This window comes from Vibrio penaeicida, assembly GCF_002933855.1.
GTDB lineage: Bacteria > Pseudomonadota > Gammaproteobacteria > Enterobacterales > Vibrionaceae > Vibrio > Vibrio penaeicida_A.
The window spans coordinates 80,930-138,600 of sequence record NZ_BFAQ01000027.1 but is presented as its reverse complement, the minus strand read 5'-3'; the positions used below and the strand labels follow the sequence as shown (position 1 = coordinate 138,600).

Sequence of the window (57,671 nt, the reverse complement as noted above, 5' to 3'; positions counted from 1 at the left end):
GAACACCACCAGATGGTAGATGTTTTCCGGTGTTTTTAATTGATAAACGACGTGACCAAAGCCCTGTGGACACAGCTCCCACTGGTGGTTTGTTACGCTCCATTTTTGATTGGCCATCTTTCGGATCAAGGTACGAACAAAACTGATCCGGGTTTGGTGCATAGCGCCTAAACGTTCAGGTGCCATGACGACATTGGCATTGCGATACTGGGCGTTAAAATGAGTTGAACGATGTGCATCCATTTTTGCTCACCACTATGTTGTTATAAGTCAAAATTTTTATAAGACAAATGGTTATAAGAAATAGGGAGGGCAAACGCCCACCCGATTATTGGACTAGGTCTACAGCCTCTAATTTAAGCCTTGTTCTTTAGCTAATTTCATCGCTATTTGCGGCGCATTCCATAGCGAAGGCAGCAAGATCAGCGAAACAGGCACCGCAGTAATCACGATGAACGATTGCAATGCGGATATCCCACCCGAACCAAGAGAGATAAGAATTAGCGCTGTAACTCCCATCATTACGCCCCAGAAAGTACGGATAATGGCATTGGGTTCAGTTTCTCCGCTGATCACCACACTGATGGTGTAGGTCATGGAGTCACCTGTCGTTACGATGAAAATAGTCGTAAGAATCAAAAACAGGATAGAGACAAGCATCGGCAACGGTAGCTGTTGAGTTACTGCCAGTAGTGCTCCAGGAAGGTTAAATCCTTCAAAAGCTTTACTGACGGTACCAGGTTCCGCAATTTCAAATGCCAGACCAGAGCCGCCGACAATCGTGAACCAAAAGAACGTCACCAAAGGGGCAATGATGCTGATAGTCGAAATGATTTGACGAATGCTTCGACCACGAGAAATACGCGCGATAAAGATGGCCATCATTGGTCCATAGCCTAAGAACCAGCCCCAGAAGAACACAGTCCACCAGCTTAACCAGCCTTCGTCACCGCGGTATGTTGCCATTGGAATGAAGTTATCCAACATGGTTCCAACGCCTTGAATGTAGCCATTGAAAATAAAGTTAGTTGGGCCAAATAGCAGAATGTAGACCATCAATGCACAGGCAAGGATAACGTTGAATCGGCTTAGCATCTGCATACCTCTGTTCAAACCACTGATGGCAGAAAGGGTATAAAGAGCGATAGCGAACATCACAATGATCAGTTGAGTAGTAAAGCCGTCAGGGATATCAAACAGAGCATTAAGTGCATAGCTGACTTGTAGACCTAAGAAACCGATAGGACCAATGGTTCCAGCAGCAACAGCCACAATGCAGCAAGCATCAATGAGTGCCCCGGTTTGACCTTTCAGTGCGCGTTCACCTAAAACAGGGTAAAGCAAAATACGTGGTTTTAACGGCAGCCCTTTGTCGTAATGTAGGTGCATGACAACGATAGAAGTCAAACTGCCCACAATCGCCCAAGCAAGAAAGCCCCAGTGCATAAAAGATTGAGAAAGCGCGTTGATCGCCATTTGTTGGGTATTTTCTTGCGCGCCATACAGAGGAGGTGGGCTAACAAAGTGTGCAATTGGTTCTGCCGCTGCCCAGAAGACACCGCCACCGGCGAGCAAGGTACAGAAGATGATCGCCATCCAGCGAAAGCCATTCATTTCCGGTGCAGAGATATTGCCCAAAATGACTTTCCCTGTTCTGCCTGCGGCAAGACCGAGACCAATTAAAAAGGTTAACAGAAGCAGTAATTGCCAATACGGTCCAAATACTTTAACAGACCATGCAAACCCCGTATTCACGAGTGTGGAGAGTAGTTCTCCATCGAACAAAGCCAGTAGAACGAACAGGGCAATAAAGCCGCCGCTGTACCATAGTGCAGGGTTGGTCAGCCCTAACGCATCCGTTGCGCTTTGTGCTGATGTGGTGTTGTCCGATACTGAAGATGCAGGGTTAGTAGCTTCAGTATTTTTCATGCTATTGGTTAGATCAGACATGTGCTGACTCCAGAAGTTTTCTTTGCCGTTGCAAAGGTGTATTTAACACCAGCCCTTACTATTGTTTTTGTTAGGCAGGCTGTTCCTTGTTAGGTGATCTTCAGGCTCTATGCATTGCAGGCTCTACATATCACAAAGGCTTTATGCGATAGGCTCTAGCCCGCTTTTCAAAAAGTTGAACCAGTTATCACCGATAATTTGTCCTGCCTCGGGTTCATTGAACCCATGACGTAGTAATCCGTTATAAATGTTTTCCATTCCTTCGCTGCCAGCAAACCACGGCAGTGAGTCTGGCCAGCCCGAATTGCTCGCCGAGCCTTCTCCATAGTCCATGGCTTTTGACCAACGACCGTTACGCATCCATTCCAGCACAGACTGAGGTTGGTTTAGGCATAAGTCAGACCCGATAGCGAGATGCTCAACACCCACCATGTCGGCGGTTTTGGCGATCATTTGGCAGAAGTCTTCCAAGGTACAATCGCTGCCTTTTGGAAGGTGGAAAGGGTAAAGGCTAAATCCAAGTAGCCCGCCACGCTCAGTGAGCGACTTAATGACATGATCCGATTTATTGCGAAGGGCTTTGTGGGCAAAACTTGGGTTAGCGTGGCTAATGCAAATAGGACGAGAAGACATGTCGATGGCTTCCAGCGTTGAGCGTTCTGCGCTGTGAGACATATCGATGATCATGCCTACTCGGTTCATTTCCTGAATGGCTTGTTTACCAAATCGAGTAATGCCCATATCGTGCTGCTCGTAGCAGCCTGTCGCTAACAAACTTTGGTTGTTGTAGGTAAGCTGCATGATCAGCAAACCTTGGCGTTTCATTACTTCGATTAACCCAATCTCATCTTCTATTGGGGAGCAGTTTTGTGCCCCAAAGAAAATACCGACTCTACCCGTCGCTTTTGCTTCTTCCACATCTGCCATGGTGTGAATAGGCATAATGAGATCGGCATTTTGTTCGAATCTCAGGTTCCACTCCGCAAAACGCGTAAGCGTCTCGCGGGTGTTTTCGTGATACACCACAGTGGCGTGCACAGCGGTAATACCGCTGGCTTTTAGAGTTTGAAAATACTCGCGATTCCAGTTGCAGTACTGCAAGCCATCAATCACTATCCTTTGCTGATACATGCCTATTCCTTCCTAGTTGGTGTTCACGATATGATCAGTAAGGACGCTGGTAAGTCGTCTTCACTACGGTGTAAAACTCTTTGGCGTACTGACCCTGTTCACGTGGACCAAAGCTGGATTCTTTGCGCCCACCAAACGGCACGTGATAATCGGTACCAGCTGTCGGTAGGTTAACCATGACGCATCCCGTTTGCGCTTGCTGTTTGAAAATGGCACTGGTGCGCAGGCTTTGGGTGATAATGCCGCCAGTCAGACCAAAACGAGTGTCGTTGGTGACGGCAATGGCTTCTTCGAGGTTAGCAACACGAATGACGCTTGCCATTGGCGCAAACACTTCTTCTTGGTTCACTTCCCATTGATTCTGAGTATCCAAGAACAGAGTCGGTGACATGTAGTAACCGTCGTGAGTGAGGTTTAAACGTTCACCACCAAACGCCAATTCCGCACCACTTTCTCGGGCTTTATCGAGCCATGCGAAGTTGGCGTCCAGCTGATTACCATCGACAACCGGCCCCATAAATACGCCGTCTTCGAGTGCGTGACCGACTTTCAGCTCACTCATGCGTTTGATCAGTGCTTCCACGTATTGATCGTGAATACCATCCATGACGACAAGGCGAGAAGATGCGGTACATTTTTGACCAGCACCAGAGAAAGAACCGGCAATAGTGGCATCAACCGCAGTTTGAATATCGGCATCGTCAGCAACCACCAAGGCATTCTTACTGCCCATTTCCAATTGGCTGCGCACAAAGTTGGGTGCGGTTGCAGCAGCAACTTTACGACCGGTTTCAACAGAACCCGTAAAGCTGACCGCGTTAATCTCTTTAGAATGAATGAGGGTATTACCCACCTTAGAACCGCTACCTAGAACGAGGTTGAATGTGCCGGCTGGCAATCCTTGGCGGTGAATAATTTCAGTCAGTGCAACGGCACTGGCAGGAGTGAGGTTCGCGGGTTTCCAAATGACGCTGTTACCAAACGCCAGCGCCGGCGCGATTTTCCAAGCGGCGGTGGCGGTAGGGAAGTTCCATGGAGAAATGATGGCAACCACACCAATCGCTTCACGCGTAACTTCAACAGAGACACCAGGTCGAACAGAGTCGGCTGTGTCGCCCATTTGACGAAGAACTTCCGCCGCAAAGTACTGGAAGAACTGCCCAGCGCGGTAGATTTCTCCACGCCCTTCAGCAAAAGGTTTTCCTTCTTCACGAGAAAGCAGCGTACCCAATTCGTCACATCGCGCTATCAGCTCATCACCAATCGCTTGCAAGACGGCTTGCTTGCGCTCCATCGGGGCTTTTTCCCACTCTGGCTGTGCGTGTCTTGCTGCGCTGATAGCCTGTTGAGTTTGTTGTTCGCTTGCTTGTGCGAAGGAACCAATGGTATCGGAAATGTCTGATGGGTTGATGTTAGCAACAGTGCTTTCACCTGTATGCCATTCACCACCAATGTAGAGTGCGTTTTCGTAGGGCAATTGAGTCGTCATTGTTGTGTCCTTATCTGTTCTTTGGCTGCTCATCTCTTATTGTTATAGACGTTTTGCAGCGTGTTCGAATATATGTCGTGTTTATTGAGGCTTACGTTATTGGTTGCTGCCTAAAACAAGCTACTGAGCCTGCGTCGCAGAAGCGTACACCACGAACTCGACCAACATTTCCTCTCTAGCCAAGCCTGCTACAACCATGGCTGCACGGTTAGGGAAGGGGGCGTTAAAGTACTCGGCATAAACACGGTTAACTGTTTGAAGATATTCGCGGTCGGTCACGTAAATTAAAACTTGAAAGACTGAATCCATAGATTCGCCAGCGCACTCAAGGGTATGGCTTAAGTTTGCGAAAGTTTGTCGGGTTTGGGCTTCGATACCACCTTCAACAACCGCACCCGTTTCATCAATGGGAATTTGAGCAGTGTAAAGCGTGCCGTTTCCAACGACTGCCCATTCTAGTGGTGCTTTGGAAGCAAAAAGTTCAGTTTTGATCGGGTGTTTTTTAGGTTGTGTATTCACGTCTCAGTTCCAATATGTAACAAAATTGTTTCTTGATGGTTAAATATTGCCTTTTGACAGGTGATAAATCTAACGGTAAATTTTTTACATTTGATAAGTAAAATTTATCATCGTGTTTGGCATCAATCCCAAAAAGGGCTGAGAGAAAAGTTATGAATATAAAGCTACAACAACTGATGCATTTTTCTTTGGTCGTAGAAGAAGGGGGGTTTAGAGCGGCGTCGCATCGAGCGAATCGATCTCAGGCGGCGCTTTCCACTTCTATTAAGGAGTTAGAGCGCACATTAGGGCAACCACTGTTTGAAAGTGGCAATAAGTCTGCGTTGACGCCATTTGGTGAAATTTGTGTCCCTAAAATTTCCCAGTTTCTAAATGTGTACCATGCGCTGGATAACGATTTGCGTGCGGCAGCGGCTGGTCAGCAAGGTCGGGTACGTATCGCCAGCGTTCCTTCAGTCGCCGCCAAACTGATTCCAAGTGTGCTGGCAGCATTTTGTGAACAGTTCCCTAGTGTGGAAGTGAGCTTAGTCGACGACAATGCTGCCGGTGTAGAGTCTCGGTTGATGTCGGGAGAAGTCGATCTCGCTTTGGGTAACTGCTCACACTTGGAAGAAGAATCCATTGATTTTGTTTCGCTGATTTCAGACCCGATTGGTGTGGTGTGCTTGAAAGACAACCCAATCGCGAGCAAACAAGAAGGCATTGAATGGGAAACCCTCTTACAGCAGCCTTTTATCCGAAATGGCACATGTACATTGCTGGAATCGACTCCAGCCAGAGTGCTAAGTGAGCGAGCACTCTACTCTGTAGAAAACATTACTTCTTTGTTCTCTGTCCTTGAGTTAGGGATAGGTGTGACAACACTTCCAAAACTAGCGTTTCCTACCAATGAAACACGCCTGACTTGGATACCCCTAATCGATCCACCATTACAACGTGAGATAGGGATTTTTAGATTGTCTGATCGCACTATATCTCCGCAAGCGCAAGCCTTTCACGACCTGTGTATTGAGTATTTAAATTACGGTCAGGAAAGTACGCATGATCTCTAGGTCATAAATCGCACTGATACTGATCAAACTATCAAAAAGCAATTTCTATTTAGGAAAACTCGGTTTTATTCCACTGATATTCACTCTCCAACCTCAATGCATAAGAATGATTTTGCAAACACAAAGGAGATAATAATGGAAAGAAAACCTTTTGCTTTATGTACCTTAGCAGCAAGTATTGCACTTGTAATTGCGCCTTCCATCGCAGTGGCGAGTTCATCCCCAGACGGTGCTTCAGGCAGTGCAACCCCTACAGTAAATAATAGCCAGCTGCCAGCATTACCTAGCTACCCAAACAAAGCGTATGCCGATGGTGGAAATGTTGAAGCCCTACAATACAACGTATTTAACGATCCAGATTTCTATAAACCTCTGTCGTACCTTGGACATTATTTAGGCTTTGGTTGGGCTGGTGGTACTAAATCACGCTATATCGGTGAAGATATGGAAGTGAGGCGTATTGATGAAAAGACATACAGCATCAATGCGCGATACAACAGTAATGATCCGCATGCCGATGGCTATTGGGCACACAAGCGCTTAAAGATGAAAGTGAAAGACGTCAAATTGGTGACAAACCCAGCGACATTGGTGTTGGGTGAACCAGAAGTGTACGACCGTGAAGCTTTAGCAACTGTTGATGCAATGGTGTACAACTGCGGAACGACAGAAGACACAGCACCTGTCGATATTGGGTACAACGAAACGACAAGTTGGACAAAAACCGATAACTTCTCGTTTGGTCAATCGCTCAGCGTGACAAACAAATACGAAGTTGGTGTACCACTTATTGGTGGCGCTTCGTCTGAAATCAAAGCCGAATTCAATGCGAGCCAAGGTTGGAGTGAAACGGATGGCAAATCCACCTCGGTTGACCGAAAAGCACAGTACCGAGCGCAAGTTCCTGCCATGAATAAGCGCTATATAACGCTCACTTTGTTTAAGCAAAAGGCTGACATTCCCTACAATTCATTTGCTTATCTAAGCTACAACCTAGATTTCGAAGGGTTCCTGCGCTGGGGTGGGAATGCGCGATCTGATCATCCAACCAATCGACCTACCATGACGCAAACCTTTGGAAGCACCATTGGTCTTAATGGTCCTCAAAAAATTGCCGATGAATATAAATATTCTTATATTTCTGGGCGTAGCAACTGGGATTGGCACTGGATGAAGGATGAATTTGGTCAGTCTAACCTTAGCTGGGTGTTAGGTAATGTGGCCAAACGTAAATACGGTGCGGCGATGTCTGGTAAGTTCACGACTGTCGATGGCAGTCAATACAACATCACAGCAGGAGCAGCGATTCCATTAACGCAACAAGAGATTTCGACGCTAGCAAATTGTAGCCAACCATCTAATGGTCGCACAGCAAGATTGCTCTCAGCCGGCTCCAATATGGGCTTAGTTGTGGAATCCGTTGAAAGGCTATCAGATGACTATGCGGATGCTAACATCTCTGTTTCTCTAGCGAGCCCATTGACGCAATAGAGAATAAGCTCATCCGAGCCTTATTCACTAATAACTATTGTTGAGGTCATTTAATGATAGAAGGGTGGAGTTAGGGTGTTAGGAAAATTATCAATATGAAGTAGAGGGGAATTCCCCTCTATTTTTATATTATAAAATCCTAAATTAAAGTTCATTGCTTAATTCTGGCTTGATTATAGGGTTTTCAATAATACAAGATTGGCTTGGGATTATTTCGGCCAAATTTTTTTTGAGGAAATCAATTAAAGTTCGGGTAGGTGTTGTTAATAGTTGCCTGTTGGGAAATATTAAGCTGATATCTTGTGGTGGTAATGATTTTTCTTTTAACAATATAACCATATCACCATTTATAACGTTCTCTTTAATATTAAAGTACGGAAGTATAGAGATAGCATTTATTGACATTATGGCATTAATTGCACATCTATCGGAGTTTACTTTCATAATTACGTTATCTGTTGAAACGTAGTTAGATAAAAAATTCTTATACAATGAAAAGGTTGTCGCTACATTTAAAACGATAGGTAACTGGCTAATATAATGAATGTTATCCCTTTCTTGTTTAGGGACTAAGTTAGAAGGGGCAACAAGTACTCGAGGTATTTGCCCAAGCTTTACAGAGACGACATCTTGTTCGGTCACTTTCCCAATTCTTAAAACTAAGTCATACCCCATACGTGAAATAGACTCTCTTGTATCATTCATACAAATATCTAGATGGATGTCGGGGTATTGATTGATGAACTTTAATAAGATAGGAAAAACAACGTCTTCACCAAAACGTCGCGGCAGCCCAAGCCTAACAGTACCTTTCATCGTGCTTTCTATATTGGGCATCATTAGCTCATTATAGCCATGCAGTAAGTCTCGGGCCTTTTGATAGAAGTCGATTCCTTTATTGGTTAACGATATTTTATTTCCCTTTCGATTTAATAATTGATATCCCACTTCTTTCTCAAGATATTGTACACGTTTACTGACGGTTGATATGGAAACAGAAAGCTGCTCTGCGGCAAGAGAGAAGCTATTGGCATTTACTACAGTAACAAAAGCTTTTATTTTTAGAAATTTATCCATTTTACCAACTTAACGAATAGCATGGTTATTTATTGATGAGATGCTTTAAAACTAAATATAGGATTGGTTTTTGTAAGGGTATTAATAATGTTAAATTGCTCGATAAGATTTAATTATAACTTTATTATTTCAATGGAAATGTGATTCTAATTCTAAAATTGTTGTTAATTAGCTCAATTTTATCAATTAACCCATACTTATTTAGTTTTGTCTAAATAAGTATGGGTTAAATAATATATGCATTCATATTTAACGAAAAACCGAAGACCAGAAAACATTTAAAAATGTTCTCTAGTACGTCTATACAAAATCCATAGCTCTATATAGACATGTAAAAGCTCACCTTGTTTCGGGCAGCAATAGCCAGGTTGACGCAGTAAGTTGAAGATAAATTTAGAATGTGAAACAGGAGAAATGCAAGAATTCTCAAAAATTACACCTTGTCATACAGGGTTCAAACTAGTGAAACACAACTGTCACAAATCCCTCCTAAAGTTAGCAGCGTCAAGTGAAACACAACGGCGATGAATGCCACTAAAGGAAATTGTGATGAAAAAAACAGTAATCGGTGCATTGGCTCTACTAGGCACACTAACGGTAAACCCAGTTCTAGCTAAAGAAACTATCTCTGCTGTCGGTTCTAGCAGCGTTACGCCACTGATGGAAGTGTTCTCTGAGACTTACATGAAAGCGAACGGAAACGTCTTCATTGAAGTTCAAGGTCCTGGTTCTTCTGCTGGTGTGAAAGCAGCGAAAAACGGAAGTGCGGATCTAGGTATGTCATCTCGCAACCTAAAAAGTTCTGAAAAAGAGCCAGCGCTAAAAGAACTGGTTGTTGCTCGTGACGGTATCGCGGTTGTTGTTAACCCTAAGAATGGTCTAAAGGGGCTAACGGCTGAACAAGTTACTGCTATATACAAAGGTGAAGTGACTAACTGGAAACAAGTTGGCGGTGCAGACAAGCCTATCGTTGCTATTACTCGTGATACAGCATCAGGTACTCGTGGTGCATTTGAAGACATCATGAAGCTGAAAAAGAAAATCTCTGGTAAAAAAGTGTCGGCAATTTCTCAACGTGCGCAAGTTGCGAATGGTAATGGTGCACTTAAAACCATGGTAGCAAGCAACCCATTTGCTATTGGTTACATCTCTTTAGGTACGGTTGATTCATCGGTTCAAGCTCTTGAAATCGACGGTACACCAGCCACTGTAGATAACGTGAAAAACGGTTCATACAAAGTGGCTCGCCCATTCCTTGTATTATTCAAACAAGGCAAACCATCAGCAGAAACTCAGAAGTTCCTAGACTGGATGGTGGCTGCTGAAGCGCAATCTCTTGTAGCGAAAAAAGGCTACATCACAGTTAACTAAGCTCCTTTTTAAAATATTTGCTCAGTCCGCGAGGGCTGAGCGTTTTCCATTTCGAACCTTTCGATATGAGTATTTGTTATGACCATCGCGATCAATAGTGAAAAGTCTATGAGTGGCGAAAACGCAGAAAAAAACCGTCCACTGCGTGAGAAAAAGCGCGTAGATTGGAAAGAGCGTATTTTCCATTCTTTATTTCTGAGCAGTGCCGTTATCGGCATCGTTTCTTTGGCAACTATTGCCTATTTCATCGTTGCAGAAAGTATTCCAGCCTTCCAAGAAGCAGGTGCATCCGGCATCGTTTTTGGGCAGGACTGGTTGCCGCCAGCACTTTACGGTGTCGCAACCATGATTGTCGCGTCGGTAGTTTCTACCTTTGGCGCGGTTATTGTGGGCGTACCTATCGGTGTATTAACCGCTATCTTTATTGCTGAAATTGCGCCAAAGCGCCTTGCGGATATCATCCGTCCTGCGGTTGAACTGTTAGCGGGAATTCCTTCCGTGGTATACGGATTCTTCGGTTTGGTTATCATTGTTCCACTGATACAGCAGATCTTTAATGTTCCGGCAGGTAACACGATTTTAGCTGGGATTATCGTATTGGGTGTGATGATTCTACCCACGGTTATCACCGTATCCGAAACCTCTATTCGCGCCGTTCCGAGAACCTACAAAGAAGGCTCTTTGGCTCTGGGTGCATCAAAAATCTATACCATTTTTAAGCTGCTCGTTCCTGCTGCGCGTTCAGGCATCATGACTGGCGTGATTCTGGGTATTGCCCGAGCTCTGGGTGAAACCATGGCCATTATTATGGTTATGGGGAATGCCCCAGCGATGCCAGAAGGCATTTTGGATTCCGCACGTACCCTAACCGCGAACATTGCCATCGAAATGTCTTATGCAAGTGGCGTTCACGCTAGCGCACTCTACGCGACAGGCGTGGTATTGCTGGTATTCATCATGAGTTTGAATGCCGTTCTTCTGTACCTAAACCGTGAGAAGGCGAAGTAATCATGAGCAATAACACTCAAGTAAGTAAGCTGAAAAAAGCACGTAACTTTAAAGATGGCATGCTAAACGCGTTTGTTTGGATTTCCGCTGCGCTGACGGTTGGCTTTCTGTTTTGGATAATCTGGTACATCTTGTCCAACGGATTGAAACATGTCGACTGGGCATTCGTCACCGACGACTACACACGCACTGGAGATGAGCAAGGTATCTTCCCTATGATTGTGTCGACAATCTACATGGTAATCGCATCCATCGCGGTGGCGGCACCACTTGGCATCATGACAGCCATCTACCTGACGGAATATGCCAAAGTGGGTAGCAAGCTCGTGAAGATCATCCGTTTCTGTACTGAATCGCTGGCGGGGATACCTTCCATCATATTTGGTCTGTTTGGTATGACGTTCTTTGTTGCCATATTGGGTCTCGGGTTCTCGATTCTATCGGGTGCGTTAACACTGAGTATCCTCATTCTCCCTGTCATCATCCGTACAACAGAAGAAGCCCTAATGGCGGTTCCACAAACGTTCCGCGAAGGCTCCTATGGCCTTGGTGCTTCCAAAATCTACACTATCTGGCGCTTAATATTGCCAAGCGCAATGCCAGGTATTTTAACCTCGGTCATTCTTAGTATTGGTCGTGTCATTGGTGAATCCGCTCCTGTTTTCCTAACAGCGGGCATGGTTGCGCGCATTCCAGATTCTTTGTTGGATTCTGGTCGAACGCTAACCGTTCACCTTTATAAGCTGACAACCGAGCTGTTCACTGTTGAAGAGTGGAACCAAGCCTACGGTACAGCCACTGTTCTTATCGTCGTTGTCTTGTTGATCAACATGATCACCAAATTTATCGCAAGACGTTTCAATACCGCGACGTACTGATACCTCAACGTACTGGTACCGCGACGGAAAAGTACAGAACCTTTTGCTTAAGCAAAATGACACAGATTTAAAGAATTAAGAGAGTAAGCAATGAACAAGTTTGATATTGAAAATCTAGATCTTTTTTACGGCAGCAACCAAGCCCTTAAGAGCATCAATCTGCCTATTCCATCTCGTCAGGTGACGGCATTGATTGGTCCGTCGGGCTGTGGTAAATCCACACTTTTACGTTGTTTAAACCGCATGAACGATCTGATCGAAGGGGTGAAGATAACGGGTACACTAGATATGGATGGCGAGAACATCTATGGCAATATCGATGTGTCTGACTTGCGCATCAAAGTCGGCATGGTGTTCCAAAAACCGAACCCATTCCCAATGAGCATTTACGAAAACGTGGCTTACGGATTGCGAGCTCAAGGCGTGAAAGACAAAAAACACATCGACTCTGTCGTCGAGAAATCACTTCGCGGCGCGGCATTGTGGGATGAGGTGAAAGATCGTTTGAAATCTCATGCATTTGGTTTATCCGGTGGACAGCAGCAACGTTTATGCATTGCACGCACCATTGCGATGGAGCCGGATGTGATCTTAATGGACGAACCGACCTCCGCGCTCGACCCGATTGCTACGCACAAAATTGAAGAGTTGATGGAATCGCTAAAGAAAGATTACACCATCGTTATCGTCACGCACTCCATGCAGCAAGCTCGCCGCATTTCAGATCGAACTGCGTTCTTTTTGATGGGCGAATTGGTTGAACATGATGATACTCCAGTCATCTTCAGCCAGCCAAAAGATGACCGAACACAAGGCTACGTTAACGGCGACTTTGGTTAACAAACAGGTATATAAGAAACGCTTTTACTGGCATAGACTTATAACTATAAGCGATGGTACTTCTTGCCCCTCCACTGGAGGGGCTTTTTTTGCTAGAAAACCACCTGTTAAGCTGAAGCAGCAGAAGGAAATTTGAATTAGTGTTCTGGGTTGGTGCTGATTTCATCTATCAGATCTTGAAGCTGTGCGACGTATTCATGATGACCCGCTTCTTGAACCTCGAAATCAGTAAAGGCAATGCCCGCAGTCGCCCCTTCCATAGTGAAGGTTTTTGCAATGTTTATTACCGATTGGTTTTCATTTAAATGACACACGTACCCGCTGGATCGGATGTCTTGTATTTGCTGAATAATCTGATCTTTTTGGGCTTGTTCCCAATGCTCAATTCTTAATTCAATTTCTGAATCATCAAGATCTGCTAGCAGTACTTGCCCGATGGATGACTGAGAAACATGATAAATATGATATCCCCCTAACCCCTCTGCCGGGCTTTGGTTAGCCGTGGCGTGATACATATAAACCACCATGTCTTTCCAAAGAACACCTATGGCTAATGTGCGATCGGCGTAGTTGGTTTTGATGGCAATTCTAGTTGCCGCTTGAAACAGGGTTGAACTGTGAAAGCTCTGTGCCGCGAGTAAATGAACGGCTGGTCCCGGCATGTACTTCTTCTGTGAGTTTTGCTCTGCCATGCCAATGGATTTTAACGTTCTGAGCAAGCGATTTACTTTTACAACATTAATGTTTAAACGTTCAGCTAGCTCTTTGTTGCCTAAAGGCGCTTCGCTTGCAGTTAATTCTTGAAAGCAGCGAATGCCATCAATTAGGCTTTGATTGGGTTGTGATGACAAAGTAATTCTCCTCAAAATCAGGAGCGAGATTCATTGAATGAATATTGCTCGCTCCTCAGCCATTAATAATGCCATTCCTTTCACGTTTGGGGTAACCCCAATGGTGCCAATAAGTGACGTGGATGAGTGGTGTTTTATCCTCCGGTGACTAGCGCAGGTAAAAATAGCGTAATGGCTGGCACAAATGTAATGATCAAAAGCGTAATCAATATTGGAATATAGAACGGAATAATGGCACGTACCAACGCACCGTAACTGACTTTGGCTATGTCCATCATGATGAACAAAATGACACCAAATGGTGGCGTTATTGCCCCAATCAGCAAGTTAAAGATCATCATGACCCCAAATTGCGTCGGATCCATGCCAATCGCTTCAACTAAAGGCAGTAAGGTTGGAACCCCAATCAGCAGTATCGCTGTGGTCTCAAGCAGTAACCCCGCGACAAGTAACATTCCGTTGATCATCAAAAGCAGCACTATGGGGTTGTCTGATATGGTGAGTAACGCCTGTTGTAAGGTAGCAGGGACATTTAAAACCGAAATCAACCAAGATATAGGTGCAGCGCAAGCCAGAATAAACACCAAGGCACCAATCGTAAAAACCGTTGTTTTGAGTGCTTCTATAAAGTTATCGAAGGTGAGCTCTTTCGTCGATAAGCCAAGTACTACGGCATAGATGGTCACAATGGCACCAAGTTCAGTCGGTGTCGCGACACCTGTAAGTAGTCCGCCAATCAGAATGATAGGGGCAAGTAACCCTGGGAGTGCTCTCCACGCCGTATACAGCACGTGTTTTAGTGATGCTCTAGGCTGTACTGGCGAATAGACTCGACCTGTCGCGGCGAGAAAATAAATCAACAGCATGAGTATGCCGCCTAAAACAAGACCCGGAATAATGCCGGCCAAAAAGAGCTTTGCAATGGACTCCCCAGACAGCACCGCGTAAATCACCATGATGACACTGGGTGGAATAATAGGACCGATGATAGAAGACGTCGCCGTGACCGCTGCACTGAATGCTTTATCGTAGCCCGCTTTCTTCATAGCTTTGATCTCAATGGTGCCAAGACCTGCTGCGTCTGCGGTCGCCACGCCCGACATACCAGAAAACACAATGGAAGCGAGTATATTCACGTGTGCAAGACCGCCATGAATGTGTTCGACCAGTGCGCGGGCAAACGCAAAAATGCGGTCTGTGATGCCAGACACATTCAACAAATTGCCAGCCAATACAAATAAGGGTATTGCTAGCAACGGAAAACTTTCCAATGAGGGCGAAATACGTTGAGGAATTATCTTGATCCCTGCTACGGAAAATAACGGCATGCTTCCTGTCCATTTCTGAATCAGAATAAACGCAACAGCAGCGGTGAGCATTGCAAATGGTACGGGCATCCGTAGGAAAATGAGCCCAAACAATATAGCCAATAGTAGAAGTGCTTCCATATCTAAACTAACGCCTCCTGATCGGCTTTGCGTTCAAAAAGAACGTCGTAACTGATGGACATACAAATAGAGATAAAGCAGTAAATCAGCGGGATTGAATTGTAAAATGCGATGGGGAAATTGATCGGGAGTGAAATCGTACTTCTGCGTAGCTCTGTTTTTAATATTGGGCTGATGTGCACCAGCAATGTGACGAGTGTAACGACAGTAAGAATAGACATTACAATGCTCAGAATCCTTGCTACTTCGCCTTTAGGGAATAGGTCGACAATGATATGGCGCTTCTCTTTTGTAGCAACTGCTGCAGAAAGCAATGTGAGCAGAATGAACATAATGGTAACGGCTTCTTCCATCCATGCGATTGGGGCATTGAAAAAAAAACGTGCAATGATCTGGTAAGCGATCGTTATGACAATAGCAAGTGTCAGAAACATGCAGATGCCCATTTCAATTTTTCCCTGCCAAGAGATAAAAGACTTGAGTATTTTTTGCATTCGAACCTCTCAAAAATGCGCAGGCAATAGCGAAATGTAAAGAGCGCCGGGAAACCCGGCGTACTCGTGGTTTTATAGTTTTTGTACAGCTTCAAATAAGCCTTTTTTCCACAGACCTTGATCTTCTACTTTACCGACTGCTTTTAGCGCGGCTTCGCGAAGTGGAGTGGAGTCGTATTCATTTATTGTTGCGCCGGCAGCACGCATTTTAGAGAGCACTTCTTCCCTGCGGCTGGTGGCGTCGTCGTAAGCCCATTTCGCGGCATCTTTTGCTGCTTTAACCAGCAACTCTTGATGTTTTGGCGACATACTGTTGAATTTATCTTCATTAAAAACAATCGTTGATGTGGCCCAAACATGGTTGGTTAGATAGATATTTGGTGCCACTTCGTGGAATCGCTGGGCAACGGCAGCAGTTGGTGGACCTTCTGCGCCATCTACGATCCCTGTACTCATGGCTAAGTAAACTTCACCCCAAGCTACCTGAGTTGGCTGTGCGCCCAACGCTCCCCACAATTCTAGATAGGACTGAATCTGAGGGATGCGCATTTTTCTACCTTGGAATGCGCCGTCTTTTCCTAGCGGTTTCACTAAATAAGCAATCCTTGGTTCTGTTGGCCCTGCGGACAACACTCGGATACGATCTTGGGTTCGCATCTCTTCGGTTAATCCGTCGAACAACTTGCTATCGAAAAAGTCGAACATGTGTTGCCCATCTCTGAAGGTAAAGCCCCAAGTGAGAATTTGTGTATCGGGTGCGTAGGCTGACAACCAAGCAGCGGCAGTGCCTAATGCATCAATAGAGCCTGACGCAATTTGATCCATGACTTGAGGGGGAGTACCGAGCTGAGTACCCGTGATATAACTGACTTTAATGTTTCCATCTGAACGTGCTTCTACTAATTCAGCAAAGTGCTTGTTCATTTTATCCATGGGCGACCCGATCGAGTCGGCATTAACTAAAACGAAGGTTTCTGCCGCAGCGGTAAAAGTCGCTGATAAGGCTAAAACTCCGCTTAGCAGTGTGGCTTTCATATTCATAATCGTCCTTAATCGTTGTGAACACGATGTGTATTTTTACCTCTCCAGACTTGCATCTAGAAAAGCAATAGTTGAGGTCTAGAGACCTTAATTAGTGGAGTTGGTTTTCCATTTCGTATCGATTCTCCTTAGGTTTACTATCGGTCATATTTTGGTATTGCGTGCTTTTGCGACGCTAATTGGCTAACGTTTTTCTTTAGAAGCGCTTTCTTGGATCATGGCTCTAAAGTTGTACCTTGGCTGATAGCCCAACAATTGTTTGATCTTGGTATTACTGGTGGTATACCGAATGGCAGTACCCGGCATATAGATATTGGTGATAGGTAGCCCTAGCTTCTCGGCAATTTGAGGTACGTCTTTATCGAATTCAACGACATCATCAGGTTCTAAATTGAATGTTTGATTGGCGGCGTTGCTGTGGGTGGCTGCCAGCAGTACACCTGCAGCAGTATCTCGTACATCACTGATGTGCATCATGTAGGGCTTATTGTCTTCTTCGCCGTGCTGAATAATGACTTGCTCTCCTTGCTGTAAAAGAGGTTTCAACTTCTCAGCGATGTCTTGCTTACCAAAGTGCTCCAATTGCTTGATCTTCCCACTTAAGAAAAAGCGTGCACCCGAGAAAAAAGATTGAGGATCCAACAATTCATCTGCCGATTGGGTATGAGGGAATCGCAAAACACACGTTTCTAGCCCTTGTCGTTGATAAAACGCGACCAAATCTTCCCCTAGCTTTTTAGTGAGCCCGTAAAACGAAGTTGGGTCACGGGGGTGATCTTCTGTTATCGGAAGAAATTTTGCGTTGGTTTCTGGATAAACTTCTCCAGTACTGGCAAATACAAATCGCTCAATCGATCCATGTTGGCTTGCTGCCTCAAGCAGCATTTGAGTCGCCGTTACATTGGCTTGGTACATGGCATTGTTATCTTCTGCTCGCCAAGACATAAAAGCGCCAATGTGCAAAACAATATCAACGTTTAAGAGCGCAGTTCTCAGTACGTTAATGTCGCTAAAGTCGGTTTTAATATGTGTGTAATGTGTATTTTTTAATTCATTGTTTTTTAAATCTAGCCCAATCACACGATGACCTGATTCTAATAATTGGTGTGTGAGTACTGTCCCTACACGACCAGAAGCGCCAGTAACAAGATAGGTTTTCATAACGTTTTTTACCTTAAATTCTTTCCAATATGTTGATTAACCATGGACCCGAATGCCGAAAACCGACACAGGAGCACCTTGAGAATTTCTAATTGATAGACTGAGTTTTTCGATAGGCATGTCGCTATCAAGCTCAATTCGAACGACACCCATTCGGTTATCGCTAATTTGTTGGTAAAACTGACCATTTACAAAGCACCGAATCTGATGCGCTAGGTGCGGCATCACTCTATCGTGGTGTCGGTATTGAACACTCTCTAATGGGTGGTCGTAGTCGCAGTCCAGATAGAGACACAACGATTTTGCCCTTATGGGTTGTTGCCATTCGAGGGAAATGTTTGGGTTTGGATCATTAGGTTTTGCCATCCAAGCGTTAGGTAAAGACGTCGGGCGCAATGGACCGTAAATCAATGCTTTCTTATCGAAGGTATGCAAGGGAAAAGGCGATTTGAAAGCGATATTCTGACCTTTAGGTCTCCTTTCTGGCACCCAAAATTCAAAGCTATCGACACCGAGATCTTTTGGCGCTTCTTGTCTTGCTTTGGTGCTGACTTTTTCGAGGCCGCCTTGTTTGACCGTTAGGATTCCCGTTGCTATCTCTTCGCTTAGCCCAATGGAGACGTGAGGGTTTTGTTTAAAACAGATAAATAAGTACTGATCGGGGTAATCAATAGTGAGAGGGATGCTGATCAACTGTTCTCCGGCGGAAAGTGCTTGTTTGTATTCCGCCACTATTTCTTCTGGCGTGTGATTGCTTTCTCTTTTGGCTATGCGAATTTCAACGGTAACTTCTGTGGGTTCGTTGCAGAGACAAGGCACATCCATACTTTGATTGGTAGAGCTTGTTACTGGGATGAGCTGGGCGTAACTCTCATCCAGCTTTTTCCACCCGCCAGTGTGTTCAAAACCAGATAATCTGTATTCTGAGCTAACGCGAATGTGAGCGCTGCTCGCTAAATTCTGATGGCTTAATGCATCATAATTCGGCACATAATGCCCATCGGCAGAAAGCTGTACTTTTAACGCTTGCATCAGAGGGGAATCGGGAATCGCATTGGGTAATGTGTCGTTTTTTTTGCATATCGAGGCTGCTGTGCCAATAACCTGTCCAATTGCAGACGATGTTGCCATTACCCGAGTACTGCCAAACGCCACGTGAGACGCAGAGAGCAGACGACCGTTTAGAAAAAGATTGTGGATATTTCGGCTATACATACAGCGAAGTGGAATGCCGTAAATGCCTTTGGCGTGATATTGATTACACGATTTTTCCGAGCCATAAACACCATCGGCAGGATGCAAATCGATAGACCACCCACCATGGGAAACGGCATCGGAATGGATAACTTGCTGAACAATGTCTTTCTGAGTCAGCATGTAAGCGCCTTCACCTCGGCGGCTTTCTCGCTTGCCGGGGATTGTGCCAACCCATTCCAATGCGAGGTTTTTTGCTTCAGGAAACTTTCCGGAATTCTTTATGTAGCCCCAAACACCATATACGATTTTCTGAAGTTCGGTTTTTATCTCTTCAGATTGATGGATAGTATCGAGGCGACCACCCCATTCTATCCACCATAATGAGCATCCATGTTCCGTGGTTTTGAAGCTACGGTAACGAGGGATCAGTGTCGGCACGTCTTTTAATGCAAACTCCGGCGTAACAAAATCCACAGGATGCCCAACGTCTTTAGAATAGAAATACAGTGAATGACCTAATAGCTTGCCGTAATCATCACCAGGTGCCATTGGTTCATTAAACTCTTCGGCTTCTTCCGCCCCCATTCGGTAGGCCGCCCCTGAAAGATGCACCAAAATGCCATCTCCGCTGGAATCCGCAAATAAGTCTGCGCTCACTTGGTACATGGTGCTGTTTTGAGAATTGAAGGCATGAACTTGCGTGATACGAGAATCGAGACATTCACAATGAAACACGGCAGTGTTGACAATGACGGTTAGGTTGTCTTCTTTATCAGCCCAGTCTTGCAAGATGGAATCTAATATCACGGGGTTTCCACCCGGATTTCGAAACTGATTTTCAAGTAATATCTCATTGATAATTCCCCCCTCACGCGCCCAGCGGTTGTTATTACCTCCGTGCGATGTTGCCCCCAATACCCAAAGCCTAACTTCGCTTGAAGCATTGCCACCCAATACTGGTCTGTCTTGCAAAAGAATGACTCGTAATCCGTTTCTCGCGGCTGATATAGCGGCACACAATCCAGATAATCCGCCGCCGACAACGACAAAGTCAGCACGCAAGGATTCGACTTTTAAGCTTCTTGATTGGGTTTCTGCTGGTTCTCTAATCATATCTAATTTCTATAATAGTAATATCTATAATAGAAATGATCATAAATTAACCAATTTTAGATTAATGTGATGTGGGTTATAAAAATGTTAATAGTGGGAATCGGTGTTTTAAACCATTGACCTTCCCCCTAGGGGAACGTTTAGAGTCGGTAGAGAATGAATAAAAGGTGCGATATGGCAAATCAACTCAAAACAATTTGGATTACAGTGCTTAGCATTGTTGCCTTGCTGTTTTCAGGATTTGTGACCAGCGCGCCAGTGATGATGATCGATATGATAGAACAAGCATCGAGTAAGGCGTCGCCTTGCCATGTGAGTTCTGTCGATGCCACCCCAAATCATTCAATGAAAATGATGCATTCAGATCGTTCAGGTACATCTGCGGAATCGTTAAGTTGTTTGTCTGATTCCCATGGTGGGCATACGTGTTGCATCGCCGTTTGTGCGACCACATTTGTGCCTTTACCCGTAAGTGATGTGCTCGTTTATACCCGCTTCACCCTTTCTCCTTTCTATGCCGTCACGATTGGTGACGAAATTTCCCGTACCCAAACTCTGTTCCGCCCCCCTATCGCCTAAATCCATTTCTGTATTTTTAACGCTTCTTAACTTACAGAAGCTTGATTGAACGGCGTTTTTACGCCCAGATTTTGGACAAAAAAGTGATATCACAACCAAGAAAAGTCGCGCTCTCGATAGGTGCATGCTTGGCTGTATTTCCAGCATTGGCTGGCGCAGCGAGCATACTTTTATCAGAGCAAGCGAAAGCAAAGCACCCGCTTACAGAGCTTATTAATACTGCCATCGCGATGGACAGTGACCGAAAGCAGGTTTACGCCCAATCTTCTGCAATGCGTGAAATGGGGGTTGCCAGTGCCACCCTTATGGATCCTAAACTTAAAGTTGGATTCGGTGGTTTACCCATCGATAGTTTTAAGTTTGATCAAGATCCAATGACGAACTTATCTGTTGGGCTGATGCAGCAGTTTGAACGAGGTTCAACATTGGAGCTCAAACAAAAACAAGCCAATCAGCAAGCCGATGGGACAAGCTTTCAAATTCAAGTCCGCGAATTGGACATCGCCAACCAAATAACCCAAATCTGGTTGGAATTAGGCTATGTGCAAACCTCAGAGCGCATTCTGCGCGACAAACGACGCTTAATTTCTGAACTTGAACGTTTCATTAAAACCAATTACGCCAATGGCAAAAGTGAAGCGCAGGACCTATTGAATGCACAGCTTCAAGTGGCCAAGTTGGATGAAAAGTTAGAAGCAAATGCGCAAATGCAGTATCGATTCGTTTCACAGCTATCGGAATGGCTTGGTGCTGATTGGCTAAACAATCGCCTATCTGAAGGGCAAGCTGTGGGGGAATTACCTTCTAGTGAAGAAGCCATGTTGAACGCTTCCAATACTTTGGATTGGACGTTGTTGGAGACGCGACTGGCGACTCGTCTAGGATCTACTCAACATTTTCAGCAGCTTGGAGAACATCCAATAGTGAAAATGGCAGACAGCCAAATTCAAGCAAGCCAAACCCAAATAGACATTGCCGAGCAGGCGTATCTTCCACAATTTGGCGTAGAAGTGATGTACGCCAACCGACAAGCCAATAATATGCGAGGAGAACCAGCGCCTGATCTCGTGAGTGCATATCTTACTTTGGATATCCCGCTGTTTACCGATAACCGCCAAGATAGGCAGGTATCGGCAGCTCAATATCAGGTGGGGGCAGCGCAACTGAAAAGAGACACCTTATTGCAGCAAATGAACGCCAAGGTGAATACCCTTCTGAGTGACAGAACCAACATAAAACAGCGATTGGCGCGTTACCAATCTTCCCTTATACCTCAAATAAAAGCGCGCATTCGTGCCGTCGAACGAGGTTACCAAAATAACACCGCGCAGTTCAGCGACGTCATTGCCGCGTCCAACGATGAGCTGGCTTTGCAATTGGAACAGCAACGTCTTGTCACCGATTTGAATGTAGTGAACAGCAATCTCGCGGCTTTGCTTCGCGGTTTTGACTATCAGGCGAGTGCGCCTCAACTCAGCGAATCATTTCGCTAAAAAAACGTTTGCTAGAGAATTTGTTATTTAAGGGAAAAACAATGAAAACACTGCAAGTTGCCACCATCGCATTATTGGTGGGCGGAGCGTTGGGCTACGGCGTGAATCACTACATAGCTGGAGCAAACCACAACATGGGCGCGATGGCGACCCCAGCAGCCAAGAGCGCAAATGAGCCTTTGTACTGGGTCGCCCCGATGGACCCGAATTACAAAAGAGATAAGCCCGGGCAATCTCCTATGGGAATGGATCTCGTTCCCGTGTATGCCGAGGATATCGCGGGAGAAAATGACAAAGTCGGCACTATCAAAATAGACCCGTCTATCGAAAATAACTTGGGTGTAAAAACCGCCAATGTATTGAAAGAACCATTAACGCCCAGCTTAGAAACCGTGGGTTATATCGCCTTCGATGAAAGCCGACTGTGGCAAACCAACGTGCGCGTTGCGGGTTGGGTCGAAAAGCTGCACATCAATGCAGTGGGCGAGAAAGTCACTAAGGGTGATGTCCTATTTACTCTGTATTCGCCTGAGCTCGTGAAAGCGCAAGAGGAGTTGATCAGCGCCTACAAAACCAACCGTAAGGGGTTAGTGAAAGGGGCAACAGAAAGGCTGCTGACGTTAGGGGTGGATCGCAGTCAAATTCGAATCATAACTCGCCGTGGAAAAGCCTCTCAAACTATCGAAGTGAAAGCACCCGCAGACGGTGTGATTGCGAATTTGAACATTCGTGAAGGCGGGTATTTGTCGCCTGCTCAAGCGGTGATCAGCGCAGGGCCGCTTGATAACGTATGGGTCGATGCCGAAGTGTTTGAACGTCAAGCGCATTGGGTAAAAGCGGGCAGTAACGCCAGTATGAGACTCGACTCGGTGCCCGGTACTGAGTGGCAAGGTGAAGTGGATTACATCTACCCAATACTGGATCCGAAAACACGTACTCTTCGTGTTCGCCTCAAATTCTCCAATCCACAAGGCGAGTTGAAGCCGAACATGTTTGCCAACATCACGTTGCAACCTGTGAGTGAGGAATCTGTGCTTACCATTCCTAAATCGGCAGTGATTCGATCGGGCGGAATGACACGAGTTGTATTGTCTGAAGGCGAAGGTAAATATCGTTCAGCACGAGTCGAAGTGGGAAGAGAGGCGGGAGATAAAATTGAAGTGCTGCAAGGGCTTTCTGTTAATGATCGAATAGTGACTTCCGCGCATTTCATGCTGGATTCTGAATCGAGCCAAACTGCCGATCTAGCGCGCATCAACGGAGTGGAGGCAGATGCCGAAACAGTCTGGGCTAAAGGGGAAATTACCGATGTGATGGAAGGGCACCGGATGCTAACCATCAACCATCAGCCAGTACCAGAATGGAGTTGGCCGGGTATGGTGATGAATTTCACTTTTGCTGAAAACGTAGAAATGAAAGGGCTTGGCAAAGGGCAAGCCATTGATTTCGAAATGCAGAAAACCGAGTCTGGTCAATACGAAATTGTGGACTACAAAGTGGGGGAAAGCGTGCTCGCGGCAGAAGTGTGGTTAACCGGAGAAGTGAGCACACTTATGGCGGAATTCGGCATGATCACGCTGAGCCACTCACCCGTTTCAGAGTGGGGTTGGGAAGAAGGTGAAATGAACTTCACGGTCGAGGATGGCCTAGACCTTTCGCCCTTTCAGGAAACTCAAAAAGTTCGATTTCTAGTCGAAAAGCAAGGCAGCGAATATCGACTTAAGCAAATAGAAGCTGAGGGCTAAGTATGATAAACGCAATCATTCGATGGTCCATCAACAACCGTTTACTTGTTTTGTTAACGACGCTGGCATTGGTTTTGGGAGGGTTATACAGCGTTAAAAATACGCCTGTGGACGCGATTCCCGATTTGTCTGATGTGCAGGTGATCATAAAAACCAGCTACCCCGGACAAGCGCCACAAGTAGTAGAAGATCAAGTAACGTATCCTCTTACCACTGCGATGTTAGCGGTGCCGGGAGCGGAAACCGTACGCGGCTATTCCTTCTTTGGGGACTCCTACGTTTACATCATCTTCAATGACAATACCGACATGTACTGGGCGCGCTCGCGAGTGCTCGAATACCTCAGCCAAGTGGCTCCCAACTTACCCACCAATGCCAAACCTACATTAGGGCCAGACGCGACAGGCGTGGGCTGGGTATACAGCTATGTTCTGCAAGATAAAACGGGTCAGCACGATTTGGCGCAGCTTCGAAGCCTGCAAGATTGGTTTTTGAAATACGAATTGCAAACCGTAGAGGGAGTATCAGAAGTCGCCACGGTAGGCGGCATGGTTAAGCAATACCAGATCCAAATCGATCCCGCCAAGCTACGTGCCTATAACCTGACATTACAGCAGGTGAACATGGCCATTCAGAATGGTAATCAGGAATCGGGGGCGTCGGTTATTGAAGTGGCGGAAGCCGAGCATATGGTGCGCACAACGGGGTATTTGAGTGGCATTGACGACATCAAATCGCTGCCATTGAAGGTGACTGAAAAAGGGACACCGCTGTTATTAGGAGACATTGCAGACATTAATCTAGGTCCTCAAATGCGACGGGGCATTTCAGAACTCAATGGTGAGGGTGAAGCGGCTGGTGGTGTCATAGTGATGCGCTTTGGCGAAAACGCCAGTGAAGTGATTGCCAATGTAAAAAACAAACTTGGAGAACTTCAGCGCAGCTTGCCAGACGGAGTGGAAATTGTGCCGACGTACGACCGCTCTACGCTGATCAACGCAGCGGTAGAAAACCTTTGGAAGAAGCTGGCGGAAGAGTTCATCGTTGTGGCGGTTGTGTGTGCCTTGTTCCTGTTCCACATCCGTTCTTCTTTGGTCATTGCTCTGAGCCTGCCAGTTGGCATTCTTTCCGCCTTTATAGTGATGCACTGGCAAGGCATTAACGCCAACATCATGTCTTTAGGTGGGATAGCCATCGCGATTGGTGCCATGGTCGATGGTGCCATCGTCATGATTGAGAATGTACACAAGCACATTGAGCGCACACCCCTGACCGATAAAAACCGTTGGCAGGTAATTGGTAAAGCGGCAGAAGAAGTGGGCGCTCCCTTGTTCTTCTCACTGCTTATCATCACATTGAGTTTCGTTCCCGTGTTTGCCTTAGAAGGGCAGGAAGGGAAAATGTTCTCTCCTCTTGCGTTCACCAAAACTTACGCCATGGCGGCATCGGCAGGTTTAGCTATCACGCTGGTGCCTGTATTGATGGGGTACTTTGTTCGGGGAAAAGTACTGCCTGAGCACAAGAACCCGATCAATAAAGGGCTGGTAGCACTGTATAAGCCATTATTGGGCGTGAGTTTGCGCTTCCCTAAAACGATGATTGTGTTGGCATTAGGGCTGATGGCTTCCGCTTATTACCCCACCAGTAAACTGGGTAGTGAGTTTATCCCCCCTCTGGATGAAGGCGATTTAATGTACATGCCAACCACCTATCCGGGGATTTCAATTGGTAAAGCGCGAGAAATCTTGCAGCAAACCAACAAGCTGATCAAAACCGTGCCCGAAGTAGACACCGTGTGGGGCAAGATTGGCCGTGCGGAAACCGCCACTGATCCCGCGCCGCTCACCATGATCGAAACCGTTATTCAGTTTAAGCCGAAGTCCGAATGGCGTGTTGGGGTAACAAGCGAATCATTGCGGAAAGAGCTGGATGATTTAGTTCAATTTCCCGGTTTAACCAATGCGTGGGTTATGCCAATCAAAACGCGTATCGATATGTTGGCAACCGGCATTAAGACCCCAATTGGTATCAAGATCGCCGGTCCTGACCTCAAGGTTATTGAAACCATAGGGGCACAGCTCGAACCGATCCTGAATGGAGTTAACGGCACTGCTTCCGTCTATGCAGAACGTGTGGCGGGTGGCCGTTATGTCACCATCGACATCAAGCGCCGCTCGGCTGCCCGATATGGTTTGAGCATTAAAGACGTTCAGCAAGTGATCTCGACGGCGGTAGGCGGCATGAACGTGGGAGAAACCATTGAAGGGCTAGAGCGCTATCCAATCAATGTTCGATACCCACAGGAGTATCGTAACTCTGTGGTGATGCTGGAAAACCTGCCTTTGGTGACTCCCAATGGTGCGCGTATTGCGCTCGCTGATGTGGCCGATATTCGCTATGAAGACGGACCCCCGATGATCAAAACGGAAAATGCACGCCCTAACGGCTGGGTGTTTGTGGATATTGAAGGGCGAGATCTTGGATCTTATGTCGCCGATGCTCAGCGAGTGGTTGCTAATGAGTTGGTGCTCCCTGCGGGTTATTCATTAGCGTGGTCTGGGCAATATGAATACATGGAACGCGCCAAAGAACGCTTGAGTGTCGTGGTGCCCATAACGATTGCCATCATCATGCTGCTGCTCTACTTCAGTTTTCGCCGAGTGGGTGAAGTGCTGATCATTATGCTGACACTGCCTCTCGCGATGGTTGGTGGTTTATGGCTCATGCACTACCTTAACTACAACTTTTCTATTGCGGTTGGGGTCGGGTTTATCGCTCTGGCAGGAGTGGCAGTTGAGATTGGGGTCATTATGTTGGTTTACCTCAATCAAGCGTGGCATTACAAAAAGTTGGATGCAGCAGAAACAGATACCACATTGACGAAAGACGACCTCACCAACGCCATACGCGAAGGGGCAGGGCTGCGTGTTCGCCCAGTCATGATGACGGTTCTGACGGTGATCATCGGATTAGTACCGATCATGTACGGCGATGGCACCGGCTCGGAAGTCATGCAGCGGATTGCCGCGCCAATGATTGGTGGAATGGCATCGGCATTATTGCTCACGTTATTGGTTTTGCCCGCTATCTTTAAGTTATGGAAGCAAAACGAACTTCGCAAGTAATCCAAATTCAGGGTTACTTGTGGGTAATCCTGAATTCAAATTCAAATTCAATTCGAAATAGAAGGAAATTCAGATGAAAAAATCAATCATTGCACTGGCTCTTAGTATGGTTGCATCCGGCGTTATAGCTGAAGGGATGGATCACTCTAAGATGGATCATTCCAAAATGGATCACAGCAAGATGGACCACTCCAATATGATGAACATGGAAGGCATGTCGGATGTAGGCATGCCTGCCAAAGGGGCGAAACCAGACAAAGTGGTGCACGTTATTTTAAGCGACGACATGACCATCAAGTTTAAAAAAGAAGTGGATATCGAGCCCAATGATGTGGTTCAGTTTGTGGTGATCAACACTGGAAAGATCGATCATGAATTTGCGATTGGTTCACTTGCGGAGCAGGAAAAACATCGCACCATGATGAAAGAGCAAGGCGCACATGCTCACGATTCGGGTAGTGCAGTGACGGTTAAGCCCGGTAAAGCGAAACAATTGACGTGGCACTTTCATGGAGACACCAATGTCGAGTTTGCCTGCAACATTGCTGGGCACTACGAAGCAGGCATGGTGAAGTCGATTCAAATCTAAGTAGAACTCAGAACTTAATTGATGCTGAAACTCGGGCGGTATTCCTATCGCTCGAGTTTTTCTAATTTACATTGTAAATTCCTACGATATTTAGAGAATGTTTAGTTTGGTTTCCTTACACTCTTGCAACACATCAGGGAGGAGAAAGCACAATGTATATTGGAGAGTTATCGAAAAAGACTGGAGTCAGCGTTAAAGCGATTCGACATTATGAAGACATTGCGTTAATCAAATCGCCCCAACGCGATGGAAAATACCGAGTTTACGACGACAGTTATGTTCAAGTACTAGGCATGATAAAAGCTGCAAAAGGGCTAGGGTTTACTTTGGAGGAGCTTCGAACCATAGCGAAAGCCAAATCACAGGAAGGCTTGGTGCCGATGGACTTACTGAAAGCCGAACTGCAAAAAAAGCGCACCAACATTCTCATTAAGAAAGCGGAATTGGAAAAAAGACTTGAGGAAATGGACGAGCTAGAAATCAGCGTTCAACATTACAATCAGTGCCTATTGGAAAATATTAATCAATAATTTTTTAGTAAATAGGTGTTGACTCTCCCCTATACGGGAGACTTTAGGATGAAGACCTCAACAGACAAAACAGAGGTCAACATTATGAAAACGGCATTCATCACAGGCGCAACATCTGGCATTGGTTTCGAATTTGCAAAGTCTCTTTCTGAGCAAGGCTACGCACTGATCGTTCACGGACGCAACCCTAAGAAATTGGCAGAACTCGAACGCCAAATTGAAGGCGTTAGCCAAACCATTTGCGCTGACTTGTCCGATCCGGCTACGCATGCTCAGGTGATTCAACAGCTTGAAGCCTATTCCAACCCCATCGATGTTGCCATTAATAACGCTGGTTATGGTTTGTATGGTGCGCATATCGAGCACACATCAGCACAAATACAGCAAATGGTGTCGGTCAACGTGTTAGCGCTGACCTCTTTGAGTGAATACTTTGCCAGACGAATGGAAAAACAAGGCAAAGGATACCTAATGAATGTGGCGTCTACCGCTGCTTACCAGCCTCAGCCTTATATGGCTGCGTATGCGGCCAGCAAAGCGTATGTTGCCAGTTTTACCGAAGCCTTAGCAGTAGAAATGAAAGACAAAGGTGTGAACATCACCTGCTTGTCACCGGGGCGAACAGATACAGGCTTCTTTACTTTCGATGGCAAGGACAAGTCGAGCTCTGGCACGGGGACATTTGCGGCAAAATATAGAGTCAGCCCAACGAAAGTCGCACAGAAAGGGTTGGATGCTTTGTTCAAAGGGCGCTTCAGAGAGATTCCATTTCTAGACAACAAGTTCTACGTTTTCCTGAATCGAATTCTGTCTAAAGATGGTATGTTGAAAATGTACAGCAGCGCGATGAAAAATGTATAAAATCAAAGCTATTTGATACAACTATTTTGCGAGTATATTGGAAAGGATGGAAACGGTTATACTCAAGTTTACCTTCCTTCCCCCCTAATTCAGGAGTTTGAGTCGGTATGGAAAAAATACATTGCTCGCTTGTCCCTTTTACGGAAGGTGACTTTGAGCATCTGATTGATTGGATAGTATCAGAAGAGCTAACTTATCTTTGGGCTGGCCCCACTTTTCAGTATCCACTTACCTATGAACAACTGCACAAGCACTGCCAGCAGTCGGAAGTTATCCCTTTCTTAATAAAATATGGTGAGCAGGCAGCCGGTTTTGTTGAACTCAACCGACAGTCGGAAACGCACTGTCGTATTTGTTTGGTGTTTGTTTCGGATTCGTTTCGTGGCAAAGGTATTTCAAAAACCATTCTGACAATGCTTGCCGGTGTGGCCAAAAATGATTACGGCTGTAACAAACTCAGCCTTGCAGTGTTCAGCCATAACCAAAGGGCAAAAAAGGTGTATCAGTCGCTTGGGTTTAAAACCGTTTCGATTGAAAAAGAAGCCATGCACTTCAAAGAAAATGTCTGGGATCTAGAACGAATGGAAAAGTTGTTATAACTTATTTTTTAAAAAAGTAGACACGGCATGACCAAGAAGTTCCACCCCAAAACATCATAAACGTACAAAGGAATCTTATGTCTGTTGTTATTTCAGAAGAGAATGAACTGATTACAATGGAGCTTGCACCTTCTAAGGGTAAGCTTTGATACGAATCGCAACAGCAAAAGATATTCCTGCCATAGCCGATTTGATCTTCAGAGCCTGGCAAGAGGATCTGATTCATATGGTTTCCCCTAGTGTCGCTTCCCTTTTTACATTGGATTGGTTTGCTTCCAAGTTAATGGCTGATATTGAACGTGAAGCTGGCTTTGCAATATTGTTTGAGCGTGACGGAGTAATTCAAGGTTACGCAGCGGGAAAAGATTGCGAGGAAAGGAGCATGAGTGAACTTAACAGTTTGTACGTTTGCCCTCGTGCTCAAGGAGCTGGGATAGGAAGCAAACTCATAACTGAGGTGAAAGGGGTCATTATGAGCAGTAAAAAAACTAGCATGATAGTTTGGACATTTCTCGGTGCCAAAAACAACGATTTTTATCAAAGGCATAAACCTATTCGAAAAGATAAACGAGATATTGTGATTTTAGATCAGCGATATCAGGGGGTTGGTTTTTTATACTCATTGGAACCGCTAGGTGAGCAACCTACGTAAAATCCGAATGTTTCCCTTCTTAATCTGTTATTTGGTTTCAACGCGCAGTAATAGGGCGACAAAAATGAGCCCACTTACCCCTGAAATAACCCACACAGCACGTACACCGGCACTGTCTGCTATGGGGCCTAGGGCTAATCCGACTAAGACACCACCTAGGTTCAGTGCGAGCGATAATATGGATAACGCAGTCGCACGCTGATGATCTTCTATGTATTGATGCATCAGAATGGCGAGCAAAGGCTTGATGGCAAAAATAGCGAACCCAAAGCACAAATAGACCACAATGAATAACAGAGCAGAGTTCGTGGTTGCTAATAGCAAAACCAACACAGAAGACGCGCCAAAAATCCCAAGTAACTGACGTCCATTATTGTTCAATAAACCTTTATGTGAACGCTTTATCCATGCCGCAGACAAAGCGGCAGAAAAGAAAAAGAGCGCAGATACCCAGCCAAATACGAATACATCCGTTTTTTCACTCAACATAGTAAGCAATTGTGGTTGCCAGTAAGTTTGAATGCTTGAGAGTAAAAAGCCGTGAATGATCTGTAAGCCCAGAACACGTTTGAGTATTGGATGCTGAATACAAGCCATCAATACTTTTTTTATGACATTTACATCAGATCTTTCGTTCCGAGTCGTCTGCTTTATCTCACCTTCATGGAAACAAAAGGGGACGGAAATACCCAGAGCCAAGTGCATTATGAACGCAACGACAAGCACCCACTGATAAGGGGAGTTATTGCTTGGTATTTGAAGGTTAAAAGCAACCAAAGCCGCTCCGCTAATCGCACCAAAAGCCATTGCTACTAACGCCCAACCATGTGCGTTACTGAGCAAACTGGGCATCAGGTGATAGCGGCGCACTTTTTTTAACTCGTCAACATACCATGCTTCCATTGCGCCAGAACCCATGGCGCGAGCGATACCACCTACAAATGATGCGGCATACAAGGTGGGGATATAATCAAAATAAAACAGCAAGGCAAAGTTCAGGCAATCTAACATTTTGCTTAGCATAAATACGTTCAATCTACCGAAGCGATCCGCCCACGCGCCGGAAGGTAATTCAAATAAAATGATCGCCAAAAAGTAGACCCCAAAGAAAACACCAATTTGACTAAGATCCATACCTTTGTGCTGACAAAACAATGCAATCACGGGGGCGAATATACAGATTGTGCCGATGTTAATGGCGTGATGAAGTGCGTAGCGAATGTCGAGCGTCATTCGGTTTTCCTGAAAGTTGAATACGCAGAAATTGTATCGGAGGCAGTGAAGTGATAAAAATAGATAAAGAATATATTAATTATCTATAAATTGAATGATGATTGAGAAAACACTGCCGCTTCTTAAATATTTCCATGCACTTGCTCAAACAGGCAGCTTCACCAAAGCCGCCGAACAGCTCTGTATTTCCCAGTCCACAGTGAGTACTCAAGTACGAAAATTGGAGCAAGTGCTGAGCGTTAAACTTATCAATCGAAAAAACAAACATCAGTTTGCCTTAACTGCAGAAGGGGAGTCGCTAGCACAGGAGGTGGCATACAGTTTTGGGCGTTTGTCTTCTCAGTTAGATGGATTGCAGCAAGTGTCCCCGAGCAGCGCTGAACTTACGGTGTCGGCTTCAACTTCACTGGGAATTAAATTTGTTTTGCCTGTTATTGCCAAATTGCGACAGCAATATCCCGATCTCACGCTTCATATCCAAGAAAATGCCAGCAGCAAACATTTCTTTGAAGACAAAATTGATATCGCCACCAATTATGGGATTCCAGACAATACCTTTCACAGTGTATACATAGGCGAAGTTGAAAAATTTGTGGTAGCGAGCGATGCGTATATTAAACGCTTTGGGACGCCTAAGGGTTTATCGGAATTGGCGCAGCACTCTCTGATTGCACAATCACATGGTAAGCAAGAATGGCAAACGCTGTTTGCTAAATCCGACGTTGATATTGATTCGTTAGATGTACTCAGCGTATCGAGCAACATAGCAAAGCTGGAAGCGGTTCAGTTAGGGATGGGAATAGGGTTGCTACCTCTTTATTTACTCAAAAGTAGTGAGGCATCACTTATCATTTTACCGGAATTTGATCTCCAATCGTTGAGGGAGTCACTGTATCTTATATGTGAAAAACGCAGAAAGGATGAACATAAAATTCAGTGGGTGATGGATAAGTTGGCAAGTGAATGTAAGGTCTTGTTAGAGATTGAGAATAAAGGGTAATGTTATGCATTACCCATATATTTGACTTTCTTTAATTGAATCTAGGCGGCTTAAACCTTAGCCACTTTCTTTGGCCATGGATCGTCAAATTCTCCGCCGTCTTTCCAGTGATCGAGCTCTTCATCGGTCAAGAAACAGCGATTTAACGCCTCAATAAAGGCATCGGCTTCGTCGCTTTGTCCAATCACCGTTAGGCGGCAACGTCGGTCGCCGAAACGGCTGTCTACGCTATCGATTTTGGCTTGCAGAATTTCAAGTTGCTCAGGGGTAAAGTTTTGAGTGTCATCATGCTTTACCGACTCACGCCAAAACCCAACCACCTCAAGACCAACACTGCCGTTGGTTTGGCTCCAAAGCAGTGAAACGTCATCTCGCGTTGGCATCCAAAAGAAACCTTTGCTGCGGAATACGCCTTGTGTCAGGTAGCTATGGCACGTTTGCCATAAACGTTGAGGGTGGAAGGGGCGGTCGTCTTTCATCACTTTTGCTACGATCTTCTGGTTATGTTTCCCAGACAGGGTAAGTGGTGCATTAACACCGTCTCTCAGCTCATCAGCCAGTTGTTGCACCATGAAAAAATTGTAGTCTTCAATGGTTTTAAATTGCTCAATCCCAACATTGCCCCAAGATGTACTCACAATGGAGGCGTAAGGGTTAAGCGGATGCAAAGCTTCGGCAATGCTTTTGATTGATTGCTCATCCAATCGATCGGCTTTAGTGAGAAAAACACGGTTTGAAAACAGAATTTGTTCCACAAGCAGATTTTCTATGCCTCGATCTCCTTTTTGCAAGTTCTCTTGCCATTTCGGGATGAGCGTTTTTGCGAGTGAATAGTCGTCGCGCAACCATGTCGCATCGACTAACGTGACTACGCCTTTTAAAGAAAACAGAGCGTGATCTTTAAAATACTCGACTAAAGGTAAAGGGTGGCTGCTACCCGATGTTTCAATCAGGATCCACGGTGGCTGTGCCTGTTGAACCAATTGGTTAAGTGCCTTGTCTAGCTTTTTTATGCCTTCTGGGCTGCTTACACTGTCGCCACTGATGGTGACGAAATTGCCATGGCTCTCATTCACCACATCAGTATTCATGACCAACACGCCATCTACGTCTAGCTCGCTCATATCATTAACGATCACTGAAGGCACATATTCAGCCATCTGAGATTGCGCCAAAATATTACGCAAAACGGTCGTTTTACCCGACCCAAGAAAGCCGTGCAGAATAGTGATGTGGGTGGAAACCATGGATAAACCTTTAGAAATGAATAAGTGAAAAATGTCAGCGTAACATGATGTTATAACATATCTGATATTATTTCGATTATTCAATTAAAGCGAACCCAAAATAAGGTAATTTGGACTATCTTTAGCCCGCAGAGTCTATCTACGAGAAAACACCGTGAGAGCCAGTTTGAAGCGCTTGATTTGTACTTTTGATTTGTACTTTTGATTTGTACTTTTGTGTTGAGATTTTTGCCTAATTCACTTTTGACAGCACCCGTAACTTTAATAGAGCTTGATTGGGCCAGCCAGCGTGTACTTACGCATGCCTTAGCGAATATATTGGAAGATCAGGGTATTGATACAGACGTCATTGTTCGTCAATTCAAGCTATCCAACTCCGACTTGGCACTTGCGGCGTCATTGCTGGATGCGCATACCCTCACTATTGAAGAAGCAGCGCAAGTTTGGCAAATCGGAAACAAAGAACGTATCGATGCCATCATAAAAGAAGCAAATTGCCAATAAGAGCGAAAATGGTGGCGAAGCTGTCTTCGCCACACACTTTTTCATTTTTTACTCTGTCACTAATTTATGTATTCAATGACCCAAGAGCCTTGGGTGACTGGTGTGCCGGGGCGCCAAGTAAACACTCTACGTCGGTCGTTATCGAAAGGTTGGAAATCAGCAGCGTACAAGTATTCATTTTGATGGGTGTTTAAAATACGTACCTCACCATTGGCTATGTTTTCAATTTTCCATTGACCTTGAACGGGTGCGTGACCTGGTCGCCATGTGAATACACGTCTTCTGTCTTGATCATAAGGTGCGAAGTCAGCGGCGTAGAGGTATTCCTGTTGATGAATGTTAAATAGGCGGACCATTCCATTCCCGATATCTTCTAACCGCCATTCTCCACTTGTGACAGGTGTGCCCGGAATCCATGTGAATACTCGACGACGATCGGCATCAAATGGTGAAAAATCGGCTGCATATAGGTATTCCCCTTGCTGCTTATTGAAAATACGAACTTTAGGTCCGACTGCATTGGTAATATTTAGGGTTGTATCTAATGTAGCCCATACTGCTTTGTGATCAGAAATCGGCTCTCCTGAATCATAGCTACCTTGAGCTAAAACCTGAATCGAAGAACAGACGTAATCAACCCATTCATTCGAACACTCTAAAGATGGAAGATCCTGTGCGGCATGATGGCGATACACATTAAAATCACCTGTAAGAACCACGTTTCTTGCACTCGAAAAGTCCGAAATATTGAGCCTGTTTTTCACCCAAGTAGCAAACTTACGCATTCCGGTTCGCTCCCATTGGCTGCCATTCTCATGAAAATTAAACGTATTGTGATAGTGGAATAAATCTATAGTGTTGCCATCGCCAATATTTAGCACGACATGCTGAGCATTGCGTTCCCACTTATCTACCGCTGGATCAGTTTGGATGAGTTCACTGTAGGTGGATTTAAAAGGGACTTTAGACAAAACCATGATGCTGGTCGTTTTAACATTAAAGGACGATGCAGTCGTTGAATTGGTTGTTGTATATACATAAGGGTAATCAGAGTATTGGTCACGAGTCTTCTGAATGTCATTGACCTCTTGTAGAACAACTACCTCCTCGCCACTTAGGAATTTTTTGAAGTCTGGAATTTTCTCTGTTCTCCCGTTCATATTGAATGACGCCACACGTAAATCAGCGTATGTTGAAGCGCTAAAAAAGAACAGTAATGTAAATAATAAATACCAACAATGATTTGTATTTTTCATAGGAAAGCTAAGCTCCACAATTATAATGAAATTGAATAGGCTTTCCAAGATGGATATATACCAGTTTTATTCTATTTACATCAATGAGAACTGGGAAAGCTAATATAACTTGGATTGCCCAATTCGATACTAGAGGTTAGAAGCGACTGAAAGAACAGACCTTTCCTTAAAACAGATCCTTGAAAATATAATTATCAATAGTAGATCTTGGTTCAGGTGATTTCTGAGGGAATGAATTTAAATGGATGGTTTGTTATTTTTATTTCTATGAGTTACGTGCCGGATAGGGTTAATTGTAATAAAGCGTACCGCTATAAATTAATATACCCAAGCACCTTGAGGTCACTTGGGTATAGAACCGTATCTCACCTATCACACTACGACATCAACGCGAGTTTCAACTCTATCGTTGTTTTGGCTAAATACCATAGAAACGCTATCGGCTTCTTTCTTCGACATACGGCGATAAATGCTATCAGCCTGATTGCGCTTGTCACCAGAAATATAGAATTGTGTCGTCAGTAACTCTCGTTTCTGATCGAATACCTTTACATGAATATGTGGTGTCCTTCCCGGGTATACCGTGGGTTTTATGGTTCGGAAATGATAGTTGCCGTCGGCATCAGTGATATCGTGTCCAAACCCTTGGAACCCTGTATCGTACTTAACGTCTCTGTCGTCACCAGTATGTAAGTACTTGCCATTCACATCACATTGCCATATTTCGATTCTGTGTCCCGCCAGTGGCTGCCCATCTTTCGACAGTATTCTTCCGCTCAGGTGAATGATCTCGCCACCGGCTTCTTTTACTGCGTTCGACACTTTTACCAAGTCGTTATCGATGTCTGGAAACCGCATGGATGATCGAGGGTAAAACGGTCCCTCAGTGGCACTGGGGGTAAACATTGCAGATACAGCACTTCGTGAATACATAGGCAGCGCAGCTAATGCTACGAGCCCTTTAACTATGCCTCTTCGGCTTACAGATTTCATAATAGGGCATTTTCCTTACTTCAATACCAAAACTATATGGGTAGTTATAAAACGAATGGGTATATACCCAAGTAGCCTCTAGATGCTTGGTTCAGCGAGCTTGAACTGGCTTTCAAACAAGGCACCGATATGAAGATCTAGTCACTCTAAATCAAGAATCGGTAACGCAGTATGAAAGCCAGTTAAACTCGCCCTTGGGAGCCCATATTCTGTCCCGTTTCATCGTCAAAGAACTTGGAAAGGATGCGTCATTCCACTGCGTTCTTTTCCTTGAACCGAAACAGAATATGAGGCTCTGAATCCTGCATCTATAGGTCACTTGGGTATACAACAAGAAGTGTAGTTGAGATCAAACACAAGACATCACGTGTACCATTACAGAATTCTGACATTGAAGATGAGAAAATAGTTCAGTAAAAAAGATTGAAGAAACGAATATTATGTAATGCTGCTATTCTAAATAACGAATATCCATTTGAATTATTGAGATTTTTCTAACTAAATATTTTTTCTAAGTAAATATAGAAGGATGGATTTTCTAAAGAGTTTTGAAAAAATTATCTGTTTAGCAAAGCGCTAATTAATAAATAAAGAACCAGAGGTTGTTTATTTATTGAGTTGCATATATGAAATTTTCCATATTATGTGTCTTATTGCATTTTAATTTTATTTCAACGTTGAATGAATAAATAAGCTCGGCATTGCTGGTTTGCTCATATTTTCTTTTGTTTAACGCGTTAGAACGGGTGCACTTCTTCGGCTTGTTCTAATGAAATAAATGAGCTGCGAAATCCGTTATTCCAATCATGCACCATATAGCCCCCAGTGGATTTTACAAACCCAACTTCGGCTGTTTCTCGGTAGTCAGTTAAAAACGCGCTTGCCACAGCAGGGCAGGAGATAACGGTCGCCCTGCCAACATCACAGACAATACTGTTGTGCAGGTGACCACACACAATGCGAATATCTTGCTTCGACTGTTCAAGAATCCGTGCAAAGGATTCTGAGTTGTTGAGCCGAATGTTGTCCATAAACTGAATACCAGACAAAAATGGAGGGTGGTGTAAGGCGATTAAGATGGGTTTGTCTGCCTCGAGCTCTAAGGCGTTGCATAGAAACGAGAGCGTCTTCTGAGTTAACTCCCCCCCGCCACAGTTTGGGATCGTGCTGTCTAACCCTATTATCGTAAAGTCGGCCAATGGGTGAACCCAGTTGAGTTCACCAGTACGAGGCAAGTATTGATGATGTTCAAAGCACTGCCTTAAGGGCTCTCTTTTATCGTGATTGCCCGGTATCAATAAATAGGGGAGTTTTAGCTGATCGATGATGGATTTGAATGCTTCGTAGCTGGAAAGGTCCCCCTTGTCAGAGATGTCTCCTGTCACGAGCGCCGCGTCGATTTTCCCTAGCATGGGCAAATCGTTTTTTATTTTTTGCACTGCGTTTTCAAAGATTTCATGCGTATTAAGAACGCCGGAAACTTTGCTTGGCTGGGCGGCAAGGTGTAAATCGGTGATTTGGATAATTCGTGACATCAGAAGAGTTCCTTTACTTAATACCAGCACGCAAGAATGCTTGAACAAACTGACGTTGGAAAATCAAAAACGCAACGAGTAATGGTGCGATAGACATCATGGTTGCCGCCGAGATAACCGAAATATCCACCCCATTTTCAGGTGCACCAAAAATCGATAACCCTACCGTTAGCGGGCGAGTATCGTCTGAGTTGGTGACGATAAGTGGCCACAAGAAATTGTTCCAATGCGTTGAAACAGAAACGAGTGCATACGCTAAATAGGTAGGCTTGGCTAAAGGCACGTAAACTTTCATCAGAATGCCAAATGTTGAGCACCCCTCGACACTTGCGGCTTCATGCAATTCTACTGGCACAGACTTGAACGACTGACGCATCAAAAATATACCGAATGCACTGGCCATGTAAGGCATACCGACGCCCAAAATCGTATCAAACAACCCGAGTTTCGATGTAATGGCATAGTTTTCAACAATCAGTACTTCAGGAAGAATAAACAACTGAAGCAAGACCAAAATAAAAACAAAATCTTTGCCCGGAAAAGATATCTGCGCGAATGCAAACCCCGCTAAGGTGGTAATGATAAATTGCCCAATCAGCACGATGGTGACAAGACAAAAGGTATTGATGAAGTACTGTATCCAAGGTGCACCTTCCCAAGCGAACCGGAAATTTTCCAGTGTCCAACTTGAAAACAGGTTGAAATTTACAGCATCGGACGTGGTATGAAATGCCGCAAAAAAAGCGAACAACAGAGGCGATATCCATACAATGGCCAGAAGAATCGCACCAAATGAGTCGAGATAATCCGCCATTTTGTCGGTAAAAAGGCGTTTAGGGACGAATGCTGGAGAATGCGTGCTCATTGATAGTGTGTCCTTCTATCGAGATACAGAAATTGCACCGCAGCCGCGATACCCAAAACAATCAACACCATAACGGTCAGAGCCGCCGCGTGAGGTGCATCGAAGAAGGCAAACGCCATTTCCCAGATGTAGTACAGAATCAGCTTGGAGGCGTCGGACGGGCCCCCTTTGGTGAGAATAAACAGATGATCAATAAGTTTGACGGAGTTGATCATGGCATTCACCACAATAAACAGAGTTGTTGGCATGAGAAGAGGCAACACAATGCGCCTTGTGTATGTCCAGCGGCTGGTGCCTTCTATGTCGGCGGCTTCTTTGTAATCCGTTGGAATGGTTTGAAGCGCCGCCAGATAAAAAATCATGAAAAAGCCGGCTTCTTTCCAAATGGTGACGATAACAACAGCCCAAAGCGCGGTGTCTGGGCGACCTAGCCAGTTTACGGAATCAAAGCCTAACCATGCGCCTATTTGGTCCAAAATCCCTAGGTGTGGCGTGTAAAAGAACAGCCACAAATTCGCCGCAGCAATCATTGGCAATACGGTTGGCGTGAAATAAGCCGTTCGAATAAAGCCCGTTGCCGACATTTTTGAATTCGCCCATAACGCCATTATCAGAGCAATGATGATGGATGCTGGAATGGTCACACCCGCGTAAAAAAGGTTGTTCTTTACAACGATCCAGAATGTTGGGTCGTTAAATAGATCGACATAATTTTCCAAGCCCGAAAACTCAGACGGCTTCCGACGGGTTCCTTTGGAAAATAAGCTGGACCAAAATGTCGCTATAGAGGGATAAAAAGCAAACAGCGTTAGCAAAATGGCAGCAGGCGTTAGCAAAAACCACCCATAAAGGTGCTGCCTACGTTTTTCCATTGCGGCGTATTGATTCATAGAGTGATCTGCATAGTTCATTGTGAATGCGCTCGTTTAGGTTGTACTTCTTGTATGCCTAGCGGAGCGACACTCAGTTATAGTGATGCGAAGTAAGCACCAGCCAACACATTGCTGGTGCTTATACCCAAGCATCTTGAGGTTGTTTGAGTATTCAACCGTTTACGACAGCTTTTTTAGCCAAAACTTTTATAATAAAGCGCGTTTAGCGATAGTTTTTTAGCAGTCGATTGGCAGATTTCTGTGCCTGCTCCAATGCCGCTTCTGGTGTTTTGGTTCCCGTAAGCGCAGATTGAATCGCATTGTTTAATCCTTCACGGACTCGCGCCGTTTCATACGTCGAAAACTCGGCAACCGCGTGTTCTAATTGATTACGTGCAACCAAAGCTGGTGGGAAAGAAGCTGCGTATTTCTTCAATGATTCCGTTTCATACGCACTTTTTGATACGCCCATATAGCCTGTCGAGATAGACCAGTGCGCAGCCTGTTCTGGGGCCGTCATGAATTTGATCAGTTTTAGAGAGGCCGCTTTTTCTTCATCCGTTGTGTCTTTAAAGATGTAGAAATTACCTCCTCCAGTAGGAGAGCCTAAACGTTCATTCCCCGGCAGCATGGCCACACCAAAATCAAAGGATGCTGATTTCTTCACCGCAGACAAGTTGCCCGTCGAGTGCCACATCATGGCTGTTTTTCCTTCAAGGAATGCCTGACGTAACGTGCCCCATTCCACCGTGCCCTCAGGCATGATTTTGTGTTCTTCAGATAGCGATTTCCAAAACTTGAGCGTATCTACAACAGATGGATCATCGAAGTAGGTTTCTAACCCGTCGTCGGACATCAACTTTTTGCCGTTTTGAATCGCAAGAGCTTGGAACATCCAGTATGGATAACCCGTTGACGGAATCATCAGCCCAAAGGTGTCATCGTTGGTGAGAGCTTTCCCCATTTTGACCAGCTCTTCCCATGATGTTGGTGGCTTCTCAGGATCCAGCCCAGCTTTGCGGAACATATCTTTGTTGTAGTACGCCACAATGGTAGAGCGCTGAAAAGGAATACCCCATGTTTGCCCTTCAGCCTGGCCGTTTTCCATCAGCGCTGGATAAAAATCGTTTAACCATGCTTGATCTTCTTTGTCATTCATAATGTCATCAAAAGGTGTGATCAGATCTTGGTCAAGTAAGTCATACACATCGATTGAAAACATAACGGCTAATTGTGCTGGCTCGCCCGAGTTCAAAGCAGAAAGTGCTCGCACTCGCGTGTCATCGTAGTTACCGGAGTAAATCGCATTCACTTTGATATCCGGATTTTCAGATTCAAAATCAGACACCATTTTGTCGACCACCTTTGTTAACGGCCCCCCGACCGCTATTGGGTAATACATGTTTAACTCGGTTTCGGCCATGACTGACTGACTCGTACCAGCGACCATGCCAGTTAAAACCCATCCTAGGAATGTAGAGAACTTCATAGTTTCACCATTGGTTTATTAGCTGCGTGCAGCAAGCGATAAAACAACTTCAGCGTGTAATGCTGAGGCTGATATTTACTGAGCCGATGCCGTATCGGACATTCGGTCCCCATTACTATCAAATAGGTGGAGCGCACTATCTTCGAATGAGATATTCACGGTGCTTCCTTCTTTCAGCGAGGAATGCCCATCCAATTTAATCACCAGTCCCTTAGCGTCTGGGTGATTCAAACTAATGTGGGTTTCGACACCGAGGTATTCACATTCCGAGACCGTGCAGGTTAAGCGGTTTTTTCCGCTGTCGGAAACGCGTGTGTTGTTGCCGGGAATGCTTTCGTTGTTACCAGAAATAGATATGTTCTCTGTTCGGATACCCACAGTTTTTGCGTGTTCAAAGCCCGTTAATGCGGATGCAGAAACCAGTGCCATTGGCGGTGCGCCGACAAATTCAGCGGCAAACGTATTCTGAGGTTCGTTATACAATTCTTGAGGGGTACCCGATTGCATGATTCGCCCGTCTTTCATCAGTATGATGATGTCTGCCATGCTCATGGCTTCGGTTTGGTCGTGCGTAACGTAAACCACGGTCATTCCCAGCTTTCGTTGCAGCTTTTTTATGTCTCTACGAACCGAGTTTCTAAGCTTTGCATCCAAATTAGACAGCGGCTCGTCCATTAAACAGAGTGGCTGACCTGCTACAATCGCTCTGGCTAGCGCAACACGTTGGCGTTGCCCACCAGACAATTCCCCAGGCTTTCTTTGCTCGTACCCAATCAGCCCCGTAATGTCTAACGCGTTATTTAACTTTTCTTCACGTTCTAGTTTTGGCACTTTGCGCACTTTCATTCCAAACATGACGTTTTCTGCCACAGAAAGATGAGGAAAGAGGGCATAAGATTGGAAAACCATCGACAAATTTCGAGATGCAGGGGCGAGTTCCGTCACGTCCCGTGAATCGATAACGATGTGACCGATATCGGGTGTTTCTAACCCCGCAAGCAAACGCAATGTGGTGGACTTACCGCAGCCCGATGGACCTAGAAGGGCGACAAAAGATCCTTCCGGAATTTTGAATGAGATATCTTCAACACCGAGTTGACCGTTCCATCGTTTGCCAATATTGTCGAACTCGACAAAAGGATGTTCGCTCATGATGCGCCTCCCACGAGCTTAAGACGGTCGCCCACACGTTCGCTGAGTGCGGTCACGTCTTCACCGGGATGTTGATTCATTATGATTTGGTCGACATCAAAAATACTGCCACCGACAGCAGGGGCGATCCGGCTGAGTTTAGTGCTGTCCATCACCAAAATAGACGTTTTACAATGCGTGCGAATGGCTTCCCTTACACGCACTTCGGATGCGTGGAAATCCAACATACCCCCATCTTCCGATACGCCAGCGACACCAAAAATGCCAAACTCCGCTCGATAGGAGTTGAAGAAGGTCAGTACGTCGTCACCCAAAATGTCTCGGTCGGGGAGGCGTAATTCCCCACCCGGAAGAATCACGCGATTGGTCAATTCGCTGCTCAGTGCCATCGCTGCATTCAGGTTGTTGGTCATCACCGTTAAGCCGGTTTTATCGTGAAGCGCTTCTGCCACCATCGCAGGTGTGGAACCGATGGAGATAAAGAGCGTAGAACCATTTGGGATCATGTCTGCTGCCGCCACAGCAATCGCTCTTTTTTCGTTATGGTTTGTTATGGCTCTTTGGTCGTAAGGCGTATTGAGCGGTTGCTCGAAGCGTTCAACGCCACCGTGTCGTCTACGCAGGCGGTTTTCGTTACACAGGTGGTTGATGTCTCGCCGAATGGTTTGGGCTGATACGCCTAATACTTCTACCAAGGTTTCAACAGAAACATTCCCTTCCTGCTGAGTCATTTCGATGATGAGTTCGCGTCGGATATCGGTTTTCTTTGTGATTTTTGGGTCGTGATTCATATTTGTTCATATCTCCACTTTCGTCTGAATATAATGATGGATTTAACATTAATCCAACAAAAAATGAGTGTTTGAGCATTTTATTGTTCGTTTATTGATCAAACGCTCAATAATGGGTAAGTTAAAGGAAATGACATCTGCCGTTCACAACAACGTCACGAATAATAGGATCATTTGGCTAAGAGAGAATAGCAGTCTAATTTATTTAACTAGCTGTTATTTAAGGGTAATTTAGGCTTGGTTTTTTGTGTGGACAACAGACTCAGTCCGCATGAAAATGTGTGGTTAATCATTTACAAAAGGGAAAGGAATGCTCGAATTTAGAAATACATACCTTTTGATGCGTCACGGAGAAAGTGAAGCCAATGTTGCAGGTATTGTGGTCAGTGATCCAACCATTGGTTGCGTTCAGTATGGTTTAACACAGACTGGCAAGCAGCAAGCCATCACTTCCGCCAACGCCTATTCGGGCGAACCCATTACGCTGGTGGTGCATTCCGACTTTAAACGCACGGTTGAGACCGCTGAAACGGTGAAAAGTACACTCGGTATTGCGAGTTCGAAAGTCGATGTTCGGTTACGGGAACGCTTTTTTGGTACGTGGGAAGGTAAAAGCTCAGACACCTATGAAAAGGTATGGGCAAAAGATGGAGAGTCATCGACACAGACCGACAACGATGTTGAAAGCGCTCAAAGCGTCTGCGACCGAGCATGGAGCCTTCTACTGGAATTGGAAGAATCTCATCAAGGCGCGGTTATTTTGCTGGTGTCGCATGGAGATACGCTCCAAATCTTAAGCACCGTATTTAATAACTTGGCACCGGGGCAGCACCGAACATTACCTCACCATGAAACCGGACAAATTAAGTTGATTGCTTCTGTAGGTGATAGCCTTTGTAGATGATAACCCCTCTGTAAAAGCGAGCTTTTGTTTTCGGTTTGAAGGTGTGACTAAAACAAAACCGGTGTTGGTTCTATCTCAATACAGCGCCGTTTTGAGCTAAGGTTTTCAACACTTCTTTTCCCTTTTTGGGTTCAGCAGCCAGTATTGCCTTTTCAATAAGTTCGACGTTATAACCTCGCCCAAGAGCCGCCTTTGCGGTTTTATCAACGCAGAATCTTGCATCTAAGCCAACAATTCGGAGTGTGCCAACTTGCAGTTCTTCTAGCAGTTTATCTAAATCGCCTGTCTCAAATGAATCTTGTACACGCTTTACTAGGGCATGATCTGATAGATCGGAAAAAGGCTCGGCGACTTCCGTCCCTTTCGTTCCTGCAATGGCTGCCCCACCCATTGTTAACCGTGACAACACTTGTGTTGACAAAATAGACCATTCTTGTCGTATCGCAATGATTGGAAACCCATGCTCTTTTGCGTTGTTTATTTCATCGAAGATCGCTGTTTGAGCGTTTAATTTAGCGTCTTCACTGAATTGGTCTGATTCCCAAAACACAGTTTGAAGATCGACCATTAATACAGCGGTATTGGGGCGATGACCTATTGGATAACCTTTACTGACGGTTCCGATTAAGCGTATACCGTTCGCAAGCCATAACAACGCAGCCACAATAGGAAGAACGATCAGCCATTGTATTATCATTATTCGTCCTTACTCTTGGTTTGGAGTTCCTTGATGAGATGCCTAACAAGTGATAGAGCAGAGGTAATATCGGTTTCACATAGGTTGCTCGACACACCATCAAGCAGTTCTCGCTCCCGTTGTATTACCTGACAAATAACATCTCGACCAGACTCCGTTAACGTGATCAGGCTAGAACGCTTGTGTCGAGGGTTTGGGACTCTTTCAGTGCTTCCAGACGCAATTGTGTCGTTCACCATGACCTGAACATATTGTCGCTTGATATCAAGCCGTTGCGCTATTTCTGGTACCGTTAACCCGCCATAAATGTATAGGATCTCTAGCACAGCACGCATTCGAACCGTCAACCCAGTTCCTGCCAGCCCCTTTTCTACGACCTCTTCAGCCGCTTGCATCAATGGACGCGATGCCCATATCAATTCATACAGTTCTTTTGTCTTTTTCATGACATCATTAATGTCATATCGACAATGATAATGTCAATTATTTTTGATTGCTTTTTGTTCAAATTGAATGGGCGTCACGTATTCACTGATCTAACGAATGAGTGATCACAAGTGCAGGACATAGAGCGGATTCTCTCCTTTGTGCTTCGTTATTGATGCTTTTAGTTGTTATGTTATATTGTTACAAAGTGTTGGGTTAATTTGTACTCAAGCTGTAAACGAGAACGAGTGGTATGAAAGATATAAAAGGTGTGTTTCGCAATTTAGAAAAAATGCTCCGACAAGCAAGTTGGTTTGATGACGACTGGGAAATTTATAACCGCGGGAACTACCTTCAGCTCTACAAACAGACTTGGTTTAATCAAAATCAAGGCGGGATCCATTTCGAAACGTTTATCGAAGCGCCCCAAATAAAGCAGAAATCTTTCCCTGTATGCATGCACGCTGAAGAGGATTGCCCGTCACAATCTGAGTTTATTCGCCAATTTATGGAGCTGGAAGGAAAGCGTATAAGTAGCTGGAAGGGGTATAAAACGCCGGATAGCAGCTATGGTATTTGTCAGCGTACAATGCCACTGAATTTTAAAAACCTAGAACAGCGTTTATTCGAAGAGTTTAATCGTCTTCGAGTTCTTGAAGAGAGCGTTGAGCAAGTTCTTCTTAAGCTATGGTATAGCACCAACGAATGATGGTCAGGTCAAAGCAATGAAAAAGAGAAAAAGCCCCTGTATCGATATGTGCGATTTCTCGGGCACCAAGGGCTGGTGTTTGGGATGCGGCAGAACGCGAGAAGAATGCCAGAAATGGAAATCAATGAAGCCTTATGCCGCCAACCTTCTTCAGAAGGAGCTGCAAAAAAGGATGTCGAAATTGAATGCCGAATCAAATAAATAAGCTCCCCACTAAACTAAAGCAATTCTCGCTAAACCAAGCACCTTGAGGTGGTTTGAGTATAAGCTTTAAACAAAAGTGCTGTTTTGTTCATAAGTTTTCATTTCTATTCATAGTTGCTCATGTCTGGGTAAATCTCTCGACTTCTATTGAACCAATCGATATTTTCACAGTCGACCTATTCTTATAATTAATAAAGATACTTAGAAAATGACATTTATGTTTACACAAACTAGTAAGCCTTTCGCTTTGCTGCTACTCGCAACATGTTCATTTTTTGCGCATTCCTCGCAACAAAATGATGCTTTGTGGTATACGCCTACCGACATTCCCACGGACGAAACTGTTCAATTAACTAAGCTCGATAATGGCATGCGAGTCATCATGATCGACAACGATTTACCAAAACAGAGTATGTCGATACAGATGTACATTGATGCGGGCTCTCAACAAGACCCCCAACCCTATTCAGGGCTAGCGCATTTTTTAGAACACATGGCATTTAACGGCTCTACTCATGTAGAAGAAGGGGCGATGATCCCCATGTTGGAAAAGCACGGCCTTGCGTTTGGTGCCGACACAAACGCCTCGACCGATCTTGGGTACACCACATACGAGCTGGATTTACCTAAAGCCACGCCGGAAGCCATCGAAACGGCCTTATTCTTACTTCGTGAAACGGCGTCTGAGTTGACACTATCCCCAAGCGCAATTGAACGCGAACGAGGTGTTATCCAAGCGGAACGCCGAGTTCGGGGGACTAGAGAACAGCAGCGCTACATAGATCGGATTCAATATTTGTTGGGTGAGTCAAATGTTTATGAGCGATTGCCCATCGGCACTGAATCTTCCATAAGCAAGATAAATCAGGATGCGCTGAAGTCATTCTACGAGCGCTACTACCGCCCTGAACACACCACATTGGTTGTATCTGGTGCAATCCACCAACATCAAATGATGAAAAAAGTCCAAGAGCACTTTGCAAGCTGGCAACCAAAATCGTCAGGGCAAGCGATTGTGGACCCAACCATTACCTATTCCTTACCTAAAAAAACGGAAGTGTACGCCAATATTGATCCAAAAAATCGCTATATCGTTATTGGGCTCAATTTCATCACCCCAAAAGACAATGCGCCATATGGGAAAAAACAGCATCTTGATTACCTGAATGAAATCATCGCTTTGAGAGCCTTCAATCACCGCCTTAAAAAGACGGTGGAGCGAAACGACGCAGATGGCAAACTTCGATACCCTGGTGCGTCATTGGAAGGGCAATCAGGTGTCGTCCGCATTCGCAACCTGTCGGTGATCACCGATGAAGGAGAATGGCAACGCGGGCTTCGAACCTTGAATCATACCCTAAAGCAAGCCACAACATTTGGGTTCAGTGAACGAGAGATTCAACGTCAGATCGAGTCGTACGAGCGTGCGCTTGAGAATGAAGAAGAACAGCGTTTCAGTACCCATAACACCACGCTGTCTAACCGCGTGGTGAGTGCCTTGGACTCAGGTGAGCCTTTGGTGTCTGAACGTACGGTACGTCAATTGTTTGCAGAGATGAAATCGCAACTCACTGTCGAGTCCGTAAACCGCGCATTCCAAACCCATTGGTCAGACAGCGCAGCACGTTTATATTTAGACGATCGAAGTGCTCCTTCTAACATCAATAAGCAAATGTTGGAAGCTTATCAAGCCATGCAAAAGGAGAAAGTGGAACCGTACAAAGAACAGGAAAGCCAAACTTTCGCCTATACCGACTTTGGCCCCGCTGGTAAGGTTACCGAACTCAAGCCAACCCAATTTGGTGATATACAGCGCTATCAATTTGATAATGGTGTGATGCTGAATGTTAAGCCGACTAATTTAGAAAAAAATACGGTCTACTTAACCATTAACTTTGGGCAAGGAGTATTGGGGTTCAATGGATATAACGCACCTATTGGGAGCGTATTCGGGCCCGCAATTGTATTGAGTGGGGTGAAAAAGCACACCGCTGATGAGCTTCAAGAGATGTTTGGCGGTCGATCGTTGTCCGCTTCACTTAACGTTCAATTAGGTAGTTTTGTTAGCGAAGCTGCGCTGGACTCATTAGATGTATTCGATCAATTGCGTTTTAGCGCGGCATTACTGACCGATAACGGGTATCGCGCAGAAGGCTGGGAATCAGCTGTGCGCCACTATGCAGATTTGCTCGCTAGCTATGAAAGCGAGCCAAGCAGCGTGCTGGGTAGACAATCTTCTGCCATTCTCCATGGCGACGACAAGCGATGGAGTGTTCACTCACTCGAACGAGTCCGTGGCTTTAACATCAAAGACGCTAAATCTGTGCTTGATAAGGCCATTCAGAAGGGCCCCGTCGAGATCTCTTTAGTCGGTGATATTAGTCCACAACAGGCAGTCCACTACGTAGCGAATACTTTTGGCGCGCTAGACATACACGCGCAAGCGCCTGCCAAGCCATTCACTCAATCTTTGCCTACATTCAAAACGGAGCCAGTAACACTTTTTCATACTGGTGATGCAGAGAAAGCCATCATCTCCGCATATTGGAAGGTTTCCGATGGTTCAGATCTTATGCGGAACATTCGATATAGCGTTCTTCATAGTGTCCTTCAAAGCAAGGTGACCGAGACCATACGTGAGAAAATGGGAGTGGCTTACAGCCCAAGTGTGTACCTAGAACAATCGAATTGGTTAAAAGACTTTGGTTATATCAATATCGAAAGCCGCACCGCATTGAAAGATGTTGAGAAAGTAGAAGCCGTATACCAACAAATTTGGCAAGCGCTCCAAAAAGCACCCATTAGCCAAGAAGAGCTAGAACGAGTAAAAGCTCCGATTCTTGAGACGTTGGCTCAAAAGCCACAATACAACGGATACTGGTTAAATGTAGCGTCGGTTGCTCAATCTCAACCTGAGTTAGTGGAAAATGAAGTGCTGTACATAGACGCTTTAAAATCGATCACAGTAGAAGACATTCAACGCCTCGCTCAATCAATCCCAGAAGATGAGTATTTATCGATTCGCGTGGTACCCAAACCGTAATACGACAAGGAGGCAATTGCCTCCTTTTGTTTATGTGGTGTGATGGAACGTTGTGACGACGAGAACGAATAAATATTCCAGCACAATAATATCTACTTATTGCATATGTGTTTGTATTTTATAGAATACGGTTTCTGCTTTAGAACCAAGTAGTTCCAGTTGCTGGTTGATAGGATAAACAATGCTGTATCCCAACGGGCAAAACCATCAAAGAAGAATTAAGTAAAGAGACCCATTATTCATGATGTCATTTATGCCATTTATTTATCTACTTGTTGGCTTCTGCGTCGGGAAAACGCGTCTGAACCTTAAAGTGATAGCATCCCAAATTTTGACTAAATTGGTTATCCCATTGGTCATCATTTGGAATATCTCACTCCACTTAGAACAAATGGTGTGGGTGATAGTACTGACTTTTGTTATCACCTTAATATTATTTTTTGGTCAACAACGTTTCGGAAAAGATGCGGTGCGGAGCCTATGTTTTTGTTATTTGAACATAGGTTGGTTGGGGCTACCCATTGCCCATACGCTGTTTGGGGAAGAGGCGGCTAGATTTGTATTGGCGGTCTACATTGGTAGTTCAATTTTTGGCAATTCTATTGGAGCCAATTTCCTTTCTAAAACTGGGCGCTCTTATACAACGATATTTAGGTCGCCTCCTGTTGTTGCACTTGTCGTTGGCTGTTTGCTCATCCCCTTTAATCATTGGGTTGAAAGCTACGCTGGTTCAATCTATCAGGTAAGCAAGTTTCTCATGAGTTTTCTTGGGATGATGGTACTGGGTATTTGGTTATCGGAGACTACTTTAAAACGTTGCGACGCTTTGACTTATACCAAGACTTATCTTTTTCGTATTCTCATATTGGGAGTGGCGTTATTGATAGTAATGGTAACCTACTTGCAATTTGACGCACACATAATGAGCGAGCAGATGTTATGGCTTTTCTTGATATGCCTCCTTCCGCCTGCTGCTAATATCATTGTTTTAGAAACATCTTATTTAGGCACGGGAACCAGTGCGGCTAGAATTTCAATAGAGACAGTTGCCAGCTTATTTGCTATTGCGGTTTATGGGGTAGTTCTCCATTATCTGCCTAATTAACTTAAGCTTTTGATAGAAAAACATTTTTTATCAAAAAAGGAGGCATCAGCCTCCTTTCCTAATCCAATTTCAAGCCACTAAAACTTTTTCTCAATTGCTGATCCAGCGAGCTCAATTTGCTCTATTTAATGAGTTACGAAAATACCTTCTGACGCATAAAGTCTACGAGTAACATTATTAGGTGAGTATGAAAGCTGATTGAACGATGATGGATATAGATGGTTAAAGGTGCCAATCGACAATCTAAATGCTGTTCAATCAATAGACCGCGATTCAGCTGCTCCGTACAGAAGGCCTAAGTAAAGCAACGAAATCTAATCTACAGATTGCCTCACTCGTTTTTTCCCCGAATTGAGTTGGCGCTTATTTCATCTCTTTAAGCATGCAGATACATTTGACTTATTTTTCCTAATAGCGGTAGCCTAATTAAACAAGGACGACCAGTCAGCTTTTAAAGGTACTTCTGCATGGACAGCCCTATTAATCCATACGAGCCATTTCAGCCGCAATTAGATAGTAAGATTGCAGCGAGTCAAAATATCGCAATAAAAGAGTGCCCCCCTTGTGATGAACTAAAGGGTATTGTTTACTCATATTTACAAGTTACGACTCAAGGTCCACTAAAGTACAAAGTAGTTCCAGACGGAATGGAAGCTTTTTATATTTCACCTTGTGGTGTAACGATCTTAGGAGTGTGCAGAGAGTCATTCGAAGTAAATATTAAGCAATCAGGTCAGTATTTTGGAGTGCGTTTCTACCCTGGCATGCTAAAGCGCTTCACAATTGACCGCTTTCCAAATATCACAACTAAACCAAGAACTAATGAGCCCATTTGTCGTGAGACAGGAGACTTACATACACAGATTTATCAGAAGGCAGGTTTTGATGAACGAGCAAAAATTTGTGATAACTGGCTAGTTCAAAGGCTTTCACCAAACCAAAACTCAAAACTTGTCGAGGCTGTGAACGTAATCTTTGAGAATAAGGGATGTATTTTAGTTTCAACTCTTGCCGAGAAAGTGAATCTAAGCGCGCGACAGCTCAATCGTGTTTTCCGCAAACACACAGGCTTAAGCACCAAAGCAATGATTCAAACTATTCGGGTACAGTGCGCATGCCGTAATACTTGGCTTTCAAAATCCCCTCTCTCCGAAGTTGCACTCGAACTTGGCTATTACGACCAATCTCATTTTACAAATGACTACAGACGCTTTATGTCGAACACCCCTAATGGGCTGCACTCTCAAATGATGTCCGATTTTTCCAATACACAGTAAGGAATAATGAGTAAAAAAGCAGTTTAATCATAAGGATTTAACAATGCAGTTTACTCAAGAACAGGTTATTGAGATGTCTGGTGGGAGCTTTTTCGGTAAGGGAAATGCAACCCTTCCAAGTGATGAGATGCTGATGATCGATCGGATTACAAAAATAACGAAAGGAAATGGAAGGTACAACAAAGGTATGTTGGAGGCAGAATTTTTGATAGATCCAACGCACTGGTTCTTTAAATGCCACTTTAAAGGAGATCCAGTTATGCCAGGTTGCCTTGGTTTAGATGCGCTTTGGCAATTATTAGGGGTGTTTCTAGGCTGGTCAGGTCTACAAGGTAAAGGACGAGCGCTTGGAGTCGGTGAAGTAAAATTCTCAGGCCAGATTTTTCCAGATGCGAGTAGTATTCAGTATAAACTTGATATTAAACGCGTTTTCAAGAAGCCGATGCCTCTAGGAATAGCCGACGGTTTTGTGCTACACAATGGTGAGGTAATTTATGAAGCTAAAGATCTCAGGGTGGGGCTAGTTTCCAACCCATAATTGATGGCGTAGCAATGATTTGTTCAAATACCTTCGTGGTCTGAGTTTTTACCAGTGGCACTTTTGAATTCGAAAGTGCCCCTTTATGAGCTAAAAAACGGCAGACTCCAATCTCAAATTCTCTTGTTTGGCTTACTCATCTATTACCAATATCACACGGTAAGATTTCAAGTGTTACTATCACTGCTCTGCATTTGAAATGACCACAGTGCCCGATACTGTTTAAGACAATGTTGACCAAAACTTTTGTAAAGATGTTAAATAGGAAGTTTGCTTTATGCGTAAATCAGATAAGAAGATCGAAAACCAAATTAGAGAGGTGTTAACCGAAGTTTGTGAAGATACGTTAAAAGGCTATGACGGTTTTCTTTGGGTGACTCATACGGTCAAATACTCTTCTTTTCCACAGAGCTTAAAAATCGTCTGCGTATTCGACACTATTCAAGATAGAGCAAACTTTTTGATGGGGGAGGGGCAGCTTCATGTTTCAACAGCTATCCAGAAGGCGTTTAACAAGGTTGGGGTCCAACTAAAGAACGTGGATAAGCTAATCAGTTACGATATACAGAAAAAGCGCGAATCCGGTTATCAAAGAAAGTGAATGGAGTTTGAAGTGGAATCTAAGGCTTTATATGACGAATATTGATATAGAGCCTAGCGGTATACCCGAGCTGTCGTTCTCTCTGAACGATAGGGACACAAAAGGTGGCTTTCGATATAATCAGTATTTATTGAAAACGTATTTATTAATAACTATTGGTTTCTAACCATGCTCAATCCTATTTGGCTTAACACTTTTAAAACACTGGTCGATGTCGGACATTTCACCAAAACAGCCGAGTTGCTCCACATGACGCAACCTGGGGTAAGCCAGCACATCAATAAACTAGAAGCTGCATGCGGTTACCCCCTAATAAAGAGATTTAACAAGAAGTTTGAGTTAACCATCTATGGGCGTAAAGTTTACGACTATGCCGTCAAACACTTTGAAGAAGAGTTTGATTTATTACAGAATCTGGCACACGACGAACCTTTCCGAGGCCGCTGTACCATTGGCTGTTCGGGCACTTTCGCTTGGTTGATCTATTCAGATTTACTTTCCTTGCAAGCAAGTTATCCAGACTTATCCATTGAGTTAGAAGCCACACCAAACCAACGTATCTTTGAGCAGATACTGCAGGGAAAATTGGATATAGGCCTAGTAACAAAAGAACCCAATCCCAAATACTTTTCGAGCCGTGTTATTGGTGCGGAGTGTCTTGCTCTTGTGCTACCGCTTTCCGCAGACGAAAGCTTGCCTATCAATGAATTATTAATGGAGTTGGGTGTAGTCCGTCACCCAGATCTGGCTCACTATTTCCAAACTTATGTTAATCAAGCCAACAACGATTTGCTTCGTTTGGTCGATTTGGATGAGGTTTCTACACAAAGCTACATTAACCAAGTGCATCAAATATTAGTCCCTATAGCGAAGGGCATTGGTTTTACAGTGGTTCCTCGATGGTGTGTCGACTTGTTTACTGCCAAAGAGCAGCTGAAAATATTCAATATTACCGCAGAGAGGCAAGAGCCTGTGTACTTGGTTAGCAAACTGAATTCACCACTTGCTAAGCGTTATGAACAAGTCATTAAAGTTATTGAGAACTCTTTTGATATGGGTGAAGTGAGTTAAGAACCACTATTCAGAAGATATTTGCGTTATGCCCTTATATGTAATGGCTTCGGCTAGATCTTACCTAGGAATGAGCACAAAAAGGTTGGCATAACAGCCAACCTTTTGCTTTACGTGTTTACTTATTCATAGTCTGAGGCGTAAGTGTCTTCGTAAGAGTGTGAGTAGAACTCGAACAGGTTGCCAAACGGGTCTTCCAGATAAACCATTTGTGCCTGCTTTAGGTCGTCTTCTGGGTGGTAACGCATGATGTCCATACGAACTTTTCCGCCATACTCTTCAACACGCTTGATTGCAGTATCAAACTGCTCTTTAGGTAGCTGCAAGCAGAAGTGGAAGATACCTAGACGAGAGAAGTCTACTTCATGACGTTCTTGACGATCTTTCATCTCAAACAGTTCAACACCGATACCATCTGTTGTTACTAGGTGAGCGATGTTAAAGCCTTTAAAACCTTCACCGAATACCGCAATACACATACGACCAATTGCAGATTCTCGTTCTTCAATCACTTTAGTGTTGTTCATTACAATACGAAGGCCTAGCGCTTTAGTATAAAACTCAACCGCTTTGTCCATATCACCAACCATGATTCCAACGTGATTCATTTTCATAATTTGCTCCCAGTACCGTTAATTTTGCGGCTCTATTTCGACAGAAGGGAGTATATGAGGATGAGCGAATTGGTGAAAATTATCATTTTTTATTTAAATGATAATATTTGGCTATGGTTGGTAGAGGGGAAGAAGGCTAGATAGATCTTCATATTGAAGTATTTTGTGCATGTCTAGTGGCATAGTGGATTTGGCAAACTGACTAGGGTTTGTAATAGCCAAGGTAATCTGAGAAATACTGATTTATATAAAAGATAGCTCATAAGTGTTTAACATTGAGCTAGCTGTATTGGCTAGCTCAGTTCTGCCCCGAAATGATTTAGGGTCTCTTTTATTAGTCCTGCTTGAGTGTCTAATTACTCTAATTTTGGTAATGAATTTATACACACTTGATCAACCATATATGGGTTGTGTGATCTCTAGTCATTTGACGGCGATGCATTGCCGTAATCAGCTTTTACTTCAAAAACATTTGGAATGGCTGTGAAACTGATCGTTGTACTGTCACTCTTATATGAATATAGTTGGTTAAACACTAGCGTGCAGTAAGGTAAATAAATGTTAGATTTTAGTCAGTTAGGCGGCACGAACCCTGTTGATAGCTCTTTCAATCCACGAGAGATCTTTCAGGCTTTGCCCAAAGTTAGCGGAAAGTTTCAGTACCCACGTGATGTTCAAAGTCAAGTTTGGACGAAGTGGTATGACAGAAGGGATACTAACAACTTAGTGATCAAGATGAATACTGGCGGTGGTAAAACGTCAGTAGGTCTACTTGTGTTAAAAAGTTGTTTGAATGAAAAGAAAGGACCTGCGGTCTATGTCGTACCTGATAACTATCTTGTAGATCAAGTAGTATCGGAAGCCAAAGAACTTGGCATTGATACGACGAAAAATCCGCATGACCCGAGATATCTATCAGGTAATAGTATACTTGTGATTAATATTCATAAGCTTGTGAATGGTCGTTCTGTTTTTGGTGTTGATGATGAAGGCATTAAAGTGCCAATTGGAAGTATCATTATTGATGATGCTCATGCATGCTTAGATACTGTTGACCAGCAATTTACAATGGAGATCCCCAGTACTTCTCCTTTATACAACGAACTACGCTCTACATTTGACAGCGTTCTGGAAAGGCAGAATTATGCTAAATATCATGAGATCTTAAGCGGTGACCCAAGTGCTTTCTTGCAAGTACCTTTCTGGAGCTGGCAAAAGCAACAGGCAGTAGTTACACAATCACTTGTAAAATACAAAAATGAACGTGTCATCGAGTTTTCATACCCGCTGCTTAAGAACCACCTCCAGTTAGCAAACTGCGTGTTTAGTGCAGATAAGGTCGAGATTTCTCCTCATTTCATCCCTATTTCTGTAATACCAGCATTGGGACAAGCAACACGTAAGATCTTTATGACTGCAACGCTTGCAGACGATAGTATTCTTTCTACTCATTTCGGAGTGAGACCTAATGAACTATCCAATCCGATAACTCCTGATAGTGCCGGAGATGTCGGTGACCGCATGATCTTGCTGCCTCAAGTTATTAACCCTCAAATAACAGACGAAGATATACAACAACTATGCAAAAGCGTGTCTAAAAAACACAATGTGGTAGTTATTGCCCCGTCTACATATCGCGCTAAACAATGGGAAGGTGTTGCTGATTTGACATTGAGTTCAAGCAATATTAGTGAAGGGGTTGCTAGATTGAAAGCTCAACACGTTGGCTTAGTGGTTCTAAATAACCGTTATGATGGCATTGACCTACCTCAAACGGCCTGTAGGCTCTTAGTTATAGACGGTTTACCTGATGCTAGAAATTTGATCGATAGAGTGAAGCAGTCTTCACTCATGTCTAGTAACTATGACAATGTTGAGAAGATTCAACGTATCGAACAAGGTATGGGGCGCGGGGTCCGTTCAAGCGATGACTATTGTGTGGTTTTACTAACTGGCAAGGGACTGACAAGCACCATCTATACAGATAATGCTATCGAAAACTTCTCACCAGCTACTCGTGCACAGATGAACATCTCGGAAAGTGTTGCAGCGCAGGTCGCAGATAAACCTGCTTCAGAGTTGGAAAAGTTAATGGACTACTGTTTACTTCAAGATGCGCAGTGGGTAGGGTTTAGTAAAGGGCAACTCGCTCAGTTGACTTATGAAGAACGAACCGAAAGTAAACCAATTAAGCTTTCGCTTTATGATGCCTACTTATCAGCGATTCGTGGTGATGTTAATGGCGCATGTCGCATAATTGAAGCTACAGCGAATACTTGCGACGATAACGCTTTAAAAGGATACCTAAAGCAAGTATTAGCTGAATATACGAACATCAATGATGAAAGTCAGGCTCAGTTGATACTGCTTAATGCAAACACCTATAACCAAAGGCTTTTAAAGCCATTATCTGGACTTAGCTACACTAAAGTCAATGGTTTAACTCAAGAACAAGCAGAGCAGTGCTCAAGCTATTTAAGTAGTAAGTTCTTGATAAAAAACAAAATGATTATAGCTGCAAATGCTGTTATCGACGACTTGTATTTCAAACCTAAGTCGGCGAATAAGTTTGAAGCTGCAATGGATAACCTAGCCAAAATGTTAGGCTTCAATAGTCAACGCCCAGAACTTGCTTATAACAAAGGACCAGATAACCTCTGGTCTATTGGGAATCAGCAGTATTTGGTTATTGAGTGTAAAAATGAAGCTACCTCTGACACAATAAACAAAAGCTACTGTAATCAATTAAATGGTTCTTCCACATGGTTTGAAAACCAGTATGATTTTACGAGTCAGCATACACCGATAATGGTTCACCCTTCGGTGCAGTTTGAATACGCATCTTCACCTAAGCCGACTATCCGTATTGTCAATGACCAAAAGTTACAAGAACTTCGTAACAACGCTCTCAGCTTCTTTGAATCTATCTCTACTCATAACGAGATTAATAATGTTGATGCAATACGTGAAAAGTTGGCAACCTACAAGCTTCGAGGTCAGGATATAGTTGAACACTATACTGTACCTTTTAAAGGATAGCATCAATGACACCTAAGGGAGCGGACGCTTCCTTAGGTGTACGGCAGTAGCAAAGTCACTAACTCAGAATTGCCCCATTCCTTGCCTGAGTCGCTCAACCTCTCAAATCGCAATGGGGGTGATTTGACCTACTTTTTCTTATCTGTGTAATGTCTACTGGATTAGGAGAGCACCACCTTTATGTATAAGTACTTTTACTCATCAGTGTTCTCTTAATGCTAT

At 44.4% G+C, this 57,671-nt stretch carries 52 protein-coding genes (1 of these 52 cut by a window edge); 27 read left to right on the top strand and 25 right to left on the bottom strand.

The window, feature by feature from the left end:
• The 5 genes from VPNCDNU1_RS15935 to VPNCDNU1_RS15915 form a co-directional block, all read right to left on the bottom strand.
• On the bottom strand, positions 1–243 hold the beginning of the coding sequence (locus VPNCDNU1_RS15935; RefSeq protein ID WP_104401232.1) for a hypothetical protein. 1,458 nt of this gene lie to the left of the window's left edge; only the first 243 of its 1,701 coding nucleotides appear in the window; its start codon is at positions 241–243; its stop codon lies beyond the left edge, outside the window.
• A gap of 108 nt (positions 244–351) precedes the next feature.
• Positions 352–1,950 (bottom strand): BCCT family transporter, encoded by a 1,599-nt coding sequence (locus tag VPNCDNU1_RS15930; RefSeq protein WP_104401231.1) that lies wholly within the window; start codon positions 1,948–1,950, stop codon positions 352–354.
• Between the two features lie 141 nt (positions 1,951–2,091).
• A complete protein-coding gene (locus VPNCDNU1_RS15925) occupies positions 2,092–3,081 on the bottom strand; it encodes a membrane dipeptidase (RefSeq protein WP_104401230.1) in 990 nt (329 codons plus the stop codon).
• Between the two features lie 34 nt (positions 3,082–3,115).
• A complete protein-coding gene (locus tag VPNCDNU1_RS15920) occupies positions 3,116–4,570 on the bottom strand; it encodes an aldehyde dehydrogenase family protein (RefSeq protein WP_104401229.1) in 1,455 nt (484 codons plus the stop codon).
• A gap of 120 nt (positions 4,571–4,690) precedes the next feature.
• Positions 4,691–5,089 (bottom strand): RidA family protein, encoded by a 399-nt coding sequence (locus tag VPNCDNU1_RS15915; protein WP_101110320.1) that lies wholly within the window; start codon positions 5,087–5,089, stop codon positions 4,691–4,693.
• 152 nt (positions 5,090–5,241) lie between these two features.
• Here VPNCDNU1_RS15915 and VPNCDNU1_RS15910 point away from each other — a divergent pair, with 152 nt between their 5' ends.
• Positions 5,242–6,141, top strand: a complete 900-nt coding sequence (locus VPNCDNU1_RS15910; RefSeq protein WP_104401228.1) for a LysR family transcriptional regulator — start codon at positions 5,242–5,244, stop codon at positions 6,139–6,141.
• A 135-nt stretch (positions 6,142–6,276) separates the two neighbouring features.
• On the top strand, positions 6,277–7,632 hold the full coding sequence (locus VPNCDNU1_RS15905) for an aerolysin family beta-barrel pore-forming toxin (protein WP_104401227.1): 1,356 nt from the start codon (positions 6,277–6,279) through the stop codon (positions 7,630–7,632).
• A gap of 144 nt (positions 7,633–7,776) precedes the next feature.
• On the opposite strand, the gene VPNCDNU1_RS15900 is transcribed toward VPNCDNU1_RS15905, so the two are convergent.
• The gene (locus VPNCDNU1_RS15900) at positions 7,777–8,709 is read right to left on the bottom strand and encodes a LysR family transcriptional regulator (protein WP_104401226.1); all 933 of its coding nucleotides are present in this window, start codon (positions 8,707–8,709) and stop codon (positions 7,777–7,779) included.
• A gap of 549 nt (positions 8,710–9,258) precedes the next feature.
• Between VPNCDNU1_RS15900 and VPNCDNU1_RS15895 the strand changes: the two genes are divergently transcribed.
• From VPNCDNU1_RS15895 to pstB, 4 genes are all read left to right on the top strand, one after another.
• Positions 9,259–10,080 carry a phosphate ABC transporter substrate-binding protein gene (locus VPNCDNU1_RS15895; protein WP_104401225.1) on the top strand — a complete coding sequence of 274 codons (822 nt, stop codon included), beginning with the start codon at positions 9,259–9,261 and terminating at the stop codon, positions 10,078–10,080.
• A gap of 78 nt (positions 10,081–10,158) precedes the next feature.
• On the top strand, positions 10,159–11,088 hold the full coding sequence (gene pstC, locus VPNCDNU1_RS15890) for a phosphate ABC transporter permease subunit PstC (RefSeq protein ID WP_104401224.1): 930 nt from the start codon (positions 10,159–10,161) through the stop codon (positions 11,086–11,088).
• A gap of 2 nt (positions 11,089–11,090) precedes the next feature.
• Positions 11,091–11,966: a phosphate ABC transporter permease PstA gene (gene pstA, locus VPNCDNU1_RS15885; protein WP_104401223.1), complete on the top strand. Its 876-nt coding sequence runs from the start codon at positions 11,091–11,093 to the stop codon at positions 11,964–11,966.
• 90 nt (positions 11,967–12,056) lie between these two features.
• Positions 12,057–12,806, top strand: a complete 750-nt coding sequence (gene pstB / locus VPNCDNU1_RS15880; protein WP_104401222.1) for a phosphate ABC transporter ATP-binding protein PstB — start codon at positions 12,057–12,059, stop codon at positions 12,804–12,806.
• 137 nt (positions 12,807–12,943) lie between these two features.
• Here the strand turns inward: pstB and VPNCDNU1_RS15875 are convergent, their stop codons facing one another.
• The 6 genes from VPNCDNU1_RS15875 to VPNCDNU1_RS15850 all read right to left on the bottom strand — a co-directional run bounded on the left by VPNCDNU1_RS15875 (position 12,944) and on the right by VPNCDNU1_RS15850 (position 20,111).
• Entirely contained in the window at positions 12,944–13,657 is a 714-nt protein-coding gene (locus VPNCDNU1_RS15875; RefSeq protein WP_104401221.1) for a helix-turn-helix domain-containing protein, read from the bottom strand.
• A 134-nt stretch (positions 13,658–13,791) separates the two neighbouring features.
• Positions 13,792–15,105, bottom strand: a complete 1,314-nt coding sequence (locus tag VPNCDNU1_RS15870) for a TRAP transporter large permease (RefSeq protein WP_104401220.1) — start codon at positions 15,103–15,105, stop codon at positions 13,792–13,794.
• A 2-nt stretch (positions 15,106–15,107) separates the two neighbouring features.
• On the bottom strand, positions 15,108–15,599 hold the full coding sequence (locus VPNCDNU1_RS15865; protein ID WP_104401219.1) for a TRAP transporter small permease: 492 nt from the start codon (positions 15,597–15,599) through the stop codon (positions 15,108–15,110).
• A gap of 72 nt (positions 15,600–15,671) precedes the next feature.
• A complete protein-coding gene (locus VPNCDNU1_RS15860) occupies positions 15,672–16,640 on the bottom strand; it encodes a TRAP transporter substrate-binding protein (RefSeq protein WP_237324153.1) in 969 nt (322 codons plus the stop codon).
• Between the two features lie 183 nt (positions 16,641–16,823).
• Positions 16,824–17,801 carry an NAD-dependent epimerase/dehydratase family protein gene (locus tag VPNCDNU1_RS15855; RefSeq protein ID WP_104401218.1) on the bottom strand — a complete coding sequence of 326 codons (978 nt, stop codon included), beginning with the start codon at positions 17,799–17,801 and terminating at the stop codon, positions 16,824–16,826.
• Between the two features lie 36 nt (positions 17,802–17,837).
• Complete coding sequence (locus VPNCDNU1_RS15850) at positions 17,838–20,111, bottom strand: FAD-dependent oxidoreductase (RefSeq protein WP_104401217.1); 2,274 nt, start codon at positions 20,109–20,111, stop codon at positions 17,838–17,840.
• Positions 20,112–20,285: 174 nt separating this feature from the next.
• Between VPNCDNU1_RS15850 and VPNCDNU1_RS15845 the strand changes: the two genes are divergently transcribed.
• The 9 genes from VPNCDNU1_RS15845 to VPNCDNU1_RS15805 all read left to right on the top strand — a co-directional run bounded on the left by VPNCDNU1_RS15845 (position 20,286) and on the right by VPNCDNU1_RS15805 (position 30,284).
• The gene (locus VPNCDNU1_RS15845; protein WP_104401216.1) at positions 20,286–20,690 is read left to right on the top strand and encodes a hypothetical protein; all 405 of its coding nucleotides are present in this window, start codon (positions 20,286–20,288) and stop codon (positions 20,688–20,690) included.
• A 116-nt stretch (positions 20,691–20,806) separates the two neighbouring features.
• Positions 20,807–22,183: a TolC family protein gene (locus tag VPNCDNU1_RS15840; protein WP_371410798.1), complete on the top strand. Its 1,377-nt coding sequence runs from the start codon at positions 20,807–20,809 to the stop codon at positions 22,181–22,183.
• A 41-nt stretch (positions 22,184–22,224) separates the two neighbouring features.
• A complete protein-coding gene (locus VPNCDNU1_RS15835; RefSeq protein ID WP_104401215.1) occupies positions 22,225–23,928 on the top strand; it encodes an efflux RND transporter periplasmic adaptor subunit in 1,704 nt (567 codons plus the stop codon).
• 2 nt (positions 23,929–23,930) lie between these two features.
• A complete protein-coding gene (locus VPNCDNU1_RS15830) occupies positions 23,931–27,053 on the top strand; it encodes an efflux RND transporter permease subunit (protein WP_104401214.1) in 3,123 nt (1,040 codons plus the stop codon).
• A gap of 73 nt (positions 27,054–27,126) precedes the next feature.
• Entirely contained in the window at positions 27,127–27,642 is a 516-nt protein-coding gene (gene copI, locus VPNCDNU1_RS15825) for a copper-resistant cuproprotein CopI (protein ID WP_104401213.1), read from the top strand.
• A 152-nt stretch (positions 27,643–27,794) separates the two neighbouring features.
• Positions 27,795–28,172 (top strand): MerR family transcriptional regulator, encoded by a 378-nt coding sequence (locus tag VPNCDNU1_RS15820; RefSeq protein WP_101110282.1) that lies wholly within the window; start codon positions 27,795–27,797, stop codon positions 28,170–28,172.
• A gap of 48 nt (positions 28,173–28,220) precedes the next feature.
• A complete protein-coding gene (locus tag VPNCDNU1_RS15815; protein ID WP_237324152.1) occupies positions 28,221–29,033 on the top strand; it encodes an SDR family NAD(P)-dependent oxidoreductase in 813 nt (270 codons plus the stop codon).
• 107 nt (positions 29,034–29,140) lie between these two features.
• Entirely contained in the window at positions 29,141–29,632 is a 492-nt protein-coding gene (locus tag VPNCDNU1_RS15810; RefSeq protein WP_104401212.1) for a GNAT family N-acetyltransferase, read from the top strand.
• 145 nt (positions 29,633–29,777) lie between these two features.
• Entirely contained in the window at positions 29,778–30,284 is a 507-nt protein-coding gene (locus VPNCDNU1_RS15805; RefSeq protein ID WP_104401211.1) for a GNAT family N-acetyltransferase, read from the top strand.
• Between the two features lie 27 nt (positions 30,285–30,311).
• On the opposite strand, the gene VPNCDNU1_RS15800 is transcribed toward VPNCDNU1_RS15805, so the two are convergent.
• Complete coding sequence (locus VPNCDNU1_RS15800) at positions 30,312–31,517, bottom strand: MFS transporter (RefSeq protein ID WP_104401210.1); 1,206 nt, start codon at positions 31,515–31,517, stop codon at positions 30,312–30,314.
• 94 nt (positions 31,518–31,611) lie between these two features.
• Here VPNCDNU1_RS15800 and VPNCDNU1_RS15795 point away from each other — a divergent pair, with 94 nt between their 5' ends.
• Entirely contained in the window at positions 31,612–32,517 is a 906-nt protein-coding gene (locus tag VPNCDNU1_RS15795) for a LysR family transcriptional regulator (protein ID WP_104401209.1), read from the top strand.
• Between the two features lie 50 nt (positions 32,518–32,567).
• On the opposite strand, the gene VPNCDNU1_RS15790 is transcribed toward VPNCDNU1_RS15795, so the two are convergent.
• Entirely contained in the window at positions 32,568–33,764 is a 1,197-nt protein-coding gene (locus tag VPNCDNU1_RS15790) for a CobW family GTP-binding protein (RefSeq protein ID WP_104401208.1), read from the bottom strand.
• A gap of 228 nt (positions 33,765–33,992) precedes the next feature.
• Here VPNCDNU1_RS15790 and VPNCDNU1_RS15785 point away from each other — a divergent pair, with 228 nt between their 5' ends.
• On the top strand, positions 33,993–34,268 hold the full coding sequence (locus VPNCDNU1_RS15785; RefSeq protein WP_145959463.1) for a hypothetical protein: 276 nt from the start codon (positions 33,993–33,995) through the stop codon (positions 34,266–34,268).
• A 59-nt stretch (positions 34,269–34,327) separates the two neighbouring features.
• Here the strand turns inward: VPNCDNU1_RS15785 and VPNCDNU1_RS15780 are convergent, their stop codons facing one another.
• The 8 genes from VPNCDNU1_RS15780 to VPNCDNU1_RS15745 all read right to left on the bottom strand — a co-directional run bounded on the left by VPNCDNU1_RS15780 (position 34,328) and on the right by VPNCDNU1_RS15745 (position 43,221).
• A complete protein-coding gene (locus VPNCDNU1_RS15780; protein WP_167404813.1) occupies positions 34,328–35,428 on the bottom strand; it encodes an endonuclease/exonuclease/phosphatase family protein in 1,101 nt (366 codons plus the stop codon).
• Between the two features lie 468 nt (positions 35,429–35,896).
• The gene (locus tag VPNCDNU1_RS15775) at positions 35,897–36,517 is read right to left on the bottom strand and encodes a dioxygenase family protein (protein WP_104401205.1); all 621 of its coding nucleotides are present in this window, start codon (positions 36,515–36,517) and stop codon (positions 35,897–35,899) included.
• Positions 36,518–37,254: 737 nt separating this feature from the next.
• Positions 37,255–38,052 carry a phosphodiesterase gene (locus tag VPNCDNU1_RS15770; RefSeq protein ID WP_104401204.1) on the bottom strand — a complete coding sequence of 266 codons (798 nt, stop codon included), beginning with the start codon at positions 38,050–38,052 and terminating at the stop codon, positions 37,255–37,257.
• A 13-nt stretch (positions 38,053–38,065) separates the two neighbouring features.
• Complete coding sequence (locus tag VPNCDNU1_RS15765) at positions 38,066–38,917, bottom strand: carbohydrate ABC transporter permease (protein WP_237324151.1); 852 nt, start codon at positions 38,915–38,917, stop codon at positions 38,066–38,068.
• On the bottom strand, positions 38,914–39,828 hold the full coding sequence (locus VPNCDNU1_RS15760; RefSeq protein ID WP_237324150.1) for a carbohydrate ABC transporter permease: 915 nt from the start codon (positions 39,826–39,828) through the stop codon (positions 38,914–38,916). Before VPNCDNU1_RS15760 ends, VPNCDNU1_RS15765 begins: the two co-directional genes overlap by 4 nt.
• A 184-nt stretch (positions 39,829–40,012) precedes the next feature.
• A complete protein-coding gene (locus VPNCDNU1_RS15755) occupies positions 40,013–41,278 on the bottom strand; it encodes an ABC transporter substrate-binding protein (RefSeq protein ID WP_104401203.1) in 1,266 nt (421 codons plus the stop codon).
• 75 nt (positions 41,279–41,353) lie between these two features.
• Entirely contained in the window at positions 41,354–42,430 is a 1,077-nt protein-coding gene (locus tag VPNCDNU1_RS15750; protein WP_104401202.1) for an ABC transporter ATP-binding protein, read from the bottom strand.
• Positions 42,427–43,221: a DeoR/GlpR family DNA-binding transcription regulator gene (locus VPNCDNU1_RS15745; protein ID WP_104401201.1), complete on the bottom strand. Its 795-nt coding sequence runs from the start codon at positions 43,219–43,221 to the stop codon at positions 42,427–42,429. Before VPNCDNU1_RS15745 ends, VPNCDNU1_RS15750 begins: the two co-directional genes overlap by 4 nt.
• 310 nt (positions 43,222–43,531) lie before the next feature.
• On the opposite strand from VPNCDNU1_RS15745, the gene VPNCDNU1_RS15740 reads away from it, so the two are divergent.
• Positions 43,532–44,125 carry a histidine phosphatase family protein gene (locus VPNCDNU1_RS15740; RefSeq protein ID WP_104401200.1) on the top strand — a complete coding sequence of 198 codons (594 nt, stop codon included), beginning with the start codon at positions 43,532–43,534 and terminating at the stop codon, positions 44,123–44,125.
• Positions 44,126–44,195: 70 nt separating this feature from the next.
• On the opposite strand, the gene VPNCDNU1_RS15735 is transcribed toward VPNCDNU1_RS15740, so the two are convergent.
• Both VPNCDNU1_RS15735 and VPNCDNU1_RS15730 read right to left on the bottom strand, forming a co-directional pair.
• The gene (locus VPNCDNU1_RS15735) at positions 44,196–44,822 is read right to left on the bottom strand and encodes an isochorismatase family protein (RefSeq protein WP_237324149.1); all 627 of its coding nucleotides are present in this window, start codon (positions 44,820–44,822) and stop codon (positions 44,196–44,198) included.
• Entirely contained in the window at positions 44,822–45,268 is a 447-nt protein-coding gene (locus tag VPNCDNU1_RS15730; RefSeq protein WP_104401199.1) for a MarR family winged helix-turn-helix transcriptional regulator, read from the bottom strand. Before VPNCDNU1_RS15730 ends, VPNCDNU1_RS15735 begins: the two co-directional genes overlap by 1 nt.
• 233 nt (positions 45,269–45,501) lie before the next feature.
• Between VPNCDNU1_RS15730 and VPNCDNU1_RS15725 the strand changes: the two genes are divergently transcribed.
• From VPNCDNU1_RS15725 to VPNCDNU1_RS15685, 8 genes are all read left to right on the top strand, one after another.
• Positions 45,502–45,957, top strand: a complete 456-nt coding sequence (locus tag VPNCDNU1_RS15725) for a hypothetical protein (protein WP_104401198.1) — start codon at positions 45,502–45,504, stop codon at positions 45,955–45,957.
• Positions 45,958–45,973: 16 nt separating this feature from the next.
• Positions 45,974–46,162 (top strand): DUF1289 domain-containing protein, encoded by a 189-nt coding sequence (locus VPNCDNU1_RS15720; protein ID WP_101110598.1) that lies wholly within the window; start codon positions 45,974–45,976, stop codon positions 46,160–46,162.
• 216 nt (positions 46,163–46,378) lie between these two features.
• Positions 46,379–49,204: a M16 family metallopeptidase gene (locus VPNCDNU1_RS15715; protein ID WP_167404812.1), complete on the top strand. Its 2,826-nt coding sequence runs from the start codon at positions 46,379–46,381 to the stop codon at positions 49,202–49,204.
• Positions 49,205–49,445: 241 nt separating this feature from the next.
• Positions 49,446–50,309 carry a permease gene (locus VPNCDNU1_RS15710; protein ID WP_104401196.1) on the top strand — a complete coding sequence of 288 codons (864 nt, stop codon included), beginning with the start codon at positions 49,446–49,448 and terminating at the stop codon, positions 50,307–50,309.
• Between the two features lie 467 nt (positions 50,310–50,776).
• Positions 50,777–51,586, top strand: coding sequence for a helix-turn-helix domain-containing protein (locus tag VPNCDNU1_RS15700; RefSeq protein WP_104401195.1), 810 nt, complete (start codon positions 50,777–50,779; stop codon positions 51,584–51,586).
• A gap of 43 nt (positions 51,587–51,629) precedes the next feature.
• Complete coding sequence (gene fabA, locus VPNCDNU1_RS15695) at positions 51,630–52,124, top strand: bifunctional 3-hydroxydecanoyl-ACP dehydratase/trans-2-decenoyl-ACP isomerase (RefSeq protein ID WP_104401194.1); 495 nt, start codon at positions 51,630–51,632, stop codon at positions 52,122–52,124.
• 277 nt (positions 52,125–52,401) lie between these two features.
• On the top strand, positions 52,402–52,725 hold the full coding sequence (locus VPNCDNU1_RS15690; protein ID WP_104401193.1) for a Fis family transcriptional regulator: 324 nt from the start codon (positions 52,402–52,404) through the stop codon (positions 52,723–52,725).
• 168 nt (positions 52,726–52,893) lie between these two features.
• On the top strand, positions 52,894–53,796 hold the full coding sequence (locus VPNCDNU1_RS15685; RefSeq protein WP_104401192.1) for a LysR family transcriptional regulator: 903 nt from the start codon (positions 52,894–52,896) through the stop codon (positions 53,794–53,796).
• A gap of 122 nt (positions 53,797–53,918) precedes the next feature.
• Here the strand turns inward: VPNCDNU1_RS15685 and VPNCDNU1_RS15680 are convergent, their stop codons facing one another.
• Positions 53,919–54,410, bottom strand: a complete 492-nt coding sequence (locus tag VPNCDNU1_RS15680) for a VOC family protein (RefSeq protein ID WP_104401191.1) — start codon at positions 54,408–54,410, stop codon at positions 53,919–53,921.
• Between the two features lie 558 nt (positions 54,411–54,968).
• Here VPNCDNU1_RS15680 and VPNCDNU1_RS15675 point away from each other — a divergent pair.
• Positions 54,969–57,449 (top strand): DEAD/DEAH box helicase family protein, encoded by a 2,481-nt coding sequence (locus VPNCDNU1_RS15675; RefSeq protein ID WP_104401190.1) that lies wholly within the window; start codon positions 54,969–54,971, stop codon positions 57,447–57,449.
• The last annotated feature ends 222 nt before the right edge of the window (positions 57,450–57,671 follow it).

What these genes read in the sequence shown, in the direction of transcription:
- VPNCDNU1_RS15715 (WP_167404812.1), top strand. Translation starts at nt 46,379, where the DNA reads ATGTTTACACAAACTAGTAAGCCTTTCGCTTTGCTGCTACTCGCAACA.
- VPNCDNU1_RS15745 (WP_104401201.1), bottom strand. Translation starts at nt 43,221, where the DNA reads ATGAATCACGACCCAAAAATCACAAAGAAAACCGATATCCGACGCGAA.
- pstA (WP_104401223.1), top strand. Translation starts at nt 11,091, where the DNA reads ATGAGCAATAACACTCAAGTAAGTAAGCTGAAAAAAGCACGTAACTTT.
- copI (WP_104401213.1), top strand. Translation starts at nt 27,127, where the DNA reads ATGAAAAAATCAATCATTGCACTGGCTCTTAGTATGGTTGCATCCGGC.
- VPNCDNU1_RS15900 (WP_104401226.1), bottom strand. Translation starts at nt 8,709, where the DNA reads ATGGATAAATTTCTAAAAATAAAAGCTTTTGTTACTGTAGTAAATGCC.
- VPNCDNU1_RS15865 (WP_104401219.1), bottom strand. Translation starts at nt 15,599, where the DNA reads ATGCAAAAAATACTCAAGTCTTTTATCTCTTGGCAGGGAAAAATTGAA.
- VPNCDNU1_RS15685 (WP_104401192.1), top strand. Translation starts at nt 52,894, where the DNA reads ATGCTCAATCCTATTTGGCTTAACACTTTTAAAACACTGGTCGATGTC.
- VPNCDNU1_RS15910 (WP_104401228.1), top strand. Translation starts at nt 5,242, where the DNA reads ATGAATATAAAGCTACAACAACTGATGCATTTTTCTTTGGTCGTAGAA.
- pstB (WP_104401222.1), top strand. Translation starts at nt 12,057, where the DNA reads ATGAACAAGTTTGATATTGAAAATCTAGATCTTTTTTACGGCAGCAAC.
- VPNCDNU1_RS15730 (WP_104401199.1), bottom strand. Translation starts at nt 45,268, where the DNA reads ATGAAAAAGACAAAAGAACTGTATGAATTGATATGGGCATCGCGTCCA.
- VPNCDNU1_RS15750 (WP_104401202.1), bottom strand. Translation starts at nt 42,430, where the DNA reads ATGAGCGAACATCCTTTTGTCGAGTTCGACAATATTGGCAAACGATGG.
- VPNCDNU1_RS15835 (WP_104401215.1), top strand. Translation starts at nt 22,225, where the DNA reads ATGAAAACACTGCAAGTTGCCACCATCGCATTATTGGTGGGCGGAGCG.
- VPNCDNU1_RS15690 (WP_104401193.1), top strand. Translation starts at nt 52,402, where the DNA reads ATGCGTAAATCAGATAAGAAGATCGAAAACCAAATTAGAGAGGTGTTA.
- VPNCDNU1_RS15770 (WP_104401204.1), bottom strand. Translation starts at nt 38,052, where the DNA reads ATGTCACGAATTATCCAAATCACCGATTTACACCTTGCCGCCCAGCCA.
- VPNCDNU1_RS15680 (WP_104401191.1), bottom strand. Translation starts at nt 54,410, where the DNA reads ATGAAAATGAATCACGTTGGAATCATGGTTGGTGATATGGACAAAGCG.
- VPNCDNU1_RS15765 (WP_237324151.1), bottom strand. Translation starts at nt 38,917, where the DNA reads ATGAGCACGCATTCTCCAGCATTCGTCCCTAAACGCCTTTTTACCGAC.
- VPNCDNU1_RS15710 (WP_104401196.1), top strand. Translation starts at nt 49,446, where the DNA reads ATGATGTCATTTATGCCATTTATTTATCTACTTGTTGGCTTCTGCGTC.
- VPNCDNU1_RS15725 (WP_104401198.1), top strand. Translation starts at nt 45,502, where the DNA reads ATGAAAGATATAAAAGGTGTGTTTCGCAATTTAGAAAAAATGCTCCGA.
- VPNCDNU1_RS15925 (WP_104401230.1), bottom strand. Translation starts at nt 3,081, where the DNA reads ATGTATCAGCAAAGGATAGTGATTGATGGCTTGCAGTACTGCAACTGG.
- VPNCDNU1_RS15815 (WP_237324152.1), top strand. Translation starts at nt 28,221, where the DNA reads ATGAAGACCTCAACAGACAAAACAGAGGTCAACATTATGAAAACGGCA.
- VPNCDNU1_RS15735 (WP_237324149.1), bottom strand. Translation starts at nt 44,822, where the DNA reads ATGATAATACAATGGCTGATCGTTCTTCCTATTGTGGCTGCGTTGTTA.
- VPNCDNU1_RS15810 (WP_104401212.1), top strand. Translation starts at nt 29,141, where the DNA reads ATGGAAAAAATACATTGCTCGCTTGTCCCTTTTACGGAAGGTGACTTT.
- VPNCDNU1_RS15800 (WP_104401210.1), bottom strand. Translation starts at nt 31,517, where the DNA reads ATGACGCTCGACATTCGCTACGCACTTCATCACGCCATTAACATCGGC.
- VPNCDNU1_RS15820 (WP_101110282.1), top strand. Translation starts at nt 27,795, where the DNA reads ATGTATATTGGAGAGTTATCGAAAAAGACTGGAGTCAGCGTTAAAGCG.
- VPNCDNU1_RS15720 (WP_101110598.1), top strand. Translation starts at nt 45,974, where the DNA reads ATGAAAAAGAGAAAAAGCCCCTGTATCGATATGTGCGATTTCTCGGGC.
- VPNCDNU1_RS15930 (WP_104401231.1), bottom strand. Translation starts at nt 1,950, where the DNA reads ATGTCTGATCTAACCAATAGCATGAAAAATACTGAAGCTACTAACCCT.
- VPNCDNU1_RS15790 (WP_104401208.1), bottom strand. Translation starts at nt 33,764, where the DNA reads ATGGTTTCCACCCACATCACTATTCTGCACGGCTTTCTTGGGTCGGGT.
- VPNCDNU1_RS15760 (WP_237324150.1), bottom strand. Translation starts at nt 39,828, where the DNA reads ATGAACTATGCAGATCACTCTATGAATCAATACGCCGCAATGGAAAAA.
- VPNCDNU1_RS15895 (WP_104401225.1), top strand. Translation starts at nt 9,259, where the DNA reads ATGAAAAAAACAGTAATCGGTGCATTGGCTCTACTAGGCACACTAACG.
- VPNCDNU1_RS15920 (WP_104401229.1), bottom strand. Translation starts at nt 4,570, where the DNA reads ATGACGACTCAATTGCCCTACGAAAACGCACTCTACATTGGTGGTGAA.
- VPNCDNU1_RS15850 (WP_104401217.1), bottom strand. Translation starts at nt 20,111, where the DNA reads ATGATTAGAGAACCAGCAGAAACCCAATCAAGAAGCTTAAAAGTCGAA.
- VPNCDNU1_RS15845 (WP_104401216.1), top strand. Translation starts at nt 20,286, where the DNA reads ATGGCAAATCAACTCAAAACAATTTGGATTACAGTGCTTAGCATTGTT.
- VPNCDNU1_RS15855 (WP_104401218.1), bottom strand. Translation starts at nt 17,801, where the DNA reads ATGAAAACCTATCTTGTTACTGGCGCTTCTGGTCGTGTAGGGACAGTA.
- VPNCDNU1_RS15780 (WP_167404813.1), bottom strand. Translation starts at nt 35,428, where the DNA reads ATGAACGGGAGAACAGAGAAAATTCCAGACTTCAAAAAATTCCTAAGT.
- VPNCDNU1_RS15860 (WP_237324153.1), bottom strand. Translation starts at nt 16,640, where the DNA reads ATGAATATGAAAGCCACACTGCTAAGCGGAGTTTTAGCCTTATCAGCG.
- VPNCDNU1_RS15675 (WP_104401190.1), top strand. Translation starts at nt 54,969, where the DNA reads ATGTTAGATTTTAGTCAGTTAGGCGGCACGAACCCTGTTGATAGCTCT.
- VPNCDNU1_RS15775 (WP_104401205.1), bottom strand. Translation starts at nt 36,517, where the DNA reads ATGAAATCTGTAAGCCGAAGAGGCATAGTTAAAGGGCTCGTAGCATTA.
- VPNCDNU1_RS15830 (WP_104401214.1), top strand. Translation starts at nt 23,931, where the DNA reads ATGATAAACGCAATCATTCGATGGTCCATCAACAACCGTTTACTTGTT.
- fabA (WP_104401194.1), top strand. Translation starts at nt 51,630, where the DNA reads ATGCAGTTTACTCAAGAACAGGTTATTGAGATGTCTGGTGGGAGCTTT.
- VPNCDNU1_RS15740 (WP_104401200.1), top strand. Translation starts at nt 43,532, where the DNA reads ATGCTCGAATTTAGAAATACATACCTTTTGATGCGTCACGGAGAAAGT.
- VPNCDNU1_RS15755 (WP_104401203.1), bottom strand. Translation starts at nt 41,278, where the DNA reads ATGAAGTTCTCTACATTCCTAGGATGGGTTTTAACTGGCATGGTCGCT.
- pstC (WP_104401224.1), top strand. Translation starts at nt 10,159, where the DNA reads ATGACCATCGCGATCAATAGTGAAAAGTCTATGAGTGGCGAAAACGCA.
- VPNCDNU1_RS15870 (WP_104401220.1), bottom strand. Translation starts at nt 15,105, where the DNA reads ATGGAAGCACTTCTACTATTGGCTATATTGTTTGGGCTCATTTTCCTA.
- VPNCDNU1_RS15795 (WP_104401209.1), top strand. Translation starts at nt 31,612, where the DNA reads ATGATGATTGAGAAAACACTGCCGCTTCTTAAATATTTCCATGCACTT.
- VPNCDNU1_RS15905 (WP_104401227.1), top strand. Translation starts at nt 6,277, where the DNA reads ATGGAAAGAAAACCTTTTGCTTTATGTACCTTAGCAGCAAGTATTGCA.
- VPNCDNU1_RS15700 (WP_104401195.1), top strand. Translation starts at nt 50,777, where the DNA reads ATGGACAGCCCTATTAATCCATACGAGCCATTTCAGCCGCAATTAGAT.